This window comes from Arthrobacter sp. 05T442, assembly GCF_056395945.1.
In genome coordinates this window covers 1-57,671 of sequence record NZ_JBFTKM010000019.1, presented here as the reverse complement: position 1 = coordinate 57,671, position 57,671 = coordinate 1, and the positions used below count along the sequence as shown (strand labels likewise).

Here is a 57,671-nt window from a genome sequence, read left to right as displayed (position 1 = left end):
CGTCGCCGCGATGTTCGGACTTCCCCCGGAGCGCGTGCAGCCGGCTCCGGGCGTCCAGGGCGTTCAGCTTTACGCGGGACAGGATTTCGCGATCGGCACCCAGCCCTCGCCGGCCGCTGAAAAGCCCAACGATGTGGTTGCCCAGACGGCCAACGACCAGACCTGCCAGGCCGCCAACACGGGCGGCTAGGCCGCCTCCGCACCTGATGCCGAATATCGCCCGGCCAGCTGACGGGCGACTCCGGCACTCCGCATGGGCGGCGGCCCCGGGCTCATTGCGGTTACCACGGCCGCCCGTGCCCCCGTCGCGTGCGCGGGTAGCATGGCCGGATCGGGGCGGGCCATCCTCAACCCCGCGGATGCGAAGGAAGCGACGATGGCCACACAAAGCAAGCCTTCCCAGTCGGAAGGCACCCCACGCAGTCGGTTACGTGAAGGAAAGAACCGCTGGACGCGCCCGGGTCACGGACCCATCCGGGACTTTCCGTCCAGGACCGCCACATGATCCTCGACGTCGACAAGCCCGGCCACGCCACCCGCCGGTTGCGCCGGGAGATTCTGGGCACCTACCTTCTAAGGGTCGCCGCAGCCGGAGCCGGCATGATGAACTCATCGCCGTCTTCGTGTGCCTCGACCCGGTCTCCGACGCGCACCTGAATCCTGTCGTGACCCTGGCCTTCGCCCTTCGTGGACTCTCCCTGGCGCAGGGTCCCGTGCTCACTGCCGGGGCTAAGGCTTGCGTGACGACGGACCTGGTCCCCGCAGGACGGGGAGGAGGCGTGGACGGATCCGGTCCGGGACGCGGAATCCCCGGGCCGGCCGCGGGCTAGCCGGCTTCGCGGCCGTGCGCCTGGACGCTTCGGCGTCTTCGGGATTCGGGTTGGTGCGGGTGACGGCGAGGATCATGCCGATGCCTGCCAATGAGGAGACCATGGCCGAGCCGCCGTAGGAGATGAACGGCAGCGGGACGCCGATGACCGGAAGCAGTCCGCTGACCATGGCGATGTTGATCACGGCCTGTCCGATGATCCAGGTGATGACGCTGCAGACAAGGACGCGGGAGAAAGCATCCCGGGTGCGGGCTATGGTTTTGAAGATGGCGACGGCCAGGATAGCGAACAGCCCGAGGACCAGCAGGGTGCCGGCAAGGCCCATTTCCTCGCCCAGGATCGTGAAGATAAAGTCGTTGTGGGCTTCGGGAATCCAGTTCCATTTCTCCCTGCTCTGCCCGAGACCGGCCCCGAACCAACTGCCGGAGGCCAGCGCGTATTGGCCGTTCAGGGCCTGGTAACCCAGTCCTTGGGAATCTTCCGTGGACCCCGCGCCGAGCCAGGAAGAGATCCGGCCCATGCGGTTGCCGCTGGTTGCTGCCAGGACCAGTGCCGCCACGGCGGAAGCCAGCGAGGCGACCCCGATGACTTTCATCGGAACACCGCCGTAGAACAGGGTGGCGGCGAGAATGATCATGATGATTATGGTCGTGCCCAGGTCATGGCCCAGGGCGACGAAGGCCATGATGACCGCGCCCACGGGCAGCACGGGGATGACCGCGTGCTTCCACTGGACCAGAAGTTTCTGCTTCCGGTTCAGGACCGATGCGGCCCAGACGATAAGCGCGAGTTTGGCGAATTCGGAGGGCTGGGCTGTGAACCCGCCGACGTTCAGCCAGTTCCTGTTGCCGTTCACCGTCATGCCCAGGGGCGTGAAGACCAGAGTCAAGGCGATGGTGGCGGCGATGAGCATTGGCCAGGCCATCTTCCGGATAAGCCGGACCGGTAACCCGGCCAGGCCCAGCATGATGACGACACCGGTGAGGGTCCACATGCCCTGCTTCAGGGGCAGGTCATACGGGTTGACCCCGGAGGCGACGGACTCGACCGACGATGCCGAGGCTACTTCGACCAGGCCGATCGCCGCCAGGGTCAGGACAACAGCCAAGATGACCGGCCGCTGCCGGTCAGTGGTTTCGTCCGCCAGCCACCTTCTGACTCGGCCCGACGAGCGCTTTGGCAGGTTTCGGTGTGTCAGCGGCTTTGGCGTTGCAGTGGTCATCGTTTTGCTCCGTGGGTTCCGTCGGGCTCTGGTGCCCACTCCGGTCCGCTGCGCGGACATCCAGCACTCGAGAACAATATGTCCTTTGTCCGTATCGACGGCCGATGACAGGCATTGCGCGGCCGTGTCGGAGGGATTGTCCCGGTTCGGGTCGCGGGAGGGAAGTAGGAATTCCTGATCGTCCCCAGGCCGGCGCCGGCCGCTGGCCGTGCGGTCAGCCGGCGCCGGCCGCTGGCCGTGCAGTCAGCCGGCGCTGGCCGCTCCGAAGTAAAACGGCGGCCACCTGAGCCCGGAAAGACGGCGCCGCCGCGGCGGGTCAAGCTGCAAAGTTCGTCGCGCTGTCTCCGCTCACCGGCCCGACCACCACGTTTCTGTCCGCCGGAGGCTCCTCCCTGCTGGCGAGCTGGATCATCATTGCCCTGCAGTTTCGCATCAGCGACGCCGCCCGCAGACCCGGCGCAACCGGCCCGCTCCCGACCACGCTCGACGCGGCCGGGCGCGCCCCTCCGGCAGCCTCTCGAGCAATGACGATCCTGTCAGGCCCGCCCTCGTCTTACAGGATGCGTTCGGTGATTCGGTCGGCTACGCGCAGGGCGTTGGCGATGATGGTCAGGGTCGGGTTCACCGCGCCGATGGAGGGCATGAAGCTGCCGTCGACGACGTAGAGGTTGTCCAGGTCGAAGGCCTTGCAGTCGACGTCCAGCGCCGCAGCGGCCGGGTCGGTGCCAAACCGGACGGTTCCTGCCTGGTGTGCGGTGGCTGCGACGTCCATGTCCTTGTGCGGGTAGATGCTGCGCGCGAACGAGGCGGAGCGGGCATCGAGTCTGTTCAGAACGCCGTCGAAGGTTCTCCGGAGTCGTTTGACGCCCTCAATGTTGTTCCCTGGCTGGAGCGCCAGCTGGACGGAGCCGTCGGCGCGCAGCGCCACCCGGCTCTCGGGCAGGGGAAGGTCTTCCCCGGCCAGCCAGAAGTCCAGGGCGTGCGATGCGACCGCGCCGAAGACGGAGGACGGTCCGAGCCCGAACGGCTTGGGCGCTTCGGCTTTGATCTGCCAGTCGTCGGATTTTCCCAGCATCTGGATATTTCCCATCGGATAGTCCCATTGGGCACTCGGACCGTAGAAGTCGTTGAGGGCGAGTGTTTTCTGGAACACGGTGGGATTGGGGTCTTTGGACACGGCCATCAAGCCGACGTTGTTATGCCGCATGTAGTGCCGGCCGACGACGTCGGAGCTGTTCCCCAGCCCGCGGGGGTGCCGGTCGCTGGCTGACTGAAGCAGCAGTACCGACGAGAGGATCGATCCGGCCGAGAGGACCACGATGTCTCCGGCGAACGTACGGGTGCTTCCGTCTTCCATGGTGGCGTGGACCCCCGTGACAGTGCGGCCGGCGTCGTCGGTTGTGAGGCGTTCCACGGTTGCCCGGGTGATCAGCGTCAGGTTCGGATGGGCGGCCAGCGCCGGGCTCACCGCGGCTGTTTCCGCGTCGGCTTTGGCCCCGAGAAGGCAGGGGAAGCCGTCTACCCGGTCGCAGCGGATGCACCCGGACCCGACGGCGGCCGTGCCGTCGGGGTTCTGGTCCAGATTGATGCCAAGGGGCAGGTGGAAGGGGTGGAGACCGAGCTGTTCGAGCCCGTCGGAGAGTTCCTGAATCCGTGGTTCATGTTTCACGGGCGGGTGCGCGTAGTCGTGGCTAAAGGGCCCGGCGAAGGGATCCTCGCCGTGGCGCCCGTGGCCCATGTACTGGTGTTCGGCTTGGACATAGTACGGTTCCAGGTCCGCGTAACTGAACGGCCAGGCCGGGGAGATACCGCCATAGTGGCGGATTTGTCCGAAATCCGCCGGCGTAAGCCGGAAAAGCGCTGCGCCGTAGACCTTTGAGTTGCCGCCAACGGCGTAGTGCAGCCCTGGATGGAACGGTTTGCCGGTCCCGTCATAGAAGGTTTCGGATGCTGTGTAGCGGCCCTTCCCAAACACTTCGCGGGAGTCCCAGTTGGCCCGCTCGCGTTTGAGGTAGTCCCCGCGTTCCAGAAGCAGGATTCGCTTGCCTGTCCTGGCCAGCCTGCCCGCCAGGGTACCGCCGCCGGGCCCGCTGCCTATGACGACGACGTCGTACCGATCCCCCGCTTCGGTGGAGGGCTCGTTCACAGTCCGACGCTCCCCTGCATGATGCCGCCGTCGATGAACACCGACGTCGATGTCAGATACGCGGCAGTGTCGGAGGCCAGCATAACGGCCATGCGGGCTATTTCCTCCGGCTTGGCCATGCGCCCCAGCGGTATGGCGGCATCCAGGGATTTTAGTTTCCCGGGATCGGCCATGGTGGAGGCGTTGATGGGGGTCTCCACCGCGCCGGGGCAGAGGTTCAGGACCCGGATGCCGTGTTGGCCCAGCTCGACCCCGGCCGTACGGGTGAGCATCCGCATTCCGCCCTTGGCCACGCAGTAGGCGGTGTTGCCCGGCATCGGCCAGTCCTCGTGCACGGAGGAAATATTCAGGATAACGCCGGCCGTACCCTGGGCGATGAACTGCCGGGCCGCCAGCTGGGTGCCGAAAAAGGCGCTCTTGAGGTTGATATCGAGCACTTTCTGGTATTGCTCCTCGGAGGTCTCCAGCACGGATGTGCGGGTTTCAATTCCGGCGTTGTTGACCAGGACGTCCAGCCCCCCGAAGGTCTCGACGGCCGTTTGGACGAGTGCCTGCAGACCCGCAACCGTGCTGATGTCCGCATCCAACCCGACGGCTTTACCGCCCGCTGCCTCGATCCGGGCGATCAGGGATGAGGTTTCCTCAGGGTGCGCGACGTAGTCGATGACGATGTTGGCACCCGCGGCGGCCGCGGCGATGACGATCGCCTCACCGATTCCGCTGTTGCCGCCCGTTACGATAACTGTCTTGTCTTTCAGCAGCATGGCCGTGTTCCGTCCTGTTGAGTCCCCCGGCCGGGGCCGGCGCAGTGCATTGCACAGTCCAGGACCGGGGCGGGCGCGCCGGGTGTGGGCGACGTAGGGCTCATCGTACCCAGTCTTGCTGGGTGCAAATGAGGTGGGCGACCATGGCCGTCCAGCCGGTCTGGTGCGACGCGCCGAGACCGGCACCGGTGTCACCGTGGAAGTATTCCGAAAAGGTCGGGTGGATGTCCCAGAGTGGGCCCGCACCGAAATCACGCGGGGTGCCGGGCCTGCGGCCATCCGTGCTGGGGCGGAACAGAGACACGAGGCGGTCGTGGAGGGCGTCCGCCACCGCGGACAACGGCACCAGTTGCGATGACCCCGTGGGGAACTCCACCTCGACTTCGGAACCGGCTCCCTGGGCCAGGATTTTGAGGGCATCTGCCAGCAACACATTGATGGGGAACCAGATAGGACCCCGCCAGTTCGAATTCCCGCCGAAAAGTGCCGAGTCAGACTCCCCCGGGTTGTACTGAATGCACACCTGCTGGCCATCGACGTCGGTGCTGAACGGAACCCTGTACGCAGCGGAGAGTGCACGCAGCCCGTGTGGCGAGAGAAACTCTCCCTCATCGAGCAGGAACCGCAAGAGCCGGACGGTCCGTGCCCCGTCGAGGAGGGAAAGGGATCTGCCCACTGCGCCCGGGGCGCACTGGACACAGCGCCATGCGGCGTTGCCGGCAGCGGCCTCCGGTCCGGCGGCCGGGATAGTGGGCGGCTCTCCGCCGGCCACGTGCCCCTGCAGAACGTGAAGTTTGTGGAGGAATCCCTGCATGCCGGCCAGGGAGTGTCCGGGGATCGCGCAGACGGCCAGCAACGGAAGAAGCCCCACCATGGACCGGATCTTGAGTTGCTCTGATGACCCGTCCGGACGTATCAGCACGTCATAGAAGAAGCCGTCCTCTTCATCCCAGAGATCAGTGTTCTGGCTGCCGAAGTTTTCCATGGCCTGCGCGATCGCGTAGAAACGGTCCAGGAACGTGACGGCCATTTCTTCCCACACTGGATCTGTCGCGGCCAGTTCCAGCGCGATCCGCACCATCCCCAGACAGTAGAACGCCATCCAGCTCGTCGCGTCCGACTGCTCGAGCCGGTAGCCTGGCGCCAGGGGCGCGGACCTGTCAAAGAGCCCGATGTTGTCCATCCCGAGAAAGCCTCCCTCAAAGAGGTGGTTGCCGTCGGCGTCCTTGCGGTTGATCCACCAGGAAAAATTCAGCAGCAGTTTGGTGAAGATCCGAATCAGGAAGTCCGTGTCCCGGCCGCCGTCGAGCTGATAGATCTGCCACGCCGCCCAGGCCTGGACGGGCGGGTTCACGTCCCCGAGCGCCCATTCATACGCCGGGAGCTGGCCGTTCGGGTGCATGGCATATTCCCGGCAGAGCAACATCAGTTGGTCCTTGGCAAACACCGGGTCAATATGGGCCAGAGGGACGGAATGGAAGGCCAGGTCCCAGGCAGCGAACCACGGGTATTCCCATTCGTCGGGCATGGAAATGACATGGGCCAGTTCCAGGCCCGTCCAGGCAACATTCCGCGGGGCTGCAGCGCCGGGCCTGTTCCGGCGCTGCACCGGGGGCTCTGGCTGGGCCGGGTCTCCTTCGAGCCATTCCTCCACCGCATAGCGGTACAGCTGTTTGCCCCACAACAGCCCGGCGAAGGCGCGGCGCGCAATGTGGGAGTCGACGGCGGCTGTGCCGGAGGGCAGCACCGTTGCATAGAACTCGTCCGCTTCCTCGCGCCGGGTGGCCACGAGTCCGTCGAATTCCTGCCCGAAGGCGTCCCCGGGCATCGATGAGGAGCGCAGACGCAGTTGCACCGAAACGGAACCGCCGGCGGGCACAGCATCGAAGTGATACCAGAGGGCGGCCTTCGTACCCGTGTTCTTTGGGTTGGTAGCACCGGCGTCGCCGTGAACAACCGCCTTGTTGATCCCGTCCTTTGGGTACTGGGAGGCATTCGACTCCGTGCCAAAGAGAGCCACATCATCAGTCTCGTTATCACAAAACAGCACCCTGGGCACGACCGGGCCGCCGGGACCGGCCGCTGTTTCCCCCGCCAGGACATAGTCGCCGAGCGCGTGGTGCGCAGCCTCCACCCGGACCGGGCCGGAAACGGCGGCGTCATCGGAGCGGGCAGCCAGTTTCAGAGCAGGTTTTCGCCCGTCCCGGCCCCACGCCCAGGTATTGGTGAACCACAGCTGGGGCAGCAGGTCCAAGGGCGCCGCCTCCGGGCCGTGGTTGGTGGCGGTGATCGTAACGAGCACATCATCCGGGGCCGCTTTGGCGTGGCTGACGACGACGTCGAAAAATCGGTCCTCTGCCAGGACACCGGTGTCCGCGAGCTCGAATTCCGGTTCCTGCCGGGTCCGTCCGGCGTTCTCGCGAACCAATTGCTCGTACGGGAACGCGCCCTGCGGGTAGCGGTAGAGCCACTCGCCAAAGGAATGAGTGGGGGTGGCATCCAGTGCCCACCAGTATTCCTTGACATCCTCGCCGTGGTTCCCCTGCCCGTTGGTGAGCCCAAACAACCGTTCCTTCAGCCGGTCATCGCGTCCGTTCCACAGAGCCACGGAAAAATTCAGATACCCGCCGAGGTCACAGAAGCCGCCCAGCCCGTCCTCACCCCAGCGGTAGGCCCGGGCATGGGACTGCCCAAAGGGAAAGTACTCCCACGCATCCCCGTCCGCTGAATAATCTTCCCGCACCGTCCCCCACTGCCGCGCCGAGAGGTACGGACCCCACAATCGCCAGGGGTTTCCGGCACCGGCGCTGCCGGCGAGTCGATCATCTTCAACACTCATTTCGGTAGTCTCCCACGACTGGCTACCAGCGAAGACCGGACACAGACAGCAGCCGCGCGGAAAAGCGGCCTGTGGCCGCACGGCAGGCCTCCTGACCCGTGGCCGGGGCGGCGCTAACCTACGATGGAGTGTCCCTCCTGAACGGGCTTCCCCTGTGTCTGGAGCACTTGCCGACTATTCCATCCCCCATCGGACGCCGCACAGCGATCGGAGTTCTCGGCTCTGCACTGGACACAGCACTCAGGGCCTCCTCCGGCAGGACCACCGGAACGCCTGGACCGGGCGCCACTCCGCCTTCGGCCGAGGCGGCCGTAAGCCAGCATCCACCGGGAACGACGGCAGACAGCCCCGAGAACCCCACCCGCGCTGCCACGAAACGGATCAGGACCAGTTTCACCCCTGACTACCAGATGCCGCCCATCCAGAACGGCCTCGCCCCGGTCATCACCCGAATCCAGACCAAACACCCCGTGGTCTTCCTCACCATCGATGACGGCATCACCAAAACACCGGAGACGGACGCGCTCATGACCGAATTCGACCTTCCGGCCGCCCTTTTCCTGACCCTCAATTTCGTCCGGGACAATCCCGGCTTCGTCAAAACCTTCCAGACCCAGGGCTGCGTCATTGAGAACCACACCGTCAGCCACAACATCAACATGGTCCGACAGATGTCCTACACCCAGCAACTCGGTGAAATCGCAGCCATGCAGGACTATGCCCAGCAGCAGTTCGGACGCCGGCCCGTCTTGTTCCGTCCGCCCGGGGGCGCCTACTCCACAGTCATGCGCAAAGCCGTCGCCGACGCCGAACTCAGGGCCATCATCACGTGGGAAGCGAAGGCCAACGCCGGGCGCATGGACTACCAGGTCGGCAACTCCCTACGGCCCGGCGACATCATCCTTATGCATTTCCGCCCCGAATTCGCCGCAGACCTGGCCGCCTTCCGCCAGGCCCAGGCCGCTGCAGGCCTCGAAGTCGTCCTGCTCGAGGACTTCCTCGGCGTCAAATGACCAGGCCGTCGGCCGGTGAAGGCGCGGCCGACGCCACGGCAAAAGTCCGACAACGCTGTCGATGTCCTTTCGACTTGGAATATCTGGCAATGGGAACCGTTCCAGACTGTTCGTGCTCTGCGGGCCAAGGGCAGTGCGCTCTCCCCCGTTACCTCACGGTGGAGAAATCCCCTTTGGCACGTTGGCATGGACGGAACCGGCGGGCCCAGAGGGAAGGTGAAAATAAGGATTGTTTGGGGTCCCTACTTTGCTGACGCACGGTGCCGCAGGGACGGCGTGGCACGATCCTTTCGAATGGTCCGGGGCCCTGACATGAATGACTTCGGCCCGGCGCTTGGGGGCAGCCCGCGGACCGCATAGTGGAGCAACGGGTGGATCGGCCCCATGGATCAGCGCCGGAGGCGGAGCCGGCACCCGTACCGGAGGAGCAGGCTATCCTGGCCGCCGACTCAGGAGTGCGCGCAAGATGCACTGCCGATTTCCGCCGTTGGACGGCCGTTACCGGATTTCACTCGAGTCGTTGCCCTGCGTTACGTGATCTTGGTACCGGTGAGCGGGGACCAGGAGATCCGTCCTCCCTGGTAGTTCTGGGTGACGCTGCCGCCGCCGGTGCCGTATTCGTCGGAGGTCGGGTAGCCAAGGCGGCCGGTGAGGAAGCCGGTGGATGCCCAGGCCTGGCGGATGGCGCCGGCCGTGGGGTGCGCGCCGGTGGTGGCGGACCAGATGATCGCGCCGCCCTGGTAGTTCTGGTAGCAGCCGCCGCCGGGCTGGCCGCAGACCACATCAGAGGTCGGATAGCGCAGGATCCCGGTCAGGAATCCCGTCCGGGCCCACGCCGCGCGGACCTCCCCGGAGGTGGGGTGCGCGCCCGTGGTGGCGGACCAGATGATCGCTCCGCCCTGGTAATCCTGGTAGCAGCCGCCGCCGGGCTGGCCGCAGACCACATCCGAGGTCGGATAGCGCAGGACCCCGGTGAGGAACCCTGTGCGGGCCCAGGCAGCGCGGACGGACCCTGACGTGGGGTGCGCGCCCGTGGCTGCGGACCAGATGATCGCCCCGCCCTGGTAATCCTGGTAGCAGCCGCCGCCGGGCTGGCCGCAGACCACATCAGACATCGGATAGCGCAGGACCCCGGTCAGAAACCCCGTCCGGGCCCACGCCGCGCGGACCTCCCCGGAGGTGGGGTGCGCGCCCGTGGTCGCGGACCAGATGATCGCCCCGCCCTGGTAATCCTGGTAGCAGCCGCCGCCGGGCTGGCCGCAGACGACGTCGCCGGAGGGGTAGCCCATGAATCCGGTGAGGAACCCGGTGCGGGCCCACGCCGCGCGGACCTCCCCGGAGGTGGGGTGCGCGCCCGTGGTCGCGGACCAGATGATCGCCCCGCCCTGGTAGTCCTGGTAGCAGCCGCCGCCGGGCTGGCCGCAGACGACGTCGCCGGTGGGGTAACCCATGAATCCGGTGAGGAACCCGGTGCGGGCCCAGGCCGCGCGGACCTCCCCGGAGGTGGGGTGCGCGCCCGTGGTCGCGGACCAGATGATCGCCCCGCCCGGGTAATCCTGATAGCAGCCGCCGCCGGGCTGCCCGCACGTTATTGGTGCGGTTGTGGTGCCGAGGCCCGGGTTCGCGGCCGCCGCCGCCTGGATCTCGGTGGTGGCCGCGGGCGGGACAGTTCCCACGCCGGGCCCTGGAACAGGCGTAGGCGAGGGCAGCGTGCCCGGTACCGGACCAGGGGCTTCCGACCCGCTGTTGATGATCACATCATCGGCGTAGATATCGCCCATCTGCTGAGGGTGTTCGGCTCCGAGCTGCGCCGTGTCGAATTGAGTCGCGCTGACGCTGACTGTCTGGGCAAAGATGGAGTTGTCATCCCACCAGACCTGCACCCCGGTCGTCGCTCCGTTGGGTACTACGTGCATCACGAGATGGTGCCAGGCGCCCAGGGCTACGGTGGTAACCATCGTGGTGTAAGTGAACCCGGTCGGGGATGTTACCCGGAGTACGAGGCTACCGCTGACGTTCTCCCGGAAGACGTCGAGGTACCGGACGCCGCCCGAGAAGAAACGCAAATAGGGCACGTTGTTGGCCGCGGCACCTTGAGCAGTGATGTTGAACCAGCCGTCCGCGTACGCCTCCTTCATCCCGGAGGCCAGGCCCACGGACATGTTGGCGACCGAAGCTGGATCCGTGGTTGCATGCAGAAACGCAGAGCAACCGGGCGAATGCGAAAATGCGGAGGAGACGGAGGCTGTTCCCGTGCCCGAGGTGAAGGGGCTGAACGGGGCCAGAGTGCCCGACTCAAAGTTCGTGTCTGCCGCCGCCGTGCCCGGATAAGGATCTGCAGGCGCGGGTGTACCGGACTGGCACCCGGGCGCAGCGGTCGCCGGCACGGAACCCAACGCGGTCAGGCCAACCAACGGCAACGCAAGTAAACCCGCAACGCAAAGCCTCAGGAACCGCTTCATCGGTCAGCCCTCCCACACAAGTGCTCAATTCACGCAGTGGCCAGTGCCGGCGGTCCCGGAATTTACAAGAGGACCGGACGGTGAAGATGCCATACCACACGGTATCGCCTGGGAACTTTAGAAAACCTTGAAACGACCATCAGTGGATGCGACATGGAGGATTGGACCCCTCGCGCGAACGGCTGAGCACGCCCTCTCCGGAGCGTTCCCCGTGGGTGTCTGTCTCTGCCGGAAGTGCCGTCAGATTCTGGACCAGATGGCGACCCAGGCCACCTGTACGTGGCCGGCGGTCGCGGGCGAAGGGCAGCCGGTCAGGCAGGACTCGGTCTGCAGGATGTAATGCATAGGCTTGACCGGGGTGCCGACGGTTATGGCGCCGAGGGGCTTCCCGTCCAGGAGGAACGCGACCCGTCCGGGTGTCCATTCGGTGGTGGCCGTGTGCCAGGCCGTGAAGAGCGCGTTTGATTGGACCTCGTCAAAGACGTCATGGGCGGATCCGCTGCGGTGGACAGCGCCGTAGAACGTGCCCGCGAGATCGCCTTCCGGGTAGTCCAGTTCGCCATCCCGTGGCCACACACCACTGTCAGGCCACATCAGCCAGGCCGTCTTGAATCCCGGGAGAGAGTCGGCTTTGAAGCGCACGGAGTACCGTCCGTACAGCAAGCTGTTCGGACGGTGCGGGCTGGCGCTCGGGTTTGCGATGACGGGGGTGGGGGCGGCGCCCATGGAAATACCGTTTTCGGAGTGCAGATACCAATCCAGGACCCCGTTCTTGACGCTGAGCACTTTCGACGGATAGTAGCCGGATTTGCCGGAACTGACCTGTCCGGCTGTGTCGGGCGTCCCATCGCCGTAGCCTGCGCTCCATTTCGCGCCGTAAGCCGCCCCTGGGAAGGCCCCTACGGGGACATCGCCATGGGTGAAGTCCCCGGCGAAAACCTGCCGCCACCCGGGCAGATCCCCGACCGGCATGCGCTGGCCGGAAACGGAACCGTGGTCCACTGTCGGACTTTCCTGTTTGGACGAACCCGGGGTGGCCGCCGGCGCGGAGTCGGACTTGACCGGTCCCGGACCACTCGGTGGTGCTGGCGTCTGCTCGGTCGGGGGCGTCCCGGGGCTTGGGACCGGCGATCCGGTCGGGCCGGTGGAGGCTGAGCGTGCCGGTGGTGGGAGCGCCGAATCTGTCGGGCCGGCCGTGGGGACCCCTGCCGGGCTTGGCTCTAATGTACTGCCCGTCGCCGGCGGGACACCAGGGTCACAGCCGGCGACGGGGATGGCAAGGGCGCTAATGCAGGCGAGGATCATCAACGTGCGGTAGGCGCCGATGTTTTTTCGGTTGAGGAGTGGCAGGAATTGGAGCATCGTCGACCCTTCCTCATGATCAGCATCCAGGTGCGGGGCGCTCTTGGCACGGAAGCAAGGGGTTTTGGCGTGCCGGCGCCGACCGTGGCAGTCCCTTCAGCTCCGGACGGTCAGTAAATCCGAGCACCGGTTACGAAGGAGCATCCAATGCACCGAACGATACGCGCGCCCCGGAATCCTGAAAAGGGTCCCGGCCCCGGGACGGACAGGGCGGAACAGAAGTCGTTTTCTGCACAGCACCCAGTTAGCCGTTCCCGCGCTCTGACTGGGAGGCAGTCGTTCCCTTCGAAAACCGTCATTCCCGGGTTTGTCTTGCGATGTCGTGCTCCAGGACGCGACCGGGGTGTCAAACGCAGTCGGCTTCAGCTCGGAACACGTCTCAGTCGGGCACGGGAGCGGCTTTAGGGCGAAGTTCCATGTCGGCCATCTCACGCCGCAACCCCGTCAGCCTTCCGGGAATCCAGAACACGCGCCGGCCCGGCATCGAGCAATGACTCTGGGTGCGTTGAATGATCCCGCAATACGTGCATTAGGCGAAGCTGTCCACGATGAGTTCACAGTGATTTGTCAGGGAATTACCGTGCCAATCCCTAGGCTCTTGTGGAACGGTTCTAGGACGTGGCGGTGTTCGCATCCTTTCCACAGTCCCGGCAGGTGCTGTGGGAGTCGCGAATTGCCGCCGCCGGACCCACAGTGTTCGGGTCATAGGGAAAGCCGGAAAAGATGAACCGGAAGATCACACCAGCGCATGGCCGGAAGACCACGGGGCGGCCGCGGTGGCTGATCGCTGCGGCAGCCCTCGCCCTGGCGACGGCGGGCTGTCAGCCAACGCCGCCCGGACCCACACCCTCCACGGGGACGGGAACCGCAACGACGTCCTCGGGGACTGGAACCGCAACGCCTTCCCCCAGCACGAGCCCCACCGCGGCCTCCCCCGATCCGGGTCCTACTTCGGGATCCCCGTCTCCGGCCGCCCGAGCTACCTCGTGGGCGCCGGGACACGTGTTTGTGATCAACCTTGAGAACAAGGGCTACGACAAGGTCTGGGGCGCCGGCTCGACGGCCCCGTATCTGTCCAAGATCCTGCGGGCCCAGGGCGTCCTGCTCACCCAGTACTACGGGATTGCCCACAATTCGAACCCCAACTACCTAGCCCAGATTTCAGGGCAGGCATCAAACGAAATGACGCGCAACGACTGCCCGACCTATGCCGCGTTTAAGCAGACCGGAACCGCATCACCGAACCAGGTGCAAGGGACCGGCTGCGTGTACCCGGTCGCGGTCCCCACCGTTGCCGGCCAGCTTAGTTCGGCCGGAAAGACCTGGAAAGGCTACATGGAAGACATGCAGATCCCCTGCCAGCACCCCCGGCGCGGCGCCCAGGACGACCATCAGGGTGCCACCGGTGGGGACCAGTACGCCACCCGCCACAACCCGTTCGTGTACTTCGAATCCATCACTTTGTCCCCGGACTGCCAGAGTAACGTTGTCGCCTTCACCAACCTGGCCAGCGACCTCAAGTCCGCCGGCACGACACCCAACCTGTCTTATATCACCCCCAACCTGTGCAACGACGGGCACGACAGCCCCTGCGTCGACGGCAGCCCGGGCGGACTTACCAGTGCCGACGCGTGGCTCCGCCAGCAGGTCCCGGCCATCTTGAATTCGCCGGCCTACACGGCTGACGGCATGCTCGTGATCACCTTCGACGAAACCGACGGAAACACCACCGGACCCGCGGGACTCCTGCCCGGCGGCACGGCCGGCGGAAAAATCGGCGCCCTCGTTCTCTCCCCCTTCACCAAAGGCGGGACCACGTCCAACACCCCGTACAACCACTACAGCCTGCTCGCCACCATCGAAGACGCCTTCACCCTCCCCCGCCTCGGCTACGCAGGGGCCCCAGGACTGAAACCCTTCGGCACAGACGTCATCAACAACAGACCGTGACCCGGTGGACCGGGTGCCAGTCACGAGCGCGCGACGCCCCCTTGCCGCCCCCAGACACGTCAACCCCGCAAGGCAGCGAGGCTCCGGATCACGAGCAACCGAACGGGCGGCCCGGGACGACCCCGGTCCAAACCGACCCAAGCAAGAAACCCCACGCCGCGGCGAACAGGACAGCCGATGACCCTAATCACCCTCGTGAGACACGGTGAGACAATCTGGCACAGCGAAGACCGATACGTCGGTAGTTCAGACGTCGCCATGACCCCACGGGGCCGGAGCCAGGCGGCCTCCCTCGCGCGCTGGGCGGCGACTATGGACCTGACGAGCATCCGCTCCTCCGACCTAAGCCGGGCGCGGGTGACCGCCGAAGAATGCAGCGCCGCCACGGGCCTCAGCCTCACCATCGATCCCCGACTGCGCGAACTGGACCTTGGCCAGGTGGAAGGACTCACCAGAGCCCAGATGCGGGCACGCTTCCCCGAAGAATATAGGGCGTTCAAGTCCGACCCGGCCGCGAACCATTTCCCCGGCGGCGAACACCCCATCTTCGCAGCACAACGATTCACTGCAGCCCTCCAGGACGCAACAACAGCGGACCCGGGCGGGCACGTCCTCGCCATCGCTCACAGCACCGCCATTCGGCTCGCGCTGTGCGTCCTGCTCGGAATCCCGTTGAGTAGCTACCGCCGGGCGTTCCCGTCCCTTGGGAACTGCACCCTCACCACGATCCGCAACACGCCCGGCAGGACCGGACTACTGAACTACAACTGCCCCGTCGAGACACGCTGACATCACCCGCGACGGCGTCCCCACCGGCGTGGTCTGTCCGGTGGCGGCCGAGGCTGCCATCGAAAGCCATTCTGACCGCGCCTTGGACCCAAACCGGTACGTGAACCGGCCGGAAGTGACGCGGGGTGGCGCTGTCATGCGTTCCCGGAGATTTTAGCCAAAATCCTACGAAGCCTTGGGCACGACCGAACAGAACGGCGGGGCGCCGCTGGGTTCGGATCCAATCACGGAATCAGCGGTTGTGCCTCGATTCCTGCGCCAGGCGCCCAGCGCGGATCAACGGCACAGAAACTGCCGTTGACAGCCTTATGGCCGCGGGCCACTCTGGTGGGTGTGGACGCGGCTGGCCCTTCTGCCCCGCGTCCGGAGAGGCCGGCGATGAAGCTCAAAGTCAACACCATGCCGACTTTGTGCGGCATGGGATGGGGTCCTTGCAGCAGCGCGGAGACCGCCGCGGGTAAACCCGCCTCCGAACAGGGTGCCGCCTGCGCCCACCCGGAACCACGCCCCATCCGCCGCCACCGGCATCATCCTCTGACGGCGATGAAGACCGTTGCACTGTCCGCTGCGGAACCCGCCCTCTCTGCCGCAGTGTCGGTCTGCCTGCTGACGGCACTGACCTCGTGCTCCGGGTCCTCGGCAAGTCCGCCCTCGAGCACGGCGCCCGCCGGTCTTCCGCTGACCCTGGTCCAGGACGTCCCCCTGCCCGGGGGCGCCAGCCGCCTCGATTACCAGAACATCGATCCGGTAGCCAAGCGGCTGTACATAACCCATCTGGGCGACGGAACCATCCACGTCGTGGACCTGGACGCCCTGACCGTGACGGCCACCATCCTAAAAATCTCCTCCGTACACGGCATCACCACCGCGCCGGACCGCCACCGGATCCTGGCCACCGCCTCGGGAAAGAACGAGGCGGTCATCATCGACTCCGATACCCTGGCCGTCACCGCACGTGTGCCCACCGGCAGCACTCCCGACGGGATCGCCTACGACCCCGTTCACGGCAAGGCCTACGTTTCGAACGAACACGACCGGGTCGAGACGGTCATCGACCTGGCCACCAACGCCGCCGTCGCTGCCATCGACATCGGAGGCAAGGCTGGGAACACGGTTTTTGACCCAGTCAGCGGGGACATCATGATCAACGCCCAGGGCACCAGCGAACTCATCACCATCGATCCGGCCACCGACCGGATCGTGGACCGCACCCCACTCACCGGCTGCAAAGGCAACCACGGGCTCGCCCTCGACGGAACCAACCACCTGGCCTTCATCGCGTGCGAAGGCAACGCCAAACTCCTCGTACTCGACCTCCAAACCCACCAGAGCGCCGGAACATTCGATACCGGCGACACCCCCGACGTGCTGGCCTTCGACACAGGGCTGCACCGTCTCTACGTCGCCTCCGAGAGCGGCATCATCACCGTTTTCGATGAACAGGAAAGAACACTGCACGAAAAGGCGTCCGCCAAACTCGCCGACCACGCACACGCCGTCGCCGTCGACCAGGCCACCCACCGCGTCTATTTCCCGCTCCAGGACATCAACGGCCACCCCGTCCTGCGCGTCATGACCCCGTCGCCGTGACCGCAATGTCAACGCCCAGGCGGGTACAAGGCGGACGCTTCCCCATCAGCACGAAACGCGCTCACCTGATGCAAAAGAAATCCAGATAAGGAAAGTAGCCATCAGGCCTCCGGACCGGCGGCTTTCTCTATGGCCACTCCGAGCTCGCCCGCGCAGCCCTGTCTCGACCGCGCCAAGTAGCCATCCGATCAATCCGCTGCCGCGCCGGCCGCGGTCAGCTCACCTTTAAAAGTCCGCGTCAAGGCTCCCCCGGTCGAGCACGCCGATTGGTCCCTCGTAACCGACGCACAGGCTGCGTGACACACGGTCAGCCACCCCACGGCGCGGCACAAGCCCTGGAAAACCGGGCCACGGAAACACGGAACGCACCCGAGCGGACGGACGCTCAGATGGGCCAAGGAAAAGACGGCATCGCCTCACGGCAGCATCAATCGCGACGGCGGGGGCGGGGGCGGGGATGGGACGCACAACCAGCACCCGCGATATGTTGACGAACGCGCTGGTTGAGCGTAGACCATGCCGTATCAAATCAATTGCGGGCCGCTGCCCTGCGACCTGCCGCCTGTAAGGAGAGGGACATGGCCGTCGCAGTCATCATGGAATTCTCCGGTGCCACCTTGGAGCAATACGACCAGGTCATCGGCAAAATGGGTCTCACCCCCGGAGGGCCCGGCCCCGCCGGGGCCCTCGGACACTGGGTGGCGGCCACGGACGACGGGATCCTCGTCACGGACCTCTGGCAGACGAAGGAGCTTTACGACACCTTCGCCAAAGAGCAAATCGGACCCTTCAGCGCCGAGGCAGGGTTCCCGGGGCCACCAAAAGTGACCTATCTGGACACCCACAATTACTTCACCCCCGGCGCAGAGGCATGACCGTCCCCCGGAATCCGGCCCGACCCCCATCCCCTCGGCGGCATTCCGAGCTTTGCTCTCAGAACTGCTGAGTCCAGTTGCCGCATAAGGCTGGCGCGTCTTTGCCTATCCAGGGAGATATTCCATGAGTACAGCCACAAGTCCGGCGACGGGTCGGGGACTGGAAGTCCGGTCGATCGACTACGTACCTCTGAATGAGAGGCACGGTAAGGTTTCCCACATTGGCCCCCTCTGGTTCATGAGCAACGCGCAGATAGCAACGCTGGCGGTGGGGCTGATTAGCATCACGACCGGCGGGAACCTGATCTGGTCCTTGATTGCGATCGCCCTCGGAGTGCTGGTCGGCACCCTGTTCATGGCGGCGCACTCTTCGCAAGGTCCGCAACTGGGACTGCCGCAAATGATCCAGTCCCGGCCGCAGTTCGGCTACGTGGGCGCACTGCTGGTGTGGCTGTTCGCCTACCTGCAGTACGCGGGATTCAATGTTTTCAACACTGTCCTGGCCGGCCAGGCCGTCGCAGGGTCACTTCACATCGGAAACGAAACGCTCTGGTTCTGGGTTGTCACGATCATCGCCGCCGCCGTCGCGCTCTTCGGATACGACCTGATTCACGGTTTCGAGCGCTATCTGACCTACTTGACCATCATCATGCTGGCGCTGCTGACGGCCGCGGTTCTGACCCACCTTGACGTTCCCGCCGGCTCATTCGATTTAGCCGGTTTCCATCTTGTCCCATTCCTCGGGCAACTGGGCGTGGCGGCCGGCTACCAGATTTCCTGGGCCATCTACGTCTCGGACTATTCCCGCTATCTCCCCCCGGATGCCGGCCGCGGGACGTTTAAATGGACGTTCTGGGGAAGTGCGCTGGGCGGTATCTGGGTCATGTTCCTGGGCTCTTTCATCGCCGCGGCAGCCGGCGAGAGCTTCGACACCATCGGCTCGATTCAGGACACGGCGGAGAAGCTGTTCCCCGGCTTCGGATCGATCGCCTTGTTCATCGCCGCCCTCGGGCTCCTGTCCGTCACGGCGCTGAACATGTACGGCGGTTCCCTGACGCTGATCTCCTCCATCGACAGCCTGCGGCGCATCAGGCCCACCGTCAGAATCCGCGTCGTAACCATCGTGATCACCGCGGCCATCTCGCTCGTCTTCGCCAACATCGCATCCGCCGATTTCCTCGCCAACTTCAACGACTTCCTGCTGCTGGTGCTTTACTTCTTCATCCCGTGGACGGCGGTCAACCTCACCGACTACTTCATCGTCCGAAAGGGCCACTACGCCATTGCGGAAATCTTCCACCCCCACGGGATTTACGGGCGCTGGGGCTGGCCAGGAATCACCGCGTACCTTGTGGGCTTCGCCGTCATGATTCCGTTCTTCGCCGCCGGAAAACTCTTCGTCGGGCCGGCGGCTGCAGCCATGGGTGGCGCCGACATCTCCTTGTTCATCGGCCTGCCGGTGGCAGCCTTCCTCTACTGGGTGCTGACCCGCCGCATCGACACCGCAGCCGAAATGCGTCTAGCGCGGACGCAGGCACTCGAACTTGAGGAAGCCGCCAGAATTCACGTCGAGCCATGACGCGGACCGTCGGGCAAACGACCGGCGACGTCGACGTGCGGTTCACCCCCGCCGGAACTCCCCCGCCTGTCCGGCGGCGCCGAAGCCGCGGGTCGGGAACGGTGCCGCATCGCGCCCTGCTTGATGAAATCGTCTCGGGGGCAATTGAAGTGCCGGAGGCGCAGACTTTCGAGCTGACCGACGTTCGTGACGCCTGTAAATTCTTAGAAGAAGAACATTACCAAGGCAAGGTTGGCTTACTGCCCCAGGAGGAACTATGAGGTTGACCGGGAACACCATACTCATAACGGGTGGTAGGTCCGGTATCGGCAAAGGCTTTGCGCGGCATTTCCTGGAACTGGGAAATACCGTCATCATCTGTGGCAGGCGTAACGATCGATTAGAGGAACTCAAAGCGCAATACCCGGACCTCGTCACCGTCCAGTGCGATCTGACGGAGGCGGCGTCTCGGGAGAACCTGGTCCGCCGCGCGATTCAAGAATGCCCCGATCTGAACATTCTCATTAATAATGCGGGCATACAACTCACGGGCGACCTGGCCAAGCCGATCGACCTATCGGCAGTTGAGCGGGAAATTGCGACAAACCTGGTTGCTCCGATGCATCTGTCGTCGTTAGTGGTGGAACAATTAAGGGAACGGCCCGGATCGGCCATCGTGAATATTTCCTCCGGACTGGCCTATACACCAATCGCATTTCTGCCGGTCTATTGTGCAACCAAAGCGGCCGTTCACTCATGGTCACTCTCATTGCGTAAGCAGCTTGAAGAAACGGGCATCAGCGTCTATGAGATCGCGCCTCCGTCAGTGGATACCGAGCTTGGCCACGATCGACGCGAGGATAAAGGCCAAACACATGGCGGGATGCCGGTAAATGAATTTATTGACGACGCGATAAAGGCCCTGGAAAATAATATTCTTCAAACAGCCATTGGCCAGGCTGCCAGTATGATGGACCAAAGAGATGCGTTATTCGAGCGTCTTAATTCTCACTTCTAAATCGCCGCGGCTCCGCCTGCGTTCTCGTCCCGTGCGGTTCGCGCGGGCGTCTTAACTTCTTCGCAAGCCGACCCGGCGCATGCAAAAGGCGAGGTGAATAAATCTCCTTGCCACTCTCAGAATACAGCCCGCCCGGGGGCTTGCCGCAAGGCCCCTACCATCGACGACAATGGTTGGCCGCGGCAGAAAACCTGCGGAAATCGGACTGCGCCGGGCGAATTCGCCGTTCGGAACCGTGGGCCGGCAGGTGAGTTTTTGGATTGGGGTTTCACATGCACGACGTGATTATCAGCGGCGGCGGCCCGACGGGGATGATGCTGGCCAGCGAGTTGCGACTGCACGACGTGGACGTGCTCGTACTGGAGAAGGACGCGGAGCCGGGCAACGCGGTCCGCTCCCTCGGCCTGCACGTGCGCAGCATCGAGATCATGGACCAGCGCGGGCTGCTGGACCGGTTCCTCGCCCACGGACAAAAGTACCCGGGCGGCGTCGGCCGTTTCGCCGGGATCGACAAACCTGGGCCGGCGAACCTGGACACCGCACACGGCTACGTCCTCGGCATCCCCCAGCCGGTCACCGATCGCCTGCTGGCCGAGCGCGCCGTCGAGCTCGGCGCACAAATTCGCCGCGGCTGGGAGGTGGCGGGTATCGAACAGGACGAGGACGAGGTGAGGGTCGAGCTGGCCGATGGCACCCGGCTGCGCTCTCGCTGGCTGGTCGGCTGTGACGGCGGACGGAGCCTGGTGCGCAGACTGCTCGGTATTGGTTTTCCCGGCGAGCCGGCGAAAACCGAGTGGCTCCTCGGCGAGGTTGAGGTGACCGCGTCGGCGGCCGAGCTGGCCGAGGTGGCGGAGGAGGTGCGCAAGACCCACAAGGGGTTCGGCATCGGTCCCGCCGGAAACGGCCTGCACCGCGCCGTCGTGCCCGCGGCGGCCGTGACTGAGGATCGCTCGGTCCCCCCGACCCTGGAGGAGTTCCGCACGCAGCTGCGGGCCTACGCGGGAACCGACTTCGGCGCCCACTCACCACGCTTCATGTCACGATTCAGCGACGCCACCCGGCTTGCCGAACGCTATCGAGTGGGCCGGGCTCTCCTGGCCGGCGACGCCGCGCACGTCCACCCGCCTCTGGGAGGGCAGGGTTTGAACCTGGGAATCCAGGATGCCTTCAACCTTGGCTGGAAGCTCGCCGCCGAGGTCAACGGGTGGGCGCCGGAAGGGCTGCTGGACAGCTACTACACCGAGCGTCACCCGGTCGCCGAAGATGTACTGACCATCACCCGCGCCCAGAGCGAGCTGCTTTCCGCCGATCCTGGCCCGCGTGCCGTGCGCCGGCTGCTCACCGAGCTGATGGACTTCGAGGACGTCCACCGTTTCCTGGCCGAGAAGGTCACCGCGATCGGGGTCCGCTATGACTTCGGCGAAGGACCCGAGCTGCTCGGCAAACGACTGCGCGACCTCACTCTGACACGGGGTCGTCTCTACGAGCTCACTCGCGGTGGCCGCGGGCTCCTGCTGGACCAGACCGGCGAACTCTCCGTGACAGGATGGACGGACCGGATCGACCAGGTCGCGGACGTCAGCGGAGAACTGGACGCACCCGCCGTCCTGCTCCGACCCGACGGCCACGTCGCATGGATCGGCGAAGACCAGAACGACCTGCTCCGCCACCTGCCGACATGGTTCGGAGCCGCCTCCCAGAGCGCGGCCTGCCGGGCGGATGCCCGCCGATAAACTGCGTCCGGCGGAGGTGCGGCCACCATCGGCCCGGAATCCCGGCGGTGCGAAAATGGATCCGCTGCGCGCTCTGGTCGCGGGCGTGCCGTCCGCACCGCGATTGCCGTGGACCTCATAAATGAGCCCCTCCGCAGCTGAGCCCGGTTGGACGAATCGGGAGATTGCTTTCAGTTGCCACCCAGCCTCGGTCCGTACAGTGACTTCAGGTCGGAAAAAGTACTCCGGCCCGCAACGATTCGAAAGCGGAAGGAAACAGGTAGAAATGCCGACAACCCCCTCATTGAAGACCCGCCTCGGCGTGGGAGCAGCAGCGGTCCTGGCCGCCGGCGCCATGGCCGCCGCGGGCGTCAGTGCCGCCTCAGCTTCACCCTCGTCCCCGTCCCCCTCGGCGACTGCGACGGCCGCCCCGTCTGCCGGAGCGAAAGCAGCAGCACACGCTGGCCTGCACGGCTTCGGCGCTTTCCTGCAGATCAGGGCGGACAGCCCGCAGGCAGCGGGCGACCACGCCGCGAAGGCAGCGGCCGCCCTGGTGAACCACCCGCAGGTGTTCGCCAAGCTCCCCGCCGCGCTGCAGGCTGACCTGAAGGCGCTCAAGGACGCAGCCCCGGCTGACCGGGTGGCGGCCGCCTTCAAGATCAAGACCACAGCCTTGTCCGGCGGATACGGCGCCGAGATCCAGAAGCGTTCGGAAGCTGCGGAGAAGACTGCGACCGGTGTCGCCGGTCTGCGCCAGGAGCTGCGCACCGCCTTCAGCTCCGCCAACCCGGGTGCCGGGCTGCAAAAAGTCGCTGACCAGGTCATCAGCCACCCGAAGCTTCTCGCAAAGCTCCCGGCCAACCTGCAGGCTGACTTGAAGACCCTCAAGGACGCCGCACCGGCTGACCTGGACGCCCAGGCCAAAAAGATCAAGGACACCGCGCTCGACGGCGGATACGGTGCCCAGATCCAAAAGGCCGCCCAGGCCCTCGGGAAGAAGGCCGCGGCAGCACCGGCCGCATAACAGCGTCCCTTTACCGGCGAGGCCGGGCAGTCGTCATGGCTGCCCGGCCGTTGCTTTGCCTGACACGGTGAGGATGCCGGCGCCCGCCGACCCAGGGAACAACAAAAAGGCGGGCCCACACAACGGGCCACCAACGGTGATGATCCCACTCATGCAATGGAGCGCGCCGCGGAATATGCAGAAACGGGGCATAGTTAAGCCCTTGGGCGTGAGCTAAAAGGTGCAGTCAACCGTCGGAACGCAGGACGGACATGAACAGGGGCTTGAATTGGTAGGGAATGCAACATTCCGGCACAGCAACACCGCATTGCTTTCGGTGAGCAGCGTCGAAGCTCCGAGGATCGTCAGCTCCGTGGATTTCGACCGCAAGCTTGCTGTGACCCTGCGGCGGCTGAGGGTCCCCCCGAAGCTGCTTGAACGGGTCGCCGGCATCACGCACAGGCGCTGGTGGGCACCCGGGACATCGTTCGACGACGCCGCCATCGAGGCAGGCGCAAAGGCCCTGGCCGAGTCCGGCATAGGAGCGTCCGAGATTGGACTGTTGATCAACACCTCCGTTACGCGGCGCAACCTCGAACCGTCCGTCGCGGTGAAGATCCACCACGGGCTAAGCCTGCCGTCGTCGGCCATGAACTTCGATCTGGCCAACGCCTGCCTCGGCTTCGTCAACGGCATGACGCTGGCGGCCAACATGATCGACTCCGGCCAGATCAAGTACGCGATGATCGTCAACGGTGAGGATGCCCAGGCAACGCAGGAGGCCACCCTGGCCCGGCTGCAGCGGCCCGAGACGACCCGCGAGGACTTTAACCGCGAGTTCGCCACCCTTACCCTCGGCTCCGGAGCCGCTGCGGCCGTCCTGGGCCCGGCGGACCTGCACCCGGGGGCGCACCGGATCCTCGGCGGCGTGATGCGCGCCGGCACCGAGCACCATGAACTGTGTGTGGGCGGCATCGACGGCATGGCCACCGACACCAGGGGCCTGCTCGACGGCGGCCTGCAGCTCGTGGTCGACGCTTGGCACGAGGCCCAGCCGGAGTGGAACTGGGCCTCGATGGACCGGTACGTCACGCACCAGGTGAGCAATGCCTATACCCAGGCCATCATCGAAGCCATTGACCTGGATCCGGACAAGGTGCCGATCACGTTCCCGCACTGGGGCAACGTGGGCCCGGCCTCCCTCCCCATGACCCTCGCGGCCGAAGCGCAGACTCTCGGGGCCGGGGACCGCGTGCTGTGCATGGGCGTCGGGTCCGGTCTGAACACCGCTATGGTGGAAATCGTTTGGTAGCCGCCGACTGGCCCGGCGTCGACCCCGAGTGGTCGCGGGACATCGATGTGGCGTCGACCTCCGCCGTGGACGGGCCCGGAACCGTGCGCCGCTGGCACGTGCTCGACAACCGTGCCCAGCTCTCGCGCCGCGGCCTGACCCCTGCCGGCACCCTGCTGTGCGTGCACGGTAACCCGACGTGGTCCTACCTGTGGCGGACCCTGCTGGCCGCCGGCTCCGACCCCGCACAACCGTGGCGGGTGGTGGCCGTGGACCAGCTGGATATGGGCTTCTCCGAGCGCACCGGTTCGTTCCGGCGCTTGGCGGACCGGATCAACGACCTCGGCGACCTCACCGCCGCGCTCGGACTCGTCGGGCCGGTGGTCACCGTCGGCCACGACTGGGGCGGCGTGATCAGCCTCGGCTGGGCCGTGGCACATCCGCAGCAGCTCGCCGGGGTGGTGCTGACCAACACCGCCGTCCACCAGCCCTCCGGCTCCCGCATCCCGCCGGCGCTGCGGCTTGCCCTGCACCCTGCGGTGCACCGCTGGGGAACGACGACGTCGGACACCTTCCTGCGCGTGACGCATTCCCTGGCCCGCCCGCCGCTCGCCGCCGATGTCCGCAGCGCCTTCATGGCCCCCTACCGCGGCGCCGACCGCCGCGCCGGCGTGGGGAACTTCGTCGCGGACATTCCCGCAGACGCGTCCCACCCCAGCTTCCCGGCCCTAAACCGCGTCGCAGAAGGCCTGCGCGGGTTGAGGGTTCCGGTTTTGATGCTCTGGGGCCCGCGGGACCCGATCTTTTCCGACCGGTACCTCAAGGACCTCGTCAGCCGGCTGCCGGACGCGAAAGTGCACCGCTTCGAGGGTGCCGGCCACCTGGTCGCGGAAGACCGGGACATCGCCGCCCCCGTCTTCGAGTGGCTTGCCGGGCTCGGCCGGGACAGCGGAGCGGGCCTTCAGCGGACGGACGCCCCGGCCGACGGCTCCACGCTCGAGGACGGGGCCGATCCCCTGGTGCCCGTCGCCGAGGTCCCGCCCTTCTGGGCGCCGCTCACCGCACTGGCGGCCGGACCTGGCGGCGGAGACACTGCCGTCGCGGAAATGGCCGCTGATGGCAGCGTTTCCCGCGCGCTCAGCTGGCGGGAGCTGGAACAGGACATTGCGGCCCTCACGGCAGGACTGCAGACAGCCGGTGTAGGGAACCACAGCCGGGTGAGCCTGATGGTGCCTCCGGGCGTGGATTTGACCGTGGTCCTCTACGCCTGCCTGCGGCTGGGCGCGGTGGTGGTCGTGGCCGACGCCGGCCTGGGCGCCCGCGGCCTGAGCCGCGCCGTGAAAGGCGCCACCCCGGATTTCCTCATCGGAATCGACAAGGCGCTGGCGGCCGCCTCGATGCTCGGCTGGCCGGGACGGCGCATTAGTGTACGGGACCTGCCGGCCACCCGCCGCCGCCTCCTCGGCGTCGAAACCTCCCTCACCGCCCTCGCCCGCCGCGGAGCCAGCCTCAGCCCGGAACACCCTTGCCGGGGTCCGGCCCTGGCCTCCGACGCGGACGCCCCCGCCGCCGTGCTCTTCACCTCCGGCTCCACCGGTCCCGCCAAGGGAGTGCTCTACACCCACCGGCAGCTTGCCGCGATGCGGGATACCGTGGCCGCGACGCTCGGGATCCGCCCGGGCGCCCGCCTGGTGGCGGGCTTCGCGCCGTTCGCCCTGCTGGGACCGGCGCTCGGAGCAGTCTCGGTGACGCCCGCCATGGACGTCACCGCGCCCCGCACCCTGACGGCCCGGGCGCTGGCGGCCGCCGCCGCGGCGATCGACGCCACGGTGGTCTTCGCCTCGCCCGCGGCCCTCCGCAACGTCCTCGCGACCCGGGGCGGTCTGGACCGGCCCGGGCACGAGGCCATGGGACGCGTGGAGCTGCTGCTCTCCGCCGGCGCCCCCGTCCCCGAATCCCTCCTCGCGGAGATGCAGCGGCTGCTCCCCCGGGCTTCCCTGCACACCCCGTACGGGATGACGGAGGCGCTGCCCGTCACCGACATCAGCCTCGAACAGATCCGCGCCGCCGGGGCCGACGCCGCCGCCGGCACCATGGCGGGCGCCGGCAACGGCGTGTGCGTCGGCCAGCCGGTGCACGGCGCCCGCGTAGCCATCATCCCGCTCGCCGTCGACGGCACCGCAGCCGGGAACCACCCCGGCACGGAGACGGGAGTGACCGGCGAGATCCTCGTCAGCGCCCCGCACGTGAAGGAAACCTACGACAGGCTCTGGCTGACCCAACGCGAAAGCGCCCGCACCCCCGGATGGCACCGCACCGGCGACGTCGGGCACCTCGACGCGGCTGGCCGGCTCTGGGTCGAGGGACGCCTCGCACACGTCGTGACGGCGCCGGGCACCGTAGTGACGCCAGTGGGCGCCGAGCAGGCCATCGAACGACTGGACGACGTCGGCCGGGCCGGTGTCGTCGGGGTCGGCCCGTCCGGCACCCAGGCCGTCGTCGCCGTCGTCGAGACTGTACCTCCCGCCCGCCGGGCCGGCCCCGCCGCGCCGCAGCTCGCCGGGCGGGTAAGGAACGCGGCCCGTCAGGCCGGCGTCAGCATCTCCGCCGTGCTCGTCGTCCCCTCCCAGCCGACCGACATCCGCCACAACGCCAAGATCGACAGGACCCGCCTGTCGCGGTGGGCTTCGGCTGTGCTGGCCGGCGGCCGGCCGGGCAGGCCATGAGGGTCCTCGTCACCGGCGCAAGCGGCCTGCTCGGTCGTGTTGTGGCCCGGCTGTTGGTGAGCCAAGGCCACGCCGTCACCACGTTCCAGCGCCGCCCCTCAGGCGTCGGTGGCGCCGCTGACCTCCTGGGGTCCATCGCGGACGGACTCGCCGTCCGTCGCGCCGTCGCCGGCGCCGAGGGCGTCATCCATCTGGCCGCGAAGGTCTCCTTCACCGGCCACGCCGCGGATTTCGACGAGGTGAATGTCGAAGGCACCCGCCGCCTGCTCCGTGCGGCCCGCGAGGCCGGCGTGCGGGACGTGGTGTTCGTCTCCTCCCCGTCCGTGGCCAACTCCGGGGCCGCCATCGCCGGGCTGGGCGCCGAGCCAGCGGACCCGGCCCGCGCGCACGGCGATTACTCCCGCACCAAGGCCGAGGCCGAACTGCTGGCTTTGGCCGCAGACGTACCGGATTTCCGGGTCGCGGCAGTGCGCCCGCACATCGTCTGGGGCCCCGGCGACACGCAACTGGTGGAACGGGTGCTGGAACGCGCCGGCCGCGGCCGCCTGCCGCTGCTCGACGCCGGTGCAGCCCTGATCGACACCACCTACGTGGACAACGCGGCCTCGGCCATCGTCGCCGCGCTACATCGCCTGGAGCACATCCACGGCCGGGCGCTCGTCGTCAGCAACGGCGAACCCCGCCCGGTTGGCGAGCTGTTGGCGGGCATCTGCGCCGCCGGGGGCGTCCCCGCGCCGTCGTGGACGGTGCCGGGCAGCCTCGCGCGTGCTGCAGGATCGGTCGTGGAGAAAGTGTGGACCCGGTCCGGCCGGGCAGATGAGCCGCCGATGACCAGGTTCCTCGCCGAGCAGCTCTCCATGTCCCACTGGTTCGACCAGCGAGACACCCGCAAACTCCTCAACTGGACCCCCGCCGTCTCGCTTGACGAGGGCCTGGTCAGGCTGGCCGAGTACTACGGTTGAAATCTGCCGTCAATGGACCGGACATGCCCAATGTCGCCCGTTTGATGTGCGTTTCCTCAGTGCAACTGCAGATCCACGCCGAGCCCCGCGCCGCCGGCTTCTTGGACACCACGGAGCACGGGAACACTTACCGACCACTATCGGCAGCGGTTTGGTCCGAGATCGCCACGACCCTCCTCCTCGGCACCGCCTGCGCACCGGCCCCAAATCCGGCCCGAACCGGGCCAATTTGACCCGATCCGGAGCCGACGGTGTGCACACGGTGCACACCCCTTTCCGTCTTACGGCAGCGAGCCAAACCGGGCATCCCTCGTCTCCTGGCGCCCCATCAGGTGGCGCTGAAACAAGTCTGGATCTTCACCGCAACGGGCAGTCCTGGCGGTTGCCATACGGACCAGAGGCTGGGAGCGGTCCTAATCCTGTGAAGATGCCGTACTGGACTCGGCGGCCGACTCGGGTTCTATGGTCGGGTGAGCGGTGGTCTTGTTGTCTGAGGCGGGCATCGCGAAAACGGCGACGACTGTGAGTACGGCACCGGCCAGTACGGCCAGGAAAACGGCCCCGGAGGCCGAGACGACTGTGTGCGGATCCGTATTGCCGCCCGGAGTGCCTGCGTAGATCGCATTGGCAACCGCCCCGAAAACCGCGACACCGATGGAACTGCCGATCGACCGCGCGAAAAGATTGGTACCGGTGACAACTCCGCGCTCATTCCAGTCGACGCTGGACTGGGCGGCGATGAGGCTCGGGGTGGCTACCAGCCCGAGGCCGAGCCCTACGATGAAGCAACTCGCCGCCACCAGGAGAACGTTGGGTGCAGACGCGGTGAGGGCAAGCACTGCTGTACCGGTGACCGTGATAGTAATGCCGATCATCGCGGTCTTGCGGAACCCCATCCGAAGATAGAACCGGCCCGATTGGGACGCACTGATCGGCCAGCCGATCGTCAACGCTGCCAGCGCGAGGCCGGCCAGGATCGGGGAGGTCGAGAGGGCTCCTTCGAGGAATGTGGGAACGTAAGAGGTGAGGCCAAGCATGACCGCTCCAACGCCAAAGGAGATCAGTGCCGTCGTCGCCAGCAGCCGCCGGGAGACGACCCACGGCGGCAGGACGGGCTCGGCGGCCCTCCGCTCGACGAGGATGAACGCGGCGAACAAGAGTGCCCCGCCGGCGAACACCGCAACGCTCATGGCGGAGGTCCAGCCCCACGCCTGGCCGCCTTCGAGGGCCCCAAGAATGATCAGGGTCAGCGAGACAGTCAGCAGGCCTGCCCCCAGATAGTCGACCCGGTGCCTGGCGCGCTCGACTTTCTCATGGAACGTTCGGAGCAGCATCCACCCTGCGAGGAGGCAAAGTGGGATGTTCACGAGGAAGATCCCACGCCAAATTCCCAGTGCGGAAAACACGCCCCCGAGCGTCGGGCCAACGACGGAGGACACGGCCCACACGCTCGCAAGGTAGCCTTGCACCTTCGCCCGCTCAGTCAACGTATAGATATCGCCGGCGATCGTGATCGCCATCGGCTGGACTGCTCCCGCGCCCAGGCCCTGCAGCACACGGAACGCGATGAGGGCCGGCATGCTCCAGGCCACTCCGCAGAGGATCGAACCGAGCAGGAACAGCCCGATACCGATCAGGATGATCGGTTTACGGCCGACGACGTCGGAGAGCTTCGCGTAGACGGGCACGGACACGGCCTGCGCCAACAGGTAGGCAGAAAAGAGCCATGGAAAGGACGCGAACCCTCCAATGTCATGCACGATCGACGGCACGGCCGTGGCGACGATCGTCGAATCGATCGCCACCAGCCCCGTCGAGAGCATCAGGGAAATCAGTATAGGTCCGCGCTTCGAGCGGAAGCCGACTCCCTCTGCAGGCATTGTCGTCACGTAATCTCATTCCCGTCGTCATCCAAGAGCGCTGCGCGCAGACCCAGTCCGGTTCCAGCTGCATAACTGCTTGATTCAAGGAAATAGTCCCGGACCCCGCCGGGAATTCCACGGATGGCGGGCGTCCCTTTCGACCGTGACGGGCAATACGCCGGGGAAGACCCAGCGGCGCCCCATCAAAGCGGCGCTCGAGGTCCTCGGCGCCGCCTGGGCGCTGCTGGTTCTGCGCGACGTGGCCTTTGGCAACCGGCGCCGCTTCAGGGAACTGCTGGCCAAGTCGGAGGAAGGCAACGCCTCCAACATCCCCGCCGGCCGCTTGGAGCACCTCGTGGCTTCACCGGGCCCCTTGCATCCACCGCCATGGACCTTCACTCATTCGGCGGTGCCCGTCTTCGCGGCGTATGCGGTGGCTTGGGCCCGCACCCGGCGAACGTAGGGATCGGACTGGTTGTACGAGTAGATGGCATCGGTCCACCCTTGCGCGGTTGAGAGGTCACGGCCGTGCGCGCACAGATAGGTCGCCGCGCTGAGGGCGGCATCGTCGATATTGAACGGGTCCGCCGTTCCGTCCCCGTTCCCGTCCCGCCCTACAAGCTGCCAGGTGGAGGGAATGAACTGCATGGGTCCGACGGCGTGGTCCCAGCGGGCGTCACCGTCCAGGACACCCGCATCCGTATCGGCGATGGCGGCGAATCCGGCGCCATCGAGACTCGGGCCCACGATTGGGCCGCTCGCCTGCCCTGCAGCGCTAAGGCTGCCGCCGCCATAAGTTCCGTGCGCGGATTCGACGAAGCCGACAGCCGCCACGGTGTTCCAGCCGATCCCGCACATCGGAGCGGAGTCGTTGGCCGTGGCTGCCGCAGCAACGTAGGCCCGGAGCGCGCGGGCAGGGATCCCGGTCTGCGCTGCAGCCCGGGTCAGCCACTGGGCATCCGGGCTCCGGGTTACGTTCACGGCGGTGGTCATGCCGGTGGAGAGCATTTCAAGTTTCGCCCCCGCCCGCGGCGGTGGAGAAAGGGCCCCAAGGGCGTCTGCGCCGGGCTGCCGGGTTGCCCAGAACGAGAATGCGGTGATGACGCAAATCGCGAACAGGCTGGAAACCATAAGGCGTTTTAGACGGAGCACGGACTAATCAAACCATCCAAGCTCCGTGACCGGTTGACGAAACGGTTCTCATCGGACCAAGTCGGGTCGGTCGCGGGTGCTTTGGCCGGCCGCGCGGACCTGATACCAAACGCTCTATAAGCACCACGGCATCCCACCGTTCCCTTGTCCCGCTACCTCCGACAGCTTTGCGGCGTATGGGGCCGCTTGCGGTGAACGGTCATTTTTTCTCCTTGACCGCGGCCACTGTCTTTTCGCGCTGGGTGGCCGTCCAACTGGCGAGGACTTTCAGCGCGTCCTCGGAGGGTGTCCCCGGGTCTGCCGTGTACACGTTGATGCGCAGTCCCGGGTCGCCGGGCAGTTCAAGCGCTTCGAAGCTTAGGTCAAGATCCCCGACGACCGGGTGGTGGAGCCGCTTCCGGCCGGTCCGGTGGTACTTCACGTCGTGCCGTGCCCACCGGGTGCGGAACTCCTCGCTGCGGGTTGAGAGTTCACCGATCAGGTCTGTGAGGTCCTTGTCGTACGGGTTCTTTCCGGCTGTGGAGCGCAGGACTGCGACGATGTCATCCGCTGCGCGTTCCCAATCGGCGAAGAACTCCCGCGCTTTCGGGTTCAGGAAGGTGAAGCGTGCGCTGTTCGGCGGGGTGACCCGCTCTGCCATCATGTCCAGATAGAGCGCCCGGCCCAGTTCGTTGGCGGCGAGGACATCCCCGCGGTCGTTGCGGACCCAGGCCGGGGCCGTCGTGATTGCATCGATGACTCGTTGCACGCTCGGCCGCACAGTCTGGGGGCTGCGCTTGCGCCGCACCCGCGGGGAGGCGGTGGCGGCGCGGGCCAGGTCAAAAAGGTGGGCCGTTTCGGCGTCGTCGAGCTTCAATGCACGACCCAAGGCTTCCAGGACACTGTCCGAGGCGCCGGAGAGGTTTCCCCGCTCCAGGCGGACGTAGTAATCGACGCTCATCCCGGCGAGCATCGCCACCTCCTCGCGGCGCAGCCCGGTAACGCGCCGGTTGCCGCCGTAGACCGGGAGGCCGGCCTCCTCGGGCGTCACCCTTGCACGGCGGGAGGTCAGGAATTTCCGCACGTCGTCGCTGTGTGTCATGGCCTCCACGCTACGCCGCCGCCCCGGAACGAGGGAGGGACTGGCAGTACCCGGAACGACAGTGACTCCCGGCCCCTACGAAATCACGGTTGCATGGAAATCATGAACCCTGCACCGACAACCGCTGCCCATTCGACCGCGATCCTGGCGATTATCCTCGCCAGCTACTTCATGATCCTGCTGGACAACTCCGTCATCTTCACCGCCCTGCCGAGCCTGCAGGCAGATCTGCGACTGAGCACCGGCGAGCTTTCCTGGGTGCAGGACGCCTACACGCTGGTCTTCGGCGGTCTGCTCCTGCTCGGCGCCCGGGCAGGTGACCTCCTCGGGCGGCGGCGCGTCTTCGTGTTCGGGCTGGTGGTGTTCTCGATCGCGTCCCTGCTCATCGGGCTGGCCCCGGCAGGTTGGTGGGCGATCGCCGGCCGGGGGGTCCAGGGTATCGGGGCGGCGATTGTGGCACCTGCTTCGCTGTCTCTGCTCACCGCGAGCTTCCCGGAGGGCCGTGAGCGGACCCGGGCCGTCGCTTTGTATGGTGCGACCGCAGGCATCGGCGCCAGCCTTGGCCTGGTCATCGGCGGGGCACTGGCCCACTGGATCTCCTGGCGGGCAGGGTTCTTCGTCAACGTACCCATCGACGCCGCGATGATCGCCCTCGCACCGCGGTTCCTCCCGGAAACAGGCCGGGCCCGTGGCCGCTTCGACGTCTTCGGCGCGCTCAGCGCCACCCTCGGTGTCGGCGCGCTCGTGTTCGGCATCATCAACACCACCGACGCCGGTTGGGACTCGCCGGTTACGCTCACAGCCGTCAGCGCCGGCGTCGCACTCCTGATCGTCTTCGTGCTAATTGAACGCAGGGCCACCCAGCCCATCATGCCCTTGCGCCTGTTCAGGAGCCGCCGCCGCACCGGCGCCTACGTGGCGCGCTTCCTTTACCTGGGCGCGATGATCGGATTCTTCTTCTTCACCACCCAGTTCCTGCAGGAAGTGCTCGGCTTCGACCCGCTGCAGGCCGGTCTCGGGTTCCTGCCCATGACGGCGGTCAACTTCGCCGTCGCTATGGCCATCCCGCGGCTGGTGGGGCGGATGCCCGGCTCGGTTGCCCTCTTGGCCGGGATCCTGCTGACCCTCGCCGGGATGTTCTGGCTCAGCCGGGTGGGGGTCGATTCCGTGTACTGGACGGACGTGGCTTTGCCGATGGTCCTTATCGGAGCCGGTCAGGGCTTGGCTTTTGCGCCCCTTACCTCGTTCGGTATCGTCGGTGCGCCCGCGGCCGACGCCGGCGCGGCATCGGGCCTGGTAAACACCTTCCACCAAGTAGGCACCTGCCTGGGACTCGGCATTGCGGTCGCGGCCGCAGCCACCGTCCCTTCCGGGCCGGTTGCGGCACGCCTGGCCGCGCAGGTCAGCGCCGCGCTTACAACTGGCAGCTTCCTCCTGCTCCTGGCTCTGGCAGTCGCCGCGGCGCTCATCCTGCCCGCAGAATTGGCCGAGCGACGCACTGGGGCGCTGCTTGCGGCGCGGCCCGTGGCCTTGGCCGGGACCGCCCGCTGAACCACCAACCCCGCAGAGGGGTTCTGTCGGTACCCTGATCAGCCGTGACTCCCAAGAAGTGCGTGACCGGTGTTGACTGGAAACTGGCCGATAACCGACTAAGGAATCTCAACATGCGAGCAACACTGATGTTCGGCGCCGGGGACGTGCGCGTCGAAACCGTCCCCAACCCCGCCATTCAGGAGCCCACCGACGCCATCGTGCGCGTCGTCGCCGGCTGCATCTGCGGCAGCGACCTGTGGCCCTACGCCTCCAGGCCGGAGTCCGCTGAAGGATCACGCATGGGCCACGAATTCGTCGGCATCGTCGAAGAACTCGGCTCCGAGGTTACCGGCCCGGCGATCGAGATGGCTATCGCCGTCGTCCGTGACGGCGGCGTCATCAGCCGTGTCGGTGCACCGCAGTTCACCGAAGTTCCGCTCGGCTTCCCCGAGTTCATGCGCAACATCACCCTCACCGGAGGCGTCGCACCCGCTCGCGCATACATCGAGGAACTGCTGCCTCTCGTGCTCAACGGAACCATCGACCCGGGCAAGGTCTTCGACCGCACCATCGGCATGGACGACAATCCTGCCGGCTATCAGGCCATGGCCGCCCGCGAAGCGCTCAAAGTACTCGTACGCCCGTAACGACAGAATCAGGATCACATGGACATCACACTTAACAACGGGGTCATCATGCCCGCCATCGGGCTCGGCGTCTTCCAAAGCGCTCCCGAGCAGACCACGGCAGCGGTCGAAGCCGCGCTTGCCACCGGCTACCGGCACATCGACACTGCCGCCGCGTACGGCAACGAGCGGGAGGTCGGCGAAGGCATCCGCCGTTCCGGCGTCGATCGTTCGGACGTCTTCGTTGAGACCAAGGTCTGGGTCAGTGACTACGGCTACGACCAGGCCCTGCACGCCTGGGACAAAGCAGCAGGAAAACTCGGCGTCGACTACCTGGACCTGCTCATCCTGCACCAGCCCGCCCCTGACCGGTTCGAGAAAACCATCGCCGCGTACAAGGCCCTGCAGACGCTGCTTGCTGACGGGCGGGTGCGGGCGATCGGCGTCAGCAACTTCATGCCCCACCACCTGGAGCAGCTGCTCGACGCAACCGACGTTGTCCCGGCCGTGAACCAGATCGAACTGCACCCTTACTTCACGCAGCCCGCTGTCCAGGCAGCCGACGCCGCTAACGCCATCATCACGCAGGCCTGGTCACCGATCGGCGGCATCACCTTCTATCCCGGCTGGGGCGAGAAGCGGAAGAACGTCATGCAGGACCCCGACATCGCCGCGATCGCTGAGACGCACGGCAAGAGCCCGGCGCAGGTCATGCTCCGGTGGCACCTGCAGGAGGGCCGCTCCGCCATCCCGAAATCAACCAACCCGGCACGCATCGCCGAAAACTTCGCCGTCTTCAACTTTGAACTCAGTACCGACGAACTCACCGCCATCGACTCGCTCGACACCGGCGTCCGCAACGGACCGGACCCCGACGAGGCCCGCGAGGAGCGCTTCGCCCTGGTCATCCCCGAAGCGTAAGGCAGAGAGAAGGAACCACTATGGAATAGCGTCCCCTTGGCCGCACCGGTGTGCAGGTCAGCCCCTTGTGGCAGGAAAGTCCCACGAAGTTCGGGCCAGCGGACAACTACAGATTTGAAACCGAAAGTAAGGATCATCATGACTGACCATCCCAAACAGCTCGGAGGCGGCCGAAAAATGTTCGGTGACTTCGCCCCGAAGCTTGCCGAGCTCACCGACGACGTACTCTTCGAGGACGTCTGGAACCGGCCCGAACTGAGCGCCCGCGATCGCAGCCTCATCACGGTAGCCGTGCTCACCTCTGGCGGAAACACCGAGCAGTTGGGCTTCCATCTCGGCCGCGCGATCGAAAACGGTGTGACCCAGGAGGAGCTCATTGAAGCCATCACCCATGTCACGCTCTACGCCGGCTGGCCCAAGGGCATGTCTGCGATGGGCGTCGCCAAGCAACTCTTCACAGACAACAAGTAAGGACTTCATGAACATCGAACCCAATGTGCCGACAACCAAAAACCCGCCAGCCCAATTCGCCGGCGACGTGTGGCTGGATCCCATCGCGCTGCCCCATGAGAGCGACCAGACGATGGTTGTCGCGACCGTCCGCTTCGCGCCCGGAGCACGTACTGCCTGGCACTCCCACCGGCACGGCCAGTACCTGCGCGTCACCCAAGGCGTAGGCCGTTTCGGTACCCGGGACGGAAAGATCATCGAAGTCCACCCGGGCCAGACGGTCTACACCCCACCCGGTGAGGAGCACTGGCACGCCGCCGCCCCCGGCTGCTTCATGGAACACATTGCCATGCTCCAAAACGGGGAAGACCCGTCAAAGACCACCACTTGGAACGAGCACATCACAGACGACGAGTACAACGGCCTCTAACCAGCGCATGAGGTGTACCACTGCTCAGAGGCACCTCAGGTAATCCCGAAGGGGCTCTCTTGGGTCAGGCGGTGGCCGCCCTCATCGGATGTGCCGCAACCGTCGCCGAGAATCCCACAGTCCTGCACATCCCTGGGAAAGTCGCCATGCACGTCGGACTATTTGAGGATTGTTCGGTAAATGCCTGTATGGTCCAGGTCGCCGTCGCCGGTTGCGATCATGTCCTCGAATGCGCTTTGGAGACATTTGGCCAACGGGAGTTTCAATCCCGTATGCCCGGCAAGGTCTGTGATGAAGCGGAGGTCTTTGAGCTGATTTTTCGCTGAGCCGCCACCTTCAAAGTCCTGGTCAATCCATCGTTGCCCTTTTTGGGCAAGCACTTCGGAATTGGCGAGACCTCCGGCAAGTATGGATTGGACTTTCTCCAGGTCGAGGCGGGCAGTGCTCGCCAGGGCCATTGCCTCGGCCAAAGCCGTCACGGTGGCGGCTACGACGATCTGGTTGCATGCCTTCACCGTTGACCCGGCACCGGTCTCGCCGAACCACACGACGGTCGAGCCATACAATTCGAACAGTCGTGTGAGGCGTTCCACCGCGCCGGGAGGACCGCCGACCATGATGCTCAGCCTGCCCTCCTTGGCACCGATGGTGCCGCCGCTGAGGGGTGCGTCCACGACGGTCACTCCCCAGTTGCGCCGGCAGCCGTCAGCGAACTCCGCAACCGCCACCGGGGATACCGTCCCGTGAATCACGAGGATTGGACGCTCTATGCCGGCGGTCTTCCACCCGGCCAGCAGCCCGTCGTCACCGGGAAGAAGGGCTGCCACCTGCGGCAGGTCGGGCAATACAGTCAGCACCACCTCACTGGCCGCGGCCGCCGGGGTGGCCACGACCGTGCCCCCGCCAACTGCGTGGGCCTTGGTCGCCGTGCGGTTCCAGAGCGCCAGAGGCACCCCCGCGGCGATGATGTTGCCGGCGATCGGGGCGCCCATGGGACCCGTTCCCAGTAGGGCCACGGACGCGGGCAGTCCGGAGAAAGAATCGTCCATTGTTGTCGCGCTCCTGGGTTAGAAGGGGATGAGCCCGGCGAGGGCGGGGAGGAAGGTGCTGAACCAGGGAACGGCGGCAAGTACAAGGAGCCCGATGAACAGGGCGATCAGGTATGGCCAGAAATTTTTGAGGCTGTTTTCGACTGTTTCGCGAGCGGTGGCGCAGGCGACGTAGAAGCCGACGCCCGCGGGGGGTGCGAAGGAGCCGATGCCCATGGAGATGATGAGCACCATCGCATACTGCACGGGGTTGACGCCAAAGTCGGTGGCGATCGGCAGCAGCAACGGAGCAAAGATGAGCACTGCGGGCAGGCCTTCGAGCAACTGGCCCATGATGGTGAGCAGGATCACAGTGAAGAGCATGAACAGGATTGGGGAGTCGCCGAGTCCGGACATGAGGTCGTGGATCTGCTGTGAGACGCCGGCGAGGGCGAGGGTCTGGGCTAGGGGCGACGCGGCGGCGATGATGAAGAGCACCATGCCCGCTGTCGTCGTGGTTTCGCGCAGGGTGTCCCCGAGGAGTTTCTTGCTGCCCCGCCGGTATGCGGCGACCAGGACGAATGCGTAAGCCACGGCTACGGAGGAGACCTCCGTAGGCGTCGCGAAGCCGCTGAGGATTCCCACCACCATCCCGACCGGAAGGAGGAGGGTGGGCAGGGCGAAGAAGGTTGCTGAACCGCGTGCCCGCCAGGTGGTCTTGGGGCTGGCGACGCCGCCCTGCTTGCGGGCCCGCAGGAAGACGAGGGCCATGACGACGAGGGCGAGGAACGCCGCGGGAAGGAAGCCTGCCAGGAACAGGGTGGTAGTCGAGATGGTGGTGATGGAGCCGAGGACGAGCAGCACGATGCTGGGCGGGATGGTTTCGCCCATGATGGCCGAGGCGGACAGGACAGCGACCACCTCGCCGCGCGGATATTTGCGCTCTTCGAGCATGCCTCGCATGGTGGTGCCGACGGCGGCGACGTCGGCGACTTTGGAGCCGGAGATGCCGGAGAAGATGTACATGGTGACCACAACCACCTGCAGCAGGCCGCCGCGCAGGTGCCCGATGAGGGCGTCGACGAGCTTGGCCAGCGGCAGGGTCAGGCCGGCGGAGTTCATGATCGTTCCGGCGAGGATGAAGAACGGGATCGCCAGGAGCACGAAGCCCTTTGCCCCGGAAGCCATGCCGATCGGAATGGCGCTGACATCGGAAATGCCGCCGAGGTACAGATAGATCCCCGAGGCCAGTGCCAGGACAAACGCGATGGGCAGGCCAAGGAAGAGCAGCAGGAACAGGACCGCGAGCACCACTCCCAGGAGCACGTTCGGCGATGCGTAGTAGAACAAGGGCGGGGCCAGCACGACGACGGCGACCATTGCCGCGGCGATCCCGGCGGCGGTCAGGACGGCCCGGCGTTCCTGGCGCCAGAGTTTGATAAGGGCAAACCACGCGATGAGCACCATGCCGGTGGAGAACGGCAGGGAAACCCAGAACACCGGCAGCTGCAGGATGGGCGTCCTCTCGTCGATCTGCTGGGCCAGGGTGGGCACGAAGAGCGCGAATGCCCCCGCGCTCATGACAAAGACGAGCCAGTCGACCAGGGCAGCCAGATAGGGCTTCCACGCCGCGGGCAGCCGCATGATCAGGGCCTGCACCGACATGTGTGCGCCCTTGGGGTACGCGATGGCTCCGCCGAGGAAGGCAATGGTCAGGAGCGCAATTTCTGACACTTCCTGCGTCCACAGCACCGAATCACCGGTGATGAGCCTGACCATGATGTTCAGCAGGATGACGACAAGTTCGGCGAGGATTGCCGCGCCCACGGTCCATTCAAGGACCTTGTCGAGCCCGACGGCGCCGCTCCAGCCTGGCCGGACGTGATCGTGATGCAGAATCTCTTCCGCGTCAGAGGGAATGACCTCCTCGAGTTCCTCGGGAGCGAGCGTGCGTTTCATGTTCTTCCAGACTGTCGACATTGAGAGCGGGATGTTGGCGGGAGGGCCGGGGCGCCGTGGGCGCCCCGGCTCCGTGCGGGTTTACTTGGAGGTTGTGAAAGCGATTGCCTGGTCGAAGAAGTCCTTGCCGATCAGCTCGGAGAATTGCGGGTACAGGCTCTTGGAGGTGGCCTTGAATTCTTCAAGGCCCGAAGCGCTGAGCTCGTTGACCGTCATGCCCTTTGCCGTGAGTTCGTCCAGCTGCTTCTTGGACTGCTCGGCGTCGTAACCGGTCTTGAACGTAGCTGTCTCGGTCGAGGCGTCCGTGAGCAATTTCTTTTGGTCATCGGAGAGTGTGCCCCACTTTTTGGATGACAGGGCGAGCACCCAGGCGTCGTTGATGTGGTTGGTCAGAGACACGTACTTCTGGACTTCGGAGAACTTATTGGTCCACGGCACCTCGATCGGGTTTTCCTGGCCGTTGATCGTTCCCGTCTGCAGGCCCGTGAAGACCTCGGAGAAGGCCATGGTGGTGGGGCTTGCACCCAGCTTGCTGAAGAAGCCGGTCCAGAGCGGGTTGCCGGGAACGCGGATTTTCAGTCCCTTCAGGTCCGAGGGCTGTGCGATGGGGCGCACCGAGTTGGTGATCTCGCGGCCGGTCCGGGTGAGGAAGGACAACGCGACGGTGTCCTTGGCTGCGAGCTTGTCCTTCAGCATCTGGCCCGGCTTTCCTGCCAGGAACGCCGCTTCCTCCGTTGTGTCCTTGAAGAGGTAGGGGATACTGATGCCGTTCATTTCCGGCACCACCGAGGCGTAGACGGAAGTCGAGAGGATGAGGGCGTCGAGCGAGCCGCCCTGCAGGCGGGTGACGGCGGCATTCTGGTCCCCGCTGAAGCTCGTTCCGTTCGGAACTACGGTGACCTGGACGGATCCGTTGGAGGTCTTCTTGACCTGGTCGGCGAAGTGCTGGGCGCAAACGCCTACGGAGGAATCGATGGGGTCCGGGATCGACAGCTGGATTTTCGCCGGCGCGCCGCCGGAAGCGCCGGGCGCTCCGGAGGCGCAGCCGGCGAGGACCGAGGCGGCCAGGGTGCAGGCCAGCACTCCGGTGAGGGCGCGAGTCTTAGATTTCATGTGGTGCCTTTCTTCGTTGGAAGGAGTCTGGTTTCCGGGGGTGAAGTTCATGACCCCGGCCGAATGGGTGTGCGGGAGCCTCAGTGGGTGAGGGCTGCTTCCGTGACGAGGGCTTCGGTTTCGCGGCGGAGCTCGATGGCCTGGGACAGGGAGTCGTCAATGATGACATCGTCCCAGCCGACAATCCCGCCCTTGGCAATGTCGTTACGCAGTTCCACGTGGTGGGCCAGCGCTACCGGGAGGGCGCCGGTTGCGACCGAGTGCCTGGCCGAAACCAGCTTGCCCCAGACCGTGTACCCGCCTTCGCCGTCGAGGAATTCGCCGGCTTTGAGGTCCTTCTTGGCTGTTGCGACGACGTCGCCGAAGAACCCGATGGGCGAGCCCGTGGCGATCCCGCGGAGGGCCGCGTTGGCGATGGACATGTTCAGCTCCAGGCCCACGTAGTGGTACGGGCGGTACAGGGCGGCGTACTGGCCGGTGGGGTCCGGGTGCCACGGGTATTCGTTGAAGCAGCCGGAAACGTAGTCGTTCGTGGCCTTGACGACGACGAAGACGCCTTCCTGGGTGTTGTGAGGAATCCAGGTGCCGTCGCGGTTGACGCTGGACATCACATCGACGCTGCCTTCGTGGGCGAGGGCTCCCCCGACGTCGGCGGGGCGGCAGATCGTGGCGATCTCCTCGACATCGCCCGGCGTGAAGCTCAGCCCGGTGTCAGAAGGTACCAGTCCGGCGCCGTTGGCAACGGCGGCCATCTCGATGGAAGCCTTCGTGCCGTCACGGAACGAAGTGTGCATGTTCGGGTTCAGCTGCCCGGAGTCGGTCAGCTCCTTGGAGAACTCCCAGTTCTCCCAGACATTGTCCGGGTTCATCTCGTGATAGTGCTCAAGGTACTTGGCGCCCTTGCCGGCGCAGACAACGTCGAAGCCGCTGGTGCGGGCCCAGTCGACGAGTTCCATGATGAGGGCCGGCTGGTCGCCGTAGGCCATCGAGTAGACAACACCGGCGGCTTCCGCACGCTTGGCCAGGGCGGGCCCCGCCAAGGCGTCGGCCTCGACTGTGACCATGATGATGTGTTTCTTCGTTTCAATGGCGCGCAGCGCGTGCTTCACCCCCACGATGGGGTTGCCTGTTGCTTCCACGATAACGTCGATGTCGACATCGAAGAGCTCGTCCGCGTTGGCCACGATCGTCGTCGTGCGGTCCCTCAGGGCGGTGGCGATGTCCGGAGCGATCTGGCCCTTGGGCCAGCCCACGAGTTCGAATGCGCCTTCTGCACGCTTGACGTTGATGTCAGCGATCGCGACGACGTGGATCCCCGGAATGTTGTTGGCCTGCGCAAGGTACATCGTGCCGTACCGGCCGGCTCCGATGAGCCCGACTCGAACGGGGCGGCCTTGCCGCTCGCGGTCACTGAGAAGCTTGTGAAGGTTCATGGGGATCTCTCTGATTGACGTCCGCGTCGGAGAGGCCTCCACCGTAGGGGTGGAGCAACATCTTCGTCGCAAACTGGAGTTTGAGGACCGGAGTGGAACCGGTACCACTTTTGTACCAGTCAGTGCTAGGCTGTGTCAACAGTCACAATGAGCAACCGTAATGGTTTAGTCAGGCGGAGCGACCTCGTGTTCCCGCCGATCCATTGCCGGTACCGGACCTCAAGGAGGAGGAGAAGTGAAGAAGGCCCCAACTATTCGCGACGTCGCGGCCGAGGCGGGCGTTTCAGTCTCCGTGGTATCCCGGGTTCTGAACCCGGAGTCAGGTCCCGTCGCGCCAGCCAAACGGGAATTGGTGCTGCAGGTTATCGAGGAGCTTGGTTACCGGCCGCGGGCCGCGGCCCGGGAGCTGAGCGTGGGCCACGCCCTGACCGTTGGCCTTGTGGTCGCGGACCTCGCCAACCCATTCTTCGCTCAGCTAGCCGACCGTGTTGTCTGGGAGGCCCGGAGCCACGGGGTGCAGGTAGTCGTCATGACCACCCAGGAGGATCCTCACCTGGAGGCCGAATCCCTGGACACACTGCTTGACCGCTCCGTCGGAGGAGTCATCGCGACACCGACCGGAGCCAACGTTGAGAAGTGGGCCCGTCTCCAGGCCCTGGGCGTGAATGTTGTCTTTGTTGACCGAGCCATTGCCGAACTGGCAAACGTCGACGTCGTAAGCATCGAAAACACCGACTCAGCCCGACGCGCCACAGAATATTTGCTCGGTTTGGGGCACACGCGGATCGGCCTCATTTCCGGTCCCGTTAGCACATCAACGGGACGCTCACGGATCGAGGGGTACCGGATTGCGCACGAGAACTTCTCGACCAGCGGCGCCCCCCAACTAATCCGGGATGTGCCGTTCCGGGGAGACGGCGGGGGCGATGCAGTCGGGTCCCTGCTCGCCCTGCCCGACCGTCCCACGGCGCTCATTGTTGCCAACACGGCCCAGGTGCTCAGCTCAGTTCGGCGCCTCGTCCAAATCGGCGTGCGGATACCCGAAGATCTGTCCGTCATTGTTTTTGACGATAACCCCTGGACCGAGCTGACAAACCCGCCGCTGAGCGTGATCCGCCAGCCCATCGACATGCTCGCCGTGCACTCCCTGGAACTGGTGCTGGGACGCATGCAGGGCCGGCTCCCCGCAGAGCCCCGCACGATCCTGGTCAACGCAGACTTCGTGCCTCGCAGCAGCTGCTCACCTTTGATCCTCTCGCCTACCTCTTAAGGAAAGCCCATGTCCGTCATTGTCACCGCCGTGTTCACACCCAAGAATGGGTCATTCAGCCAGGTAGCTGCTGCCCTCGCGCCCGCGATTGCCGAAGTGCACGAGGAGCAAGGATGCCTGCTCTACGCCATCCATGACGCGCCCAACGGCCAAATCGTCATGATCGAAAAGTGGGAAACGGCAGCCCTTCTCGACGCCCACGGCGAGGGAGAGGCCGTCAAACGCCTCAATGCCTCCCTCGAGGGCCTCCTTCAGGAACCCGTCCACGTGACCCGACTCTCACCAATCCCCGCGGGAACCGAGCACCAGGGGACCCTGTAATGAAGCCCGTCCTTGTTGTCATGGGCGTATCAGGAGCAGGCAAGTCAACTATTGGAGCAGCGTTGGCCCAACGCCTGGGCGCCACCTTCGTCGATTCCGATTCCCTGCATCCGCAGGCCAACGTGGCGAAAATGGCTGCCGGCAACCCACTGACTGACGGTGACCGGTGGCCGTGGCTCGGGCTCGTGGGCGCCGAGCTGGGGTCACCGCACCCGGGTGGGATCATTGTGGCGTGTTCCGCACTGAAGCGCGTTTACCGGGACGCCATTAGGGCCAAAGCACCGATGACTGCATTCGTTCAACTTAACGTCGAGCTTCCCGTGCTGCAGGGCCGCGTGGCCCAACGCCCCGGACACTTCATGCCACCCTCCCTCCTCAAATCACAGCTGGAGACACTCGAACCCCTGCAAGCAGATGAAGCAGGACTGGTGGTGTCGGTGCCGGAAGGCGTCGAGGCAATGGTCAGCGAAATCCTCGCCCAGCTTCCACCAACCGCCGGAGCTTTAGCCTCGGAGGACGCAGGTGCCGGACTCAGTCAGGACGGGCTGACTGCGGCCGCGGCACCCCCGCCGGCTCCACTACTGAGTGTGCGCCGCTGAATTACGTGGAGCCCTCTTCGCAGGGATATTTGGCGCTCAGGGTCGGTCCGGCGGCTCGTCTTCGGGTTGCGCGGTCGGTGAGGACAGCGTCCGGTTTCTCGATCGGAGCAACGCGGAATCGAGAGACGGATCCTAACTTCGTTCTGTAGTCGTCGCCGTGACCCTCATCGTCCTCTGGACGGTGTGCCTGGTCCGGAAGCACAGAAGCGGCGGTCCAGCCTGCCGACGAAACAGGCGACCACTATGGCAGCAGAGAACCAAGTGACCGCCACCAGGAACAGGGAACCAGGTCCGAATCAGGAGTGGGCGCTGATGTACCGGAACGGGCTTCCCGGGCGTCGCATCGGTCAGTTGTCCGTGTTCCCGTCTCAACGGTCAGCAACTCGAACCGGCCTCCGACCCCTTTTCGCCAGATGACCTCTGGCCAGAGATGTTGCACCGCCCCCTAGAGTGAAGTCATGCTGCACTCAACCCGGCAAGGCTCCGGTAAGCCACTCCTCCTGATCCATGGGCTCGGTTCCAGTATTGGTAACTGGAACCCGGTAATCCCGGCGCTGGCCGCTGAACGCGATGTAACCGCCGTCGACCTCCCCGGTTGCGGCGAATCCGCGCCGCTGACCGGCGAAACCACCATTGCCACGCTGACCGATGCCGTCGAAGCCTTTATCCGCGACGAGGAACTGGGTGATATTGATCTTGTAGGCAGCTCCATGGGCGCCCGGATGGCAATGGAGATGGCACGGCGAGGGCACGCTGGCACCACGATCGCCCTTGACCCTGGTGGCTTCTGGAATGACCGCCAGGCAGCGATCTTTGGTGCAAGCATCAAAGCATCCGTCGCACTGGTGCGCCGCATCCAACCGGCGCTCCCCTTCCTCACGGGCAACCCTGTGGGTCGCACGGCCCTGTTGGCTCAGTTCTCCGCCCACCCCTGGAAGCTGCCGCAGGATCTGGTCCTGCATGAGCTTCGCGGGTTCAAGACATCGACCAGTCTGGACCCGGCCCTCAACGCGTTGATTCACGGCCCCCGCCAGGAAGGCGCGCCGGCCGGTTCACTCAAGGGCAAAGTGGTCATTGGATGGGGGCGAAAGGACAAGGTCACCGCTCCCAGTGAGGCGGCTCGGGCCACGGAGCTGTTCCCGGATGCAACACTCCACTGGTTCGAAAACTGCGGTCACTTCCCGCACTGGGACCAACCATCGGAAGCGGCACGCCTGATCCTCGATAACACCCACTGAGCTGCGGCTGAGCGCCGGGGCGTAGCTATTTATGTTGAGCTGGCTTCAGAAAGGTTCACCTACCGGCACTGACCTGCGGAAACACTGTGCCCGAGGTGGGACTCGAACCGGGTTCCAGCCCCTGCGAACGCTGGACTCCCGCGGAAACATGCGGAATCCGGCTCGATCCGACCGGAATGCGGCCAAGTCCGGGACCCAAAGTGTGGACACTGTCCACACCCCCAATTCTCCGGCGGCCCGGACCTGGGGCCCAACTGGTGAGACTGCTCGGCTCGCCGTATGGCTCTGAGACCTTCGCTATTCTTTCAGCGCGTCGAGCCGTGACACCCGTGCCTTGCCGCCCGGCGGCAGGGCACGAGGCCCGGCAACTTCCTCGGCAACGGCGACGGCAACGGCAACGCCCTTCCAGAAGCGTGACCTCACAAGGAATTCCTGGAATTCCACCGGCCTCTGCTTGGAAATCCAGCACCAGCTGGGGAACGGTTCCAAGACTTGGCGTCAAGGTTCCCCGGCAGAGACTGTGTCACTCGATGGAGGTTTGATGGGCGTCGGTCAGCTCTCCGGGTTTTCGATGATGGATCAGCCGCGGGGCGGCAGGCTCACCCCTGCTGATGCAGGGCGTAGGCGCCTGTTCCAGCGGAATCGAGGTCAGACGGGACGCCGGGGAAAGCCGGGCGGACGGCGTCGTCACCCCTCGATCCTGTGCTCCTTGATGCCGCGGAAGGCATGCTCGTCACCGGAGTAGACGGAGGGTGACCCGCCGATCGTGAACAGCACCACGAGGGCATGTGGCAGCAGTGCCGGGTCGTTCAGCCTGCTGGCGATGCGGGTGACGTCCTGATTGCCGACGAAGCTCAGCGGAACGAAGGCGTCCAGGAACGAGTTGTGCCGCTCCAGCGCGCCCGCGAGTTCGAAGAAGTTGCGGTCGTTGAGCGAACTCCACACCGCCTTCCAGAGCTCGTACTGGGTGGCCGAGTCGAGGGCTCCGGCGCCCACCTCGCGGGAGTAGTCGCCGTGGATGTATTGGCCCACGAAGGAGGCGTCGGGAAATTCGGTGCGCATCGCGCAAATAACCTTCGCCAAGAAAGAGGGATGCAGTGGGGGCTCCGGGGCCGAGGACCAGGGCGTCCTGGAACGGTCCGAAGGAGCGTCCGGTGTGGTTGAAGACGCCGTCCAGGAGCACGCGCAAACCCCGCGCGTGCGCGTGGGTGACCAGCAGGTCGAAGTCTCCGTCGTCGGCTAGTCGGGGGTCGATGCGGAAGTAGTTTGTGGTGTCGTACCCGTGGGTTTCGGAGGCGAAAACCGGTCCGAGGGCAATTCCTGACGCCCTTAGTTCCACGGCATAGTTCAACCAGGGGACAAGGTGCGCGAGGCGGCGGGTCACGGGGGCACCTTCTGTCGGGGCCGCGTGTTCGGCCCCGACGAAACCCAAGGACTAGATCTGCCACCATATTGCGTGTTTGACCCACTCCGGTGGTGTCAAAGGAGAGTCGTTCCAGCGAGCGTCCGATTCGTCCTTTTACGGCGATGGGGTCTTGTCAGTCGGTCGTCAGAGTGCGGCGAAGTTCCCGTTTAAGCACCTTGTGGCTGGGGCCGAGAGGAAACTCGCCGGTGAACCGGATGTGGCGGGGGTATTTATGTTTGGCGAGGTGCTGTTGGCTCCAGTCGATGATGTCCTGCGCGCTGGGCGGGCTATCCGTGCTGGCAGGATCCAGGACGACGACGGCGCATATTTCTTCGCCCCGCAACTCGTCCGGCAGTCCGATGACGGCCACCTGGGCGATCGCCGGGTGGCGGGAGAGGACCTCCTCAACCTCCCGCGGGTAGACGTTGTAGCCTGAGCGGATAATGACGTCCTTGGTCCGGTCGACCACGTAGATGAAACCGTCCTCGTCCATGGTCCCGAGGTCGCCGGTGCGGAACCAGCCCTCCACCATTGCCTCCTCGGTGGCCTGCGGGTTGTTCAGGTAGCCGGCGAAGACGTTATGGCCGCGGACCAGGATCTCTCCAAGCTCTCCAGCGGGCACTGGAACGACACGTTCGGGCACCCGGTGGTCGGCGATCTGGACCTCCACACCCCAGACGGCCTGGCCGACGCTTCCGGGCCTGACGCCTGAGTGCGGGGTATTTGTGCTGACGACTGGGGATGTTTCCGACAGCCCGTAGCCTTCATAGATGGTGGCGTCGAAGGTGGTGTTGAACTTCTCCATCACGGCCAGGGGCAGCGCCGCTCCCCCGGAGACGCACAGCCGCAGCGCCGGCAGCTCAGGTCTGCCTACGGCGGCGGCGAGCAGTTGCATGTACATGGTAGGGACGCCGTGGAAGACGTTGACGCCGTGGGCGGCCATGAGCTCCAGCGCTGCCTCGCCGGTGAATCTTGGCAACAGGACGAGGGTCCCTCCGAGCCGGAACAGGGCGTTCATGCTGGCTGTTTGTCCGAAGACGTGGAACAGCGGAAGGCAACCGAGAGCGATGTCGCTGGTCCGCACGTCGTTGGCGTCCACTGCCGATACGGTCGCGTTCATGACCATGTTCAGGTGTGTCAGGACGGCGCCTTTGGGTCGGCCTGTCGTGCCGGAGGTGTAAAAGATGACGGCCGGATCCTCGGCTTCCCGACTCACGTAGCTGCGCAGCTCGCGCCCGCCGTCCGAGCAGAGACGAGCCGCGCTCTCTTCTCCCTCGGGCACGGGGCCAACGAGCAGCACCGGGATTCCGGCCTCCGCGGCCGCCCGTCGCCCCACGGTAAGGAACGCGGCGTGGCATAGAAGCATTTTGGCGCCGCTGTCCCGGAGCACATGGATGACTTCCTCAGCGGTCAGCAGCAGGTGCACGGGAACCACGACTCCACCGGCGGCCTGCACGCCGTAGTAGGTGGTGGGAAATTCAACGACGTTCGGCGACATCAGCGCAACGACGTCCCCCGGTGCGATTCCGGCGTCTTCAAGCTTCGCGGCATAGCTGCGGGCGTGCTGCCACAACGTGGCATAGGTATAGGACTGGCTGCCGCTGATGACGGCGGTCTTGCCCGGGTATTTGCGGGCAGATTCAGCGAGAATCGAGGCGAGCGACAAAACGGTCATGGGTTCTGCTTTCTCTTGTTGTTGGGCCCGGCCGATGGAGCATCGAGCAATGCGGCCAACGTGTTTTCGACGACCGCCCGCGCCTCGTCTGAGGACTGCCCAAAGGAGTCCCGCAGCAGTTTCCAGTTCGCCCAGTCCGCCGCCGCGCAGATCGACAGGACCATACGCGTTCGGTGGGCCGGGTCCAGCCCGCCCAGTTCCGCTTCGAACAGCCGTTCGACGTCGTCCCTGATGCGCTTGAGGTTCTCCTGCAGGTTCTGTTGCAGCGCCGCGGAGAACGGGCGCTGCAAATCTGCGGCGCGGGCGAGCGGCGCGACGGCCTCCAGGATCGAGGCGCGCTGCGAGCTGTATGCCGCGACGCGTTCCGCCAGGGGCAGCACCACCGGGACGGGCTCCAAAGCCTCGTCCTGCTCGGCCAGTTGGCGGGCGGCCGTGTTGGCCATGAGGGCTTCCATGTCCTTGAAGTGGTCCCACAGCGCGCGGACGGAGACCCCGGCGCGGGCTGCGATCTGTTTGGCGGACGGTCTGAGTTCCCCGTCGTTGATCAGCCCGATATGAGCTTCGCTGATGATCCGGAGGGTCCGCTGGGCGCGGGCCGTGCGCCCATCCAGGGCACCGGTCATCTGCTCGTCCCAGGAGCCGCAAACACACCTTGGGCGCCTTCGGCCAGGAACCCGGCCGGCAGCAGCGTCACATCCCCCGTCAGCTCCGCGTAGTGCCTCAGCCTGTCGGCGACGTAGCCGGCACCGACCTGGCCTGAATACCACATCGGGCCGCCCCGGTACGCGGGCCAGTTGTAGCCCTTGGCCCAGATGACGTCGATGTCACCGGCCCGCTCGGCAATTCCCTCCGCCAGAATGCGTGCGCCTTCGTTGATCATCGGAAAGAGCAGCCGTTCCAGGATTTCGCGATCCGAAATTTCCCGGCGTGAGACGCCAAGGTTCCGCGAGACATCCAGGATGAGCTGCTCAACCTCGGGGGCATCGCGCCTTTCCCGGCCTTCGTAGGCGTAGTAGCCCGCCCCCGTCTTTTGCCCGAACCGTCCTGCTTCGCAGAGCGCGTCCGCGGTCGGGGCTGTCCTGCCCTCGGCCTTGCGGTTGCGCCAGCCGATATCCAGACCAGCCATGTCACCCATCTCAAACGGCCCCATCCGGAAGCCGAAGTCCTTTAGGACCGCGTCCACTTGGCCGGGCAGGGCCCCCTCGAGCAACAGCTGCTCGGCCTGAGAAGAACGCACCTCAAGCATCCGGTTCCCGACGAAGCCATGGCAGACGCGTACGACGACGGGTGTCTTGCCGATCCGGCGTGCGGTGGTGAACCCGGTCGCAAGCGTCGCGGCGTCGGTCGCTGCTCCGCGGACCACCTCAACCAGCGGCATCACATTGGCCGGGCTGAAGAAGTGCATGCCCAGCACCCGGCCGGGAAGGCGCGTTCCGGCGGCAATCTCGTCGATACTCAGGTAGGACGTGTTGGAGGCGAGGACGCAATCGGCACCGACGTGCAGGTCCAGGGCTGCGAAGATTTCTTGTTTGACCTGCAGGTCCTCGAAAGCTGCCTCAATGACAAGATCGGCGTCGGTGAGGTCCGCGTAGTCCAGGCTGCCCGTAATCAGAGCCTTCAGGCATGCTGCGTCGTCCTGGCTCCTGCTGCCACGGGAGACCGACACGGCAAGGTTCTTCTCAATCTGTGCCAGGCCGCGGTCCAGGGCGGATCGTTCGGCCTCCACGACGGTAACCGGGATGCCGGCAGAAGCCAGTGCCATGGCGATCCCGCCGCCCATGGTCCCGGCACCGACGACGCCGGCGCGGCGGACGGTCTTCGCCTCTTCCGGATCAAGGTTGGCGGGTTTGCGCGCTGCACGTTCGGCTGCGAAGAGGTGACGCTGGGCGGCAGATTCAGGGCTCCTGACCCGCTCCACGAACTTCGTCCGCTCCACGTCCGCTCCGTGGTCATAGGACTGCTCGATGCCGGCCGAAACAGCCTCGATCGCAGCGTGGGCGGCATACGGGTCCTTGGCCTTGCGCAGCGCGTCCGAAGCCAGCCGGCTGACGGTACCGGGTGCGGCCGCGGCGTCGGCAATCCTGCCGGTGCGGTCCCGGGTCTTGTCCGGCGTGCGCGTGGCCACGAATTCAATCGCCCAGTGCACGGCCGCCGGTGAGCGTGGATCCTCCATCAGCGCATCGACAAGGCCATCCGTGAGTGCCTCGGCGGCGGACACTTGTTTTCCCGTGAGAATCATGTCAAGGGCACGTTCCGGTCCCACCAGACGGGGCAGGCGCCCTGTCCCGCCTGCGCCCGGCAGCAGGCCCAAAGTGATCTCCGGCAAGCCGAGGCGCGCCGCCGGTGCGGCGATCCGGGCGTGGGCGGCCATCGCCAGTTCGAGGCCGCCGCCCAAGGCTACGCCGGTGATTCCGGCGATGACAGGCTTCGGGAAGTCTTCCACCAACGCCACGAGCTCCCGGAGATCCGGCTGGGCGGGTTCGCTGTCCATTCCGGCGTTACCGGATTCAGGCGTGTTGAATTCAGTGATGTCCGCCCCGGCCGAGAATGCTTTGGGCTGCCCGAGCAGCAGGACAGCGGCGATATCCGGATCCCCGGCGACCCGCAAGAGCGCAACGCTAAGTGCACCGCGCAGCTCCCGGCCTAATGCGTTCACCCGTCCGTGGTTCATGGTGATTCGTGCGACACCGTCCACTATGTCGACGGCTACGATCTCGTTTGCCGGTTCGGTCATGACGTCCCGACCTCTCTGTCGGTGATTAGCTGAATGCGGAGATGCCGGTGATGTCCCGGCCGACGATCAGGGATTGTATGGAGTCGGTTCCCTCGTAGGTGCTGACGACATCCATGTCCGTCATGTGCCGGGCGACGTGCCGTTCGAGGAGGATTCCGTTGCCGGCCAGCATGTCCCGGGCCTCGGCGCAGATCCACTTTGCCTTCTGCGCCGTGGACATCTTCACCATCGAAGCCATCGGGCCGGTCAGCCGGCCGGTTTCGGCAAGCTCGGCCATACGGTGGCACATCAGCTGCATGGCCGTCAGTTCGCTGAGCATGTTGGCGAGTTTGTTCTGCACCAGTTGGAACGAGCCAATCGGCCGGCCGAACTGCTCCCGCTCCAGCGCGTACCGGGCGGCAATCTCGTAGGCAGCCATGCCGTGGCCCATCGCCTCCCAGGCGGCCCCGCCGCGGGTCGCAGTGAGAACCCTGGTGACATCCTTGAAAGAGTCACAGTTCTCCAGCCGGTTTTCCGCGGGGATCCTTACGTTCTCGAGGACAATGTCAGCCTGCTGGATGGCGCGCTTGCCGATCTTGCCGGTGATCACGGCCGGACGGTAACCGGCCGGATGCCCGCCGTCGTCGCCTTTTTCCAGCACAAAGGCTTTTACCCGGTCGTCCGCCACGTCGCGGGCGAACACGATGACGACGTCGGCCATGTGTCCGTTACCGATCCATCGTTTGTGCCCGTTCAGGACGTAGGTTTCGCCGTCCCGGCGGGCGCTCGTCTCCAAGGCGACCGAATCCGAGCCATGAAGCGGTTCGGTGAGCGCGAACGCCCCGATTTTCTTCAGGACTGCCATGGAGGGCAGCCAGCGCTGCCGCTGTGCCTCACTGCCGAGCATATTGATCGCGCCCATGGCCAGGGACGAATGGACGCCGATGAAAGTGTTGATTGAACCGTCCCCGCGCGCTATCTCGCGCGCAACGATCCCGGCCGCCCGGCGGCTCAGGCCAGGGCAACCGTAGCCGTCGATCGTGCTGCCGATAATCCCGAGCCGGACCAGGCCCGGCAACACCTCGGAAGGAAATTCCGCACGTTCCCAGTAGTCATTGATGATCGGAAGGATGTCAGATTCCACATAGGAGCGGACCCTGTCGCGGAGCACCCGCTCCTTGGGCGTCAGTTCGTCATCAAGCAGGAAATAGTCGCTGTTCACGTCCGATTCGAGCACCGCTTGGCCCCTTTGCCTTGGGTTCCATAAGTGCGATGCAGCTCACACTCACTTAACAATATGCATGCTAACTGCAAATTGTTCGGAACCCAAGGGCCCCGCCCCAAGGTCTCGTCAAAACGGCCGGACCAGCGTGAGTCTCAGCCGGATGTCACCTGCGCTGCACGCCTGGAAAGTTGTCGACAAAGACCCTTGAAAGGTGCCCGGCCGTTGCACCGGAGGTCCTGCCGTCAGAATCCGGGCGGGACCAAACCAGGTCGACCGGCACCACCGGCAGGCGATCTCACGGCCCGGAGCTCCCTGTGGCTCGGGACTCCTCCAAGGGTCGTGCCGGCACCAATGAGGCCACGAGGGCGCGCATACGGCGCCCAGTCCCGGATGCCGCTCCCCCGGCAGCAGAGACCGGTCGGTTTTCTGCGCCCCCGGCTACCCTGAGTCATGACCGACCACCAAAAGACCTGGCACGAGGGGCACAAAGCCACCCTCACTAGAGGCCAGCGCGCCGCCGACATCATGCGAAACGGGATGGGTAGCTGGCCCTTCGTGGGCGGCTTCATCGGTTTCATGCTCATCTGGGCCGCCATCAACACCTGGGCGCTGGCCACCAATTCCTGGGATCCGTACCCCTACATCCTTTTGAACCTCCTGCTCTCGATGCTGGCCGGACTCCAGGGCGCCATCCTGCTGATCGCGGCCAAACGGCAGGACGCCATCGCCGCCGCCATGGCCCAGCACGACTACGACACCAACGTAAAAGCGAAGGAAGAGATTGAGCTGCTTATGGCCATCAACAGCCAGCAGCTGCAGATCCTGCAGGAGCTGAAGGAACTGGCGACCATTGAGCGCCGTGGCGTTATCGATTCTGCAGGCGTCTGACCTGCGTCACTACACTGGGACTCCCGAGACGACGCTTTGTTGCCGTTTGCACGTCTGATCAGCAGAGGGCCTGCCGTAGAAGGTGGTTCTCCTGAGGTAATCCTCCGGCGCCGGCGCCAGCTCCGGGACGCGGCAGGACCTGCCAAAGCGGGCAGAAGCCAGTTCATGGGCATGGACGAGCCGTTGGACAGTCATACTGGACACGCGCAGGCGCTCTGCGACTTCGGAGATAGTCAGGTACGGGGTGGGGACGTTTGCGAGGGACATGTGAATCGGGCTCCCGGGGCTGGCGTAACAATGGCGGGAGGCCGGCGGGTTACGGGCCGGCCTAGTCCGGCCCGGTGATCGGCCGACAGTCATAGAAGTAGATCCCGTCCGGAGTCTGCAGCCCCGCTGACCTGCCGTTTCTGACCGCCACTCCGCCCTGTTTCCGCCCGTTGAACGGGTCGTCTCGACTGCCACGCCGCCAAACCGGAACGGAACGGCAGACTGTGACAGGTTTGGATGGCCCCGGTAGGACGGCTATTTCTGGCCCCACTTCGTGACTCGCCGGGCAGCTTGTGACGGTTAAATGTGGCCCCGCCTTCAACGTTGGATTCATCAGTGGATGGATGCGGCGGAAGGCTGGTCTGGATGGAGTCGAGAGTGGAGTTGTTCGCGCAGATCCGACGGGACGCCCGGGTCGAGGGCCTCTCGGTCCGTGCGCTGGCGGCCAGGCACAAGGTTCACCGAAGGACGGTGAGGCAGGCTCTGGAGTCGGCCTCCCCTCCGGAACGCAGACCAAGACAAGGGGTGTCCTGGCGGCTGGATCCGTTCAAGCCGGCGATCGATGCCATGGTCCGAGCGTAGGCGAACGATTGGTTCAATCGTCCGCCTGGAAAGAGACAGCACAGTCGACAGATGGGGCCAAGAATAATCCTCATGCCGGGGCAAAAAGAGTTGACATAGTCAGCCCTGGATGGCCGCTGACAGCTCCGCGAATCAGCAATCCCGAGATTGGAATCATAAATATACCTGTCGCGGTGACGAAAAGGCCCATGAACAATGCTGGCGTCATGTCTTCTCCTTAGAGGTGCACGTAGGCCGTGAAATTGAGTCAACATCCGCGGCCCCAGCCGCCCCATAGGCTCCGGTCGGGATAAACTGACCGCTTCCCCCTGGAATCTGGTGGTGCCGCGCTGTTTGATGGGGGTGCCGATAAGGTCCGGAATCCATTCGCGGACGGTGCTGTTGGGCTTCAGCGCGCCTGTGACGGCGCCGATGGGCTCACCGTCGAGGTAAACCTCGGCGGTCACCAGGGATGCTGTGCCTTCACCGCCTTCTGGTCCGGGCCAAGTTCGGCGGTTCGGGTGCGAAACCAGGCGGGGCGGTTCAGCTTGCCGGGGCTTACTGGCTTCAGCTTGATGTCAGACACGTCCGCTAATGTCTGCGGACGATGGTGGGGCTCTCCCTGCGGCTCAGCTGACTAATCGAGGCGGGAATCCTTCGGTGAATGGATGCCCGGATGCCGTCAGGTGCTTTCCGGCGTTTGACGCCGCCGCCTCCGGGTTATGACCACTCGGACGGCTTCTACAAGGGCATAAATCAGTCCGACCATAATGACTGTCGTTAGATTGACAGGGGTGCTTGGGGTCACGAGCCAGGCAAAACCGAGCACCGTTACAGCGGTAGCCATTCCGACGCCAAGGGCCGACCCGAAGAGCTCTTGCGTAGTCATTCGATCTCCTACTCTGGACAGTAAACTACGCCATTGATAGCCGCTAAAATAGTCCCCCCGAAGGCGCTGCCCGCGATCAACCCGGCCGCCGCGCCCTGGCCAATGAGTGGAATGAAGCGGGTCAGACCGCTTCGTGCCACTACGCCTAAGGACCCGGCAAGAACTTACTCGGTTTTGTCGCTCAGGTGCCGGGACTACAGCAGCATCCGGCCCCTGGCCCAGCCCCGCACGGCGGCCAGGTCAAGGTCCGTGGCGATGGGCCCATCGCGGAAATACCGCCCGTACACCGCGTCGGGGTCAAAGGAAGCGAAGGCCAGCTCGTCGATCACCTGCTCGTAGGCGTCCTGAATCCTGTCGTCGGTCGGCGTCGAGCCGAGCTCGTCGGCCAGCGCCTGGATCAGATCCTCGCGGGTGTGGCGGATGATTTCGTCGGGTAGCTGAGGCATCGCAGAACCTCCGGTCATGGGTGCAGCGAAGATGCTGTGGCTACAGGATCAGCTATTTGACCGCCCACGGCAAGGCCTCGGCCGAGGTTCCGGGCCGGAGGTAGTCAATGGTGTAAAAGTCGATCCGCTCTTTGTCCTCGCGGGCGTAGATGAGCAGGTGGTTTACCGACAGCCTGCCGGCCACGAGGGACTCGATCTCGGCCCGGGCTTCGGCCAGGGTCGCGTGCGTGACCCATTCGACGTCCAGATCACCGTGCCGGGCCCTGGTCCGGTAGTCGTGGGAGTCTTCGCCGCGTGGCGGCATTTACTCATCAGTCACACGAGTAACAAGTACCTCATTGGTGTGGTTCTTACCCTCCAGTAGCATTTGCTTGTGTACTCGGTCAGCACCGGCCCCGGCGGGGCGCAGGCCGCTCGCTCCCCACGGACGTAGATGGTTACTAGGCGGCAAGTGGTGCGCCGAAAAGCTCTTCAGCCTGCCGGACCAGGCGCGACGGGACGTCCGTGTCCCTGCCGTGGTCGTCACGGCCCAGGATCACGGCCTGTCCGCGAGCGGTCCCAGCGAGATCCAGGCCGCACTCATGCATTAACTGCCCCGCCCGAAGGTTCGGCGGGAGATTGATGATGGTCCCCTCAGCGTTGAGGTACACGTGCCAGTCGCCGCGCGTGATTGACTCGATTTCTCCGCCGACAAGTCCCCGCAGGACCTCAGGGCCCGTGTCCAGGGATTCAAACCGGACGGCCTCGCCGAGCCGGGCCGGAATGATCAGTGCCGTGTATCGTATGGCGTTCATCTTGTGTCCTCTACTCCGAGCAACTAAGACCACATCCATTCTGTTCCCAATCCCCGCCGCACCTGGGCAGGCCGGCCGGGATGTCCCGCACCGGCATGTCATGAAGCCACGGAACCGCAGGGAACCGCACCGGGCGCAACGATCGCCGCTGCCGTTGGAAGTACAGCGCCGGCAACCTCTGAATCCCGTACCGTTTGCCTTGCGAGACGGCCTCTCGCGAAAGTCATGGCGGCATGCATACTGTGAGGATGAAATTCACCACGACCATTCAGGGCAGCGGCAACAAAGCTGGCATCGAGGTCCCTGAGGATATCGTCAACGCCCTCGGGGCTGGCAGGCGGCCGCCGGTGGTCGTGACCATCAACGGCACAAGTTACCGCAGCAGCATCGCGGTGATGGGTGGTCAGAACATGGTTGGCGTCAGCGCGGTCAACCGTGAACTGACCGGTGCATCCGCCGGGGACACCGTGGAGGTGGACCTCGAACTGGACACCCACCCGCGTGTCATAGACGTTCCCGAGGACCTCGCCGCAGCCCTGGACGCGGACCCCGCGGCGAAGGCCTTCTATGCGACGCTGAACTACAGCAGCCAGCGGCGTTACGTGGAGCCGGTCGCAGATGCCAGAACGGCAGAAACCCGCGCCCGCCGAATCGCCAAGGTAGTGACCGACCTCAAGGCCGGCAAAAAGTAGCTCCGGAACTGTTTCCCGCGAACATCACCCTGCCCAAAATGCTACGTCCACCTGGCCGGACGCCAGTGAACACAGTTGGGCACTGACTAGTCGATGCGGCCCGCCAACAACGTGGCAGCCGGTGATTCAAGTAAGAAACGCGTGTCCGGTCCGGAATCACGCGGCTGATTCCAGTAACGACCACCCGTGACGGTCATCGGCAGCGCTCCTAGGATTCGAAGTGGGCCGCTGCTGGCCCGTTGCAATTCGTTCGGAAGCGGGGTCCGTTCATGAAAGCCGCAAAAGTTCTCATCGTTGCTTGTCTCCTGTTCGGGTGGCCAGCCGGCCCGGCCAGCGCCGCAGACGATGCTCCGGGGACTCCTCCTCCGGATGCCGCGGCGCTGGGAAATGACATCTCCTGGCCTCAGTGCGGCGCTGACCTTCCGATGCCCGCGCAGTTCGCTGTCGTTGGCGTGAACGGCGGCCGGCCGGAGACCACGAATCCGTGTCTGGCCACGCAGCTGGCCTGGGCCGCAGGCACCGTCGGCGCGGGGGCCGGGACCCCGGTTCCGGTGTACGTCAACACCGCCAATCCAGGCCCCGACGGTTCCTGGTGGCCGGCATTGAATGCCTACGGCGGGACGGAGGTTTCCAACCCCTATGGGATGTGCGACGGCACCTCCAATGCGGCGTGTGCCTATACGTACGGCTACGCCAAGGCCTTCGACGATGTCAACCTGCGCGGCGTCCCCGACCCGGCCCACCGGCTCTGGTGGCTGGACGTGGAAACCGGAAACAGCTGGTCACCCGACACCCGGGCCAACACGGCAGACCTGGAGGGCATGACCGCATATCTGCAAAGCATCGGGGCCGACGTCGGGATCTACTCCACCGCCTACCAGTTCGGAAAAATTGCCGGCAGCATTGATCCCGGCAGCAACCTGAACAGGCTCAAGAACTGGATTCCCGGAGCGGCGGCGTCCGCGCAGACGAACTGCGCGTCCAAACC

50 protein-coding genes and 2 pseudogenes (1 of these 52 running past the window's edge) are annotated in these 57,671 nt (G+C 65.4%); 28 read left to right on the top strand and 24 right to left on the bottom strand.

The window, feature by feature from the left end; genetic code table 11:
* On the top strand, window positions 1–190 hold the 3' end of the coding sequence (locus tag AC1DES_RS16225) for an LCP family protein (protein ID WP_476896735.1). It extends 1,325 nt beyond the left edge of the window; only the last 190 of its 1,515 coding nucleotides appear in the window; its start codon lies beyond the left edge, outside the window; the stop codon is at window positions 188–190.
* 539 nt (window positions 191–729) lie between these two features.
* Here the strand turns inward: AC1DES_RS16225 and ftsW are convergent.
* The 4 genes from ftsW to AC1DES_RS16205 form a co-directional block, all read right to left on the bottom strand.
* Window positions 730–2,052, bottom strand: a complete 1,323-nt coding sequence (ftsW, locus tag AC1DES_RS16220; protein ID WP_476896734.1) for a putative lipid II flippase FtsW — start codon at window positions 2,050–2,052, stop codon at window positions 730–732.
* Between the two features lie 553 nt (window positions 2,053–2,605).
* On the bottom strand, window positions 2,606–4,198 hold the full coding sequence (locus AC1DES_RS16215; RefSeq protein ID WP_476896733.1) for a GMC family oxidoreductase: 1,593 nt from the start codon (window positions 4,196–4,198) through the stop codon (window positions 2,606–2,608).
* Window positions 4,195–4,962, bottom strand: a complete 768-nt coding sequence (locus AC1DES_RS16210; RefSeq protein WP_476896732.1) for a glucose 1-dehydrogenase — start codon at window positions 4,960–4,962, stop codon at window positions 4,195–4,197. The genes AC1DES_RS16215 and AC1DES_RS16210 overlap by 4 nt, the downstream gene beginning before the upstream one ends.
* Window positions 4,963–5,062: 100 nt before the next feature.
* Window positions 5,063–7,801: an MGH1-like glycoside hydrolase domain-containing protein gene (locus tag AC1DES_RS16205; RefSeq protein WP_476896731.1), complete on the bottom strand. Its 2,739-nt coding sequence runs from the start codon at window positions 7,799–7,801 to the stop codon at window positions 5,063–5,065.
* Window positions 7,802–7,968: 167 nt separating this feature from the next.
* Here AC1DES_RS16205 and AC1DES_RS16200 point away from each other — a divergent pair, with 167 nt between their 5' ends.
* Complete coding sequence (locus AC1DES_RS16200; RefSeq protein ID WP_476896730.1) at window positions 7,969–8,814, top strand: polysaccharide deacetylase family protein; 846 nt, start codon at window positions 7,969–7,971, stop codon at window positions 8,812–8,814.
* A 530-nt stretch (window positions 8,815–9,344) separates the two neighbouring features.
* Here AC1DES_RS16200 and AC1DES_RS16195 read toward each other — a convergent pair.
* Window positions 9,345–10,976, bottom strand: a complete 1,632-nt coding sequence (locus AC1DES_RS16195; protein ID WP_476896729.1) for an LGFP repeat-containing protein — start codon at window positions 10,974–10,976, stop codon at window positions 9,345–9,347.
* Between the two features lie 540 nt (window positions 10,977–11,516).
* Entirely contained in the window at window positions 11,517–12,278 is a 762-nt protein-coding gene (locus tag AC1DES_RS16190) for a glycoside hydrolase family 16 protein (RefSeq protein WP_476896728.1), read from the bottom strand.
* Window positions 12,279–13,646: 1,368 nt separating this feature from the next.
* Between AC1DES_RS16190 and AC1DES_RS16185 the strand changes: the two genes are divergently transcribed.
* The 12 genes from AC1DES_RS16185 (at window position 13,647) to AC1DES_RS16130 (ending at window position 28,112) form a co-directional block, all read left to right on the top strand.
* The gene (locus AC1DES_RS16185; RefSeq protein WP_476896727.1) at window positions 13,647–14,588 is read left to right on the top strand and encodes an alkaline phosphatase family protein; all 942 of its coding nucleotides are present in this window, start codon (window positions 13,647–13,649) and stop codon (window positions 14,586–14,588) included.
* Between the two features lie 177 nt (window positions 14,589–14,765).
* A complete protein-coding gene (locus tag AC1DES_RS16180; protein ID WP_476896726.1) occupies window positions 14,766–15,377 on the top strand; it encodes a histidine phosphatase family protein in 612 nt (203 codons plus the stop codon).
* 543 nt (window positions 15,378–15,920) lie between these two features.
* Window positions 15,921–16,967, top strand: coding sequence for a YncE family protein (locus AC1DES_RS16175; protein WP_476896725.1), 1,047 nt, complete (start codon window positions 15,921–15,923; stop codon window positions 16,965–16,967).
* Between the two features lie 578 nt (window positions 16,968–17,545).
* Window positions 17,546–17,842, top strand: coding sequence for a hypothetical protein (locus AC1DES_RS16170; RefSeq protein WP_476896724.1), 297 nt, complete (start codon window positions 17,546–17,548; stop codon window positions 17,840–17,842).
* 124 nt (window positions 17,843–17,966) lie between these two features.
* A complete protein-coding gene (locus AC1DES_RS16165; protein WP_476896723.1) occupies window positions 17,967–19,421 on the top strand; it encodes a purine-cytosine permease family protein in 1,455 nt (484 codons plus the stop codon).
* Entirely contained in the window at window positions 19,418–19,681 is a 264-nt protein-coding gene (locus AC1DES_RS16160; RefSeq protein ID WP_476896722.1) for a hypothetical protein, read from the top strand. Before AC1DES_RS16165 ends, AC1DES_RS16160 begins: the two co-directional genes overlap by 4 nt.
* 2 nt (window positions 19,682–19,683) lie before the next feature.
* Window positions 19,684–20,418 carry an SDR family oxidoreductase gene (locus AC1DES_RS16155; protein ID WP_476896721.1) on the top strand — a complete coding sequence of 245 codons (735 nt, stop codon included), beginning with the start codon at window positions 19,684–19,686 and terminating at the stop codon, window positions 20,416–20,418.
* Window positions 20,419–20,690: 272 nt separating this feature from the next.
* Window positions 20,691–22,151 carry a rifampin monooxygenase gene (rox, locus tag AC1DES_RS16150; RefSeq protein WP_476896720.1) on the top strand — a complete coding sequence of 487 codons (1,461 nt, stop codon included), beginning with the start codon at window positions 20,691–20,693 and terminating at the stop codon, window positions 22,149–22,151.
* Window positions 22,152–22,416: 265 nt separating this feature from the next.
* Window positions 22,417–23,154, top strand: a complete 738-nt coding sequence (locus tag AC1DES_RS16145; protein ID WP_476896719.1) for a hypothetical protein — start codon at window positions 22,417–22,419, stop codon at window positions 23,152–23,154.
* Window positions 23,155–23,422: 268 nt separating this feature from the next.
* Window positions 23,423–24,445 (top strand): 3-oxoacyl-ACP synthase III, encoded by a 1,023-nt coding sequence (locus tag AC1DES_RS16140; protein WP_476896718.1) that lies wholly within the window; start codon window positions 23,423–23,425, stop codon window positions 24,443–24,445.
* Complete coding sequence (locus tag AC1DES_RS16135) at window positions 24,439–27,150, top strand: alpha/beta fold hydrolase (RefSeq protein ID WP_476896717.1); 2,712 nt, start codon at window positions 24,439–24,441, stop codon at window positions 27,148–27,150. The genes AC1DES_RS16140 and AC1DES_RS16135 overlap by 7 nt, the downstream gene beginning before the upstream one ends.
* Window positions 27,147–28,112 carry an NAD-dependent epimerase/dehydratase family protein gene (locus tag AC1DES_RS16130; protein WP_476896716.1) on the top strand — a complete coding sequence of 322 codons (966 nt, stop codon included), beginning with the start codon at window positions 27,147–27,149 and terminating at the stop codon, window positions 28,110–28,112. The genes AC1DES_RS16135 and AC1DES_RS16130 overlap by 4 nt, the downstream gene beginning before the upstream one ends.
* A 413-nt stretch (window positions 28,113–28,525) precedes the next feature.
* Here the strand turns inward: AC1DES_RS16130 and AC1DES_RS16125 are convergent, their stop codons facing one another.
* On the bottom strand, window positions 28,526–29,992 hold the full coding sequence (locus AC1DES_RS16125; RefSeq protein WP_476896746.1) for an MFS transporter: 1,467 nt from the start codon (window positions 29,990–29,992) through the stop codon (window positions 28,526–28,528).
* A gap of 145 nt (window positions 29,993–30,137) precedes the next feature.
* Here AC1DES_RS16125 and AC1DES_RS16120 point away from each other — a divergent pair, with 145 nt between their 5' ends.
* Window positions 30,138–30,437, top strand: a complete 300-nt coding sequence (locus tag AC1DES_RS16120; protein ID WP_476896715.1) for a hypothetical protein — start codon at window positions 30,138–30,140, stop codon at window positions 30,435–30,437.
* Here AC1DES_RS16120 and AC1DES_RS16115 read toward each other — a convergent pair.
* Entirely contained in the window at window positions 30,374–31,105 is a 732-nt protein-coding gene (locus AC1DES_RS16115) for a lytic transglycosylase domain-containing protein (protein WP_476896714.1), read from the bottom strand. The two genes, AC1DES_RS16120 and AC1DES_RS16115, sit on opposite strands and share 64 nt — an antisense overlap.
* A 220-nt stretch (window positions 31,106–31,325) precedes the next feature.
* Window positions 31,326–32,207, bottom strand: coding sequence for a helix-turn-helix transcriptional regulator (locus AC1DES_RS16110; RefSeq protein WP_476896713.1), 882 nt, complete (start codon window positions 32,205–32,207; stop codon window positions 31,326–31,328).
* A gap of 102 nt (window positions 32,208–32,309) precedes the next feature.
* On the opposite strand from AC1DES_RS16110, the gene AC1DES_RS16105 reads away from it, so the two are divergent.
* From AC1DES_RS16105 to AC1DES_RS16085, 5 genes are all read left to right on the top strand, one after another.
* Complete coding sequence (locus AC1DES_RS16105; RefSeq protein ID WP_476896712.1) at window positions 32,310–33,758, top strand: MFS transporter; 1,449 nt, start codon at window positions 32,310–32,312, stop codon at window positions 33,756–33,758.
* Between the two features lie 113 nt (window positions 33,759–33,871).
* Window positions 33,872–34,387 (top strand): alcohol dehydrogenase catalytic domain-containing protein, encoded by a 516-nt coding sequence (locus AC1DES_RS16100; protein WP_476896711.1) that lies wholly within the window; start codon window positions 33,872–33,874, stop codon window positions 34,385–34,387.
* An 18-nt stretch (window positions 34,388–34,405) separates the two neighbouring features.
* Window positions 34,406–35,287 (top strand): aldo/keto reductase, encoded by an 882-nt coding sequence (locus AC1DES_RS16095; RefSeq protein WP_476896710.1) that lies wholly within the window; start codon window positions 34,406–34,408, stop codon window positions 35,285–35,287.
* Between the two features lie 138 nt (window positions 35,288–35,425).
* Window positions 35,426–35,758: a carboxymuconolactone decarboxylase family protein gene (locus tag AC1DES_RS16090; protein WP_476896709.1), complete on the top strand. Its 333-nt coding sequence runs from the start codon at window positions 35,426–35,428 to the stop codon at window positions 35,756–35,758.
* A 7-nt stretch (window positions 35,759–35,765) separates the two neighbouring features.
* A complete protein-coding gene (locus AC1DES_RS16085; RefSeq protein ID WP_476896708.1) occupies window positions 35,766–36,167 on the top strand; it encodes a (R)-mandelonitrile lyase in 402 nt (133 codons plus the stop codon).
* A 158-nt stretch (window positions 36,168–36,325) separates the two neighbouring features.
* On the opposite strand, the gene AC1DES_RS16080 is transcribed toward AC1DES_RS16085, so the two are convergent.
* The 4 genes from AC1DES_RS16080 to AC1DES_RS16065 all read right to left on the bottom strand — a co-directional run bounded on the left by AC1DES_RS16080 (window position 36,326) and on the right by AC1DES_RS16065 (window position 41,700).
* Entirely contained in the window at window positions 36,326–37,216 is an 891-nt protein-coding gene (locus AC1DES_RS16080; RefSeq protein ID WP_476896707.1) for an NAD(P)-dependent oxidoreductase, read from the bottom strand.
* An 18-nt stretch (window positions 37,217–37,234) separates the two neighbouring features.
* A complete protein-coding gene (locus tag AC1DES_RS16075) occupies window positions 37,235–39,175 on the bottom strand; it encodes a TRAP transporter large permease (RefSeq protein WP_476896706.1) in 1,941 nt (646 codons plus the stop codon).
* A 60-nt stretch (window positions 39,176–39,235) separates the two neighbouring features.
* The gene (locus AC1DES_RS16070; protein WP_476896705.1) at window positions 39,236–40,267 is read right to left on the bottom strand and encodes a DctP family TRAP transporter solute-binding subunit; all 1,032 of its coding nucleotides are present in this window, start codon (window positions 40,265–40,267) and stop codon (window positions 39,236–39,238) included.
* Between the two features lie 80 nt (window positions 40,268–40,347).
* The gene (locus AC1DES_RS16065; protein WP_476896704.1) at window positions 40,348–41,700 is read right to left on the bottom strand and encodes an NAD(P)H-dependent oxidoreductase; all 1,353 of its coding nucleotides are present in this window, start codon (window positions 41,698–41,700) and stop codon (window positions 40,348–40,350) included.
* A 235-nt stretch (window positions 41,701–41,935) separates the two neighbouring features.
* On the opposite strand from AC1DES_RS16065, the gene AC1DES_RS16060 reads away from it, so the two are divergent.
* From AC1DES_RS16060 to AC1DES_RS16045, 4 genes are all read left to right on the top strand, one after another.
* A complete protein-coding gene (locus AC1DES_RS16060; protein ID WP_476896703.1) occupies window positions 41,936–42,970 on the top strand; it encodes a LacI family DNA-binding transcriptional regulator in 1,035 nt (344 codons plus the stop codon).
* A gap of 9 nt (window positions 42,971–42,979) precedes the next feature.
* Window positions 42,980–43,291 (top strand): putative quinol monooxygenase, encoded by a 312-nt coding sequence (locus AC1DES_RS16055; protein ID WP_476896702.1) that lies wholly within the window; start codon window positions 42,980–42,982, stop codon window positions 43,289–43,291.
* Window positions 43,291–43,890: a gluconokinase gene (locus AC1DES_RS16050; protein ID WP_476896701.1), complete on the top strand. Its 600-nt coding sequence runs from the start codon at window positions 43,291–43,293 to the stop codon at window positions 43,888–43,890. Before AC1DES_RS16055 ends, AC1DES_RS16050 begins: the two co-directional genes overlap by 1 nt.
* A 458-nt stretch (window positions 43,891–44,348) precedes the next feature.
* Window positions 44,349–45,128 carry an alpha/beta fold hydrolase gene (locus AC1DES_RS16045; protein WP_476896700.1) on the top strand — a complete coding sequence of 260 codons (780 nt, stop codon included), beginning with the start codon at window positions 44,349–44,351 and terminating at the stop codon, window positions 45,126–45,128.
* Between the two features lie 297 nt (window positions 45,129–45,425).
* Here the strand turns inward: AC1DES_RS16045 and AC1DES_RS16040 are convergent, their stop codons facing one another.
* Together AC1DES_RS16040 and AC1DES_RS16035 are read right to left on the bottom strand one after the other, a co-directional pair.
* Complete coding sequence (locus tag AC1DES_RS16040) at window positions 45,426–45,572, bottom strand: hypothetical protein (RefSeq protein WP_476896699.1); 147 nt, start codon at window positions 45,570–45,572, stop codon at window positions 45,426–45,428.
* A 243-nt stretch (window positions 45,573–45,815) separates the two neighbouring features.
* Window positions 45,816–46,190 carry a hypothetical protein gene (locus tag AC1DES_RS16035; RefSeq protein WP_476896749.1) on the bottom strand — a complete coding sequence of 125 codons (375 nt, stop codon included), beginning with the start codon at window positions 46,188–46,190 and terminating at the stop codon, window positions 45,816–45,818.
* Here AC1DES_RS16035 and AC1DES_RS16030 point away from each other — a divergent pair.
* Window positions 46,183–46,371: a hypothetical protein gene (locus tag AC1DES_RS16030; RefSeq protein WP_476896748.1), complete on the top strand. Its 189-nt coding sequence runs from the start codon at window positions 46,183–46,185 to the stop codon at window positions 46,369–46,371. The genes AC1DES_RS16035 and AC1DES_RS16030 overlap by 8 nt on opposite strands.
* On the opposite strand, the pseudogene AC1DES_RS16025 reads toward AC1DES_RS16030, so the two are convergent.
* The 5 genes and pseudogenes from AC1DES_RS16025 to AC1DES_RS16005 all read right to left on the bottom strand — a co-directional run.
* Window positions 46,312–46,467: pseudogene (locus AC1DES_RS16025) on the bottom strand (alpha-amylase family glycosyl hydrolase); the annotation flags it as partial. The gene AC1DES_RS16030 and the pseudogene AC1DES_RS16025 sit on opposite strands and share 60 nt — an antisense overlap.
* Before the next feature lie 199 nt (window positions 46,468–46,666).
* Window positions 46,667–48,208 (bottom strand): long-chain-fatty-acid--CoA ligase, encoded by a 1,542-nt coding sequence (locus tag AC1DES_RS16020; protein WP_476896698.1) that lies wholly within the window; start codon window positions 48,206–48,208, stop codon window positions 46,667–46,669.
* The gene (locus AC1DES_RS16015) at window positions 48,205–48,831 is read right to left on the bottom strand and encodes a TetR/AcrR family transcriptional regulator (RefSeq protein ID WP_476896697.1); all 627 of its coding nucleotides are present in this window, start codon (window positions 48,829–48,831) and stop codon (window positions 48,205–48,207) included. The genes AC1DES_RS16020 and AC1DES_RS16015 overlap by 4 nt, the downstream gene beginning before the upstream one ends.
* Window positions 48,828–50,942: a 3-hydroxyacyl-CoA dehydrogenase NAD-binding domain-containing protein gene (locus AC1DES_RS16010; protein WP_476896696.1), complete on the bottom strand. Its 2,115-nt coding sequence runs from the start codon at window positions 50,940–50,942 to the stop codon at window positions 48,828–48,830. Before AC1DES_RS16010 ends, AC1DES_RS16015 begins: the two co-directional genes overlap by 4 nt.
* A gap of 25 nt (window positions 50,943–50,967) precedes the next feature.
* Window positions 50,968–52,158 (bottom strand): acyl-CoA dehydrogenase family protein, encoded by a 1,191-nt coding sequence (locus tag AC1DES_RS16005; protein ID WP_476896695.1) that lies wholly within the window; start codon window positions 52,156–52,158, stop codon window positions 50,968–50,970.
* 438 nt (window positions 52,159–52,596) lie between these two features.
* Here AC1DES_RS16005 and AC1DES_RS16000 point away from each other — a divergent pair, with 438 nt between their 5' ends.
* On the top strand, window positions 52,597–53,034 hold the full coding sequence (locus AC1DES_RS16000) for a DUF1003 domain-containing protein (RefSeq protein ID WP_476896694.1): 438 nt from the start codon (window positions 52,597–52,599) through the stop codon (window positions 53,032–53,034).
* Window positions 53,035–53,043: 9 nt separating this feature from the next.
* Here the strand turns inward: AC1DES_RS16000 and AC1DES_RS15995 are convergent, their stop codons facing one another.
* From AC1DES_RS15995 to AC1DES_RS15980, 4 genes are all read right to left on the bottom strand, one after another.
* The gene (locus AC1DES_RS15995) at window positions 53,044–53,301 is read right to left on the bottom strand and encodes a helix-turn-helix domain-containing protein (protein WP_476896693.1); all 258 of its coding nucleotides are present in this window, start codon (window positions 53,299–53,301) and stop codon (window positions 53,044–53,046) included.
* 1,644 nt (window positions 53,302–54,945) lie between these two features.
* A complete protein-coding gene (locus tag AC1DES_RS15990) occupies window positions 54,946–55,197 on the bottom strand; it encodes a hypothetical protein (RefSeq protein WP_476896692.1) in 252 nt (83 codons plus the stop codon).
* Between the two features lie 52 nt (window positions 55,198–55,249).
* Entirely contained in the window at window positions 55,250–55,501 is a 252-nt protein-coding gene (locus tag AC1DES_RS15985; protein WP_476896691.1) for a hypothetical protein, read from the bottom strand.
* 136 nt (window positions 55,502–55,637) lie between these two features.
* Window positions 55,638–55,991 carry a DUF3846 domain-containing protein gene (locus tag AC1DES_RS15980; RefSeq protein WP_476896690.1) on the bottom strand — a complete coding sequence of 118 codons (354 nt, stop codon included), beginning with the start codon at window positions 55,989–55,991 and terminating at the stop codon, window positions 55,638–55,640.
* A gap of 248 nt (window positions 55,992–56,239) precedes the next feature.
* Between AC1DES_RS15980 and AC1DES_RS15975 the strand changes: the two genes are divergently transcribed.
* On the top strand, window positions 56,240–56,683 hold the full coding sequence (locus AC1DES_RS15975; RefSeq protein ID WP_476896689.1) for a DUF1905 domain-containing protein: 444 nt from the start codon (window positions 56,240–56,242) through the stop codon (window positions 56,681–56,683).
* 425 nt (window positions 56,684–57,108) lie between these two features.
* Window positions 57,109–57,671: pseudogene (locus AC1DES_RS15970) on the top strand (hypothetical protein); the annotation flags it as partial.

Coding starts and splice junctions, on each gene's coding strand:
- ftsW (WP_476896734.1), bottom strand. CDS start 2,052: ATGACCACTGCAACGCCAAAGCCGCTGACACACCGAAACCTGCCAAAG.
- AC1DES_RS16210 (WP_476896732.1), bottom strand. CDS start 4,962: ATGCTGCTGAAAGACAAGACAGTTATCGTAACGGGCGGCAACAGCGGA.
- AC1DES_RS16205 (WP_476896731.1), bottom strand. CDS start 7,801: ATGAGTGTTGAAGATGATCGACTCGCCGGCAGCGCCGGTGCCGGAAAC.
- AC1DES_RS16195 (WP_476896729.1), bottom strand. CDS start 10,976: ATGTCCGTGGGCCTGGCCTCCGGGATGAAGGAGGCGTACGCGGACGGC.
- AC1DES_RS16180 (WP_476896726.1), top strand. CDS start 14,766: ATGACCCTAATCACCCTCGTGAGACACGGTGAGACAATCTGGCACAGC.
- AC1DES_RS16175 (WP_476896725.1), top strand. CDS start 15,921: ATGAAGACCGTTGCACTGTCCGCTGCGGAACCCGCCCTCTCTGCCGCA.
- AC1DES_RS16170 (WP_476896724.1), top strand. CDS start 17,546: ATGGCCGTCGCAGTCATCATGGAATTCTCCGGTGCCACCTTGGAGCAA.
- AC1DES_RS16165 (WP_476896723.1), top strand. CDS start 17,967: ATGAGTACAGCCACAAGTCCGGCGACGGGTCGGGGACTGGAAGTCCGG.
- AC1DES_RS16160 (WP_476896722.1), top strand. CDS start 19,418: ATGACGCGGACCGTCGGGCAAACGACCGGCGACGTCGACGTGCGGTTC.
- rox (WP_476896720.1), top strand. CDS start 20,691: ATGCACGACGTGATTATCAGCGGCGGCGGCCCGACGGGGATGATGCTG.
- AC1DES_RS16145 (WP_476896719.1), top strand. CDS start 22,417: ATGCCGACAACCCCCTCATTGAAGACCCGCCTCGGCGTGGGAGCAGCA.
- AC1DES_RS16130 (WP_476896716.1), top strand. CDS start 27,147: ATGAGGGTCCTCGTCACCGGCGCAAGCGGCCTGCTCGGTCGTGTTGTG.
- AC1DES_RS16125 (WP_476896746.1), bottom strand. CDS start 29,992: ATGCCTGCAGAGGGAGTCGGCTTCCGCTCGAAGCGCGGACCTATACTG.
- AC1DES_RS16115 (WP_476896714.1), bottom strand. CDS start 31,105: ATGGTTTCCAGCCTGTTCGCGATTTGCGTCATCACCGCATTCTCGTTC.
- AC1DES_RS16110 (WP_476896713.1), bottom strand. CDS start 32,207: ATGACACACAGCGACGACGTGCGGAAATTCCTGACCTCCCGCCGTGCA.
- AC1DES_RS16105 (WP_476896712.1), top strand. CDS start 32,310: ATGAACCCTGCACCGACAACCGCTGCCCATTCGACCGCGATCCTGGCG.
- AC1DES_RS16100 (WP_476896711.1), top strand. CDS start 33,872: ATGCGAGCAACACTGATGTTCGGCGCCGGGGACGTGCGCGTCGAAACC.
- AC1DES_RS16095 (WP_476896710.1), top strand. CDS start 34,406: ATGGACATCACACTTAACAACGGGGTCATCATGCCCGCCATCGGGCTC.
- AC1DES_RS16090 (WP_476896709.1), top strand. CDS start 35,426: ATGACTGACCATCCCAAACAGCTCGGAGGCGGCCGAAAAATGTTCGGT.
- AC1DES_RS16085 (WP_476896708.1), top strand. CDS start 35,766: ATGAACATCGAACCCAATGTGCCGACAACCAAAAACCCGCCAGCCCAA.
- AC1DES_RS16080 (WP_476896707.1), bottom strand. CDS start 37,216: ATGGACGATTCTTTCTCCGGACTGCCCGCGTCCGTGGCCCTACTGGGA.
- AC1DES_RS16075 (WP_476896706.1), bottom strand. CDS start 39,175: ATGTCGACAGTCTGGAAGAACATGAAACGCACGCTCGCTCCCGAGGAA.
- AC1DES_RS16070 (WP_476896705.1), bottom strand. CDS start 40,267: ATGAAATCTAAGACTCGCGCCCTCACCGGAGTGCTGGCCTGCACCCTG.
- AC1DES_RS16065 (WP_476896704.1), bottom strand. CDS start 41,700: ATGAACCTTCACAAGCTTCTCAGTGACCGCGAGCGGCAAGGCCGCCCC.
- AC1DES_RS16055 (WP_476896702.1), top strand. CDS start 42,980: ATGTCCGTCATTGTCACCGCCGTGTTCACACCCAAGAATGGGTCATTC.
- AC1DES_RS16050 (WP_476896701.1), top strand. CDS start 43,291: ATGAAGCCCGTCCTTGTTGTCATGGGCGTATCAGGAGCAGGCAAGTCA.
- AC1DES_RS16045 (WP_476896700.1), top strand. CDS start 44,349: ATGCTGCACTCAACCCGGCAAGGCTCCGGTAAGCCACTCCTCCTGATC.
- AC1DES_RS16035 (WP_476896749.1), bottom strand. CDS start 46,190: ATGCGCACCGAATTTCCCGACGCCTCCTTCGTGGGCCAATACATCCAC.
- AC1DES_RS16020 (WP_476896698.1), bottom strand. CDS start 48,208: ATGACCGTTTTGTCGCTCGCCTCGATTCTCGCTGAATCTGCCCGCAAA.
- AC1DES_RS16015 (WP_476896697.1), bottom strand. CDS start 48,831: ATGACCGGTGCCCTGGATGGGCGCACGGCCCGCGCCCAGCGGACCCTC.
- AC1DES_RS16010 (WP_476896696.1), bottom strand. CDS start 50,942: ATGACCGAACCGGCAAACGAGATCGTAGCCGTCGACATAGTGGACGGT.
- AC1DES_RS16000 (WP_476896694.1), top strand. CDS start 52,597: ATGACCGACCACCAAAAGACCTGGCACGAGGGGCACAAAGCCACCCTC.
- AC1DES_RS15995 (WP_476896693.1), bottom strand. CDS start 53,301: ATGTCCCTCGCAAACGTCCCCACCCCGTACCTGACTATCTCCGAAGTC.
- AC1DES_RS15990 (WP_476896692.1), bottom strand. CDS start 55,197: ATGCCTCAGCTACCCGACGAAATCATCCGCCACACCCGCGAGGATCTG.
- AC1DES_RS15985 (WP_476896691.1), bottom strand. CDS start 55,501: ATGCCGCCACGCGGCGAAGACTCCCACGACTACCGGACCAGGGCCCGG.
- AC1DES_RS15980 (WP_476896690.1), bottom strand. CDS start 55,991: ATGAACGCCATACGATACACGGCACTGATCATTCCGGCCCGGCTCGGC.
- AC1DES_RS15975 (WP_476896689.1), top strand. CDS start 56,240: ATGAAATTCACCACGACCATTCAGGGCAGCGGCAACAAAGCTGGCATC.